This window comes from Corynebacterium spheniscorum (assembly GCF_900113445.1).
Taxonomy (GTDB): domain Bacteria; phylum Actinomycetota; class Actinomycetes; order Mycobacteriales; family Mycobacteriaceae; genus Corynebacterium; species Corynebacterium spheniscorum.
On sequence record NZ_FOPJ01000013.1, the window covers coordinates 1,300 to 58,970 of the forward strand.

General features: G+C 57.0%; 45 protein-coding genes and 3 pseudogenes (1 of these 48 running past the window's edge). 26 read left to right on the top strand and 22 right to left on the bottom strand.

Annotated elements, in window-relative coordinates; all coding sequences use genetic code 11:
* A pseudogene (locus tag BMZ01_RS11240) lies at nucleotides 1–711 on the top strand (hypothetical protein); the annotation flags it as partial.
* A 974-nt stretch (nucleotides 712–1,685) separates the two neighbouring features.
* On the opposite strand, the gene BMZ01_RS08965 reads toward BMZ01_RS11240, so the two are convergent.
* The 5 genes from BMZ01_RS08965 to BMZ01_RS08980 form a co-directional block, all read right to left on the bottom strand.
* Entirely contained in the window at nucleotides 1,686–3,152 is a 1,467-nt protein-coding gene (locus BMZ01_RS08965) for a hypothetical protein (protein ID WP_092286606.1), read from the bottom strand.
* A gap of 967 nt (nucleotides 3,153–4,119) precedes the next feature.
* The gene (locus BMZ01_RS08970; RefSeq protein WP_092286608.1) at nucleotides 4,120–4,470 is read right to left on the bottom strand and encodes a hypothetical protein; all 351 of its coding nucleotides are present in this window, start codon (nucleotides 4,468–4,470) and stop codon (nucleotides 4,120–4,122) included.
* 11 nt (nucleotides 4,471–4,481) lie between these two features.
* Nucleotides 4,482–5,132: a hypothetical protein gene (locus BMZ01_RS08975; RefSeq protein ID WP_092286610.1), complete on the bottom strand. Its 651-nt coding sequence runs from the start codon at nucleotides 5,130–5,132 to the stop codon at nucleotides 4,482–4,484.
* Between the two features lie 500 nt (nucleotides 5,133–5,632).
* Nucleotides 5,633–5,761: a hypothetical protein gene (locus BMZ01_RS11480; protein ID WP_280513522.1), complete on the bottom strand. Its 129-nt coding sequence runs from the start codon at nucleotides 5,759–5,761 to the stop codon at nucleotides 5,633–5,635.
* A gap of 231 nt (nucleotides 5,762–5,992) precedes the next feature.
* Nucleotides 5,993–6,262: a transposase gene (locus BMZ01_RS08980; protein WP_092286612.1), complete on the bottom strand. Its 270-nt coding sequence runs from the start codon at nucleotides 6,260–6,262 to the stop codon at nucleotides 5,993–5,995.
* A gap of 184 nt (nucleotides 6,263–6,446) precedes the next feature.
* On the opposite strand from BMZ01_RS08980, the pseudogene BMZ01_RS11485 reads away from it, so the two are divergent.
* The 3 genes and pseudogenes from BMZ01_RS11485 to BMZ01_RS11405 form a co-directional block, all read left to right on the top strand.
* Nucleotides 6,447–6,680 (top strand): annotated as a pseudogene (locus BMZ01_RS11485) (IS110 family transposase); the annotation flags it as partial.
* Between the two features lie 54 nt (nucleotides 6,681–6,734).
* Nucleotides 6,735–6,950 (top strand): hypothetical protein, encoded by a 216-nt coding sequence (locus BMZ01_RS11400; protein ID WP_223845945.1) that lies wholly within the window; start codon nucleotides 6,735–6,737, stop codon nucleotides 6,948–6,950.
* A 189-nt stretch (nucleotides 6,951–7,139) separates the two neighbouring features.
* Nucleotides 7,140–7,385: pseudogene (locus tag BMZ01_RS11405) on the top strand (IS256 family transposase); the annotation flags it as partial.
* 100 nt (nucleotides 7,386–7,485) lie between these two features.
* Here BMZ01_RS11405 and leuS read toward each other — a convergent pair.
* On the bottom strand, nucleotides 7,486–10,365 hold the full coding sequence (leuS, locus tag BMZ01_RS08995) for a leucine--tRNA ligase (RefSeq protein ID WP_092286616.1): 2,880 nt from the start codon (nucleotides 10,363–10,365) through the stop codon (nucleotides 7,486–7,488).
* Nucleotides 10,366–11,808: 1,443 nt separating this feature from the next.
* Nucleotides 11,809–13,038: a dicarboxylate/amino acid:cation symporter gene (locus BMZ01_RS09000; RefSeq protein ID WP_092286618.1), complete on the bottom strand. Its 1,230-nt coding sequence runs from the start codon at nucleotides 13,036–13,038 to the stop codon at nucleotides 11,809–11,811.
* Nucleotides 13,039–13,254: 216 nt separating this feature from the next.
* On the opposite strand from BMZ01_RS09000, the gene BMZ01_RS09005 reads away from it, so the two are divergent.
* The 10 genes from BMZ01_RS09005 (at nucleotide 13,255) to BMZ01_RS09050 (ending at nucleotide 24,349) form a co-directional block, all read left to right on the top strand.
* Nucleotides 13,255–13,812 carry an SdpI family protein gene (locus BMZ01_RS09005; protein WP_244887603.1) on the top strand — a complete coding sequence of 186 codons (558 nt, stop codon included), beginning with the start codon at nucleotides 13,255–13,257 and terminating at the stop codon, nucleotides 13,810–13,812.
* Nucleotides 13,813–14,406: 594 nt separating this feature from the next.
* A complete protein-coding gene (locus tag BMZ01_RS09010) occupies nucleotides 14,407–15,990 on the top strand; it encodes an anthranilate synthase component 1 (RefSeq protein ID WP_425304783.1) in 1,584 nt (527 codons plus the stop codon).
* Nucleotides 15,987–16,910 carry a glutamine amidotransferase-related protein gene (locus BMZ01_RS09015; RefSeq protein ID WP_395891018.1) on the top strand — a complete coding sequence of 308 codons (924 nt, stop codon included), beginning with the start codon at nucleotides 15,987–15,989 and terminating at the stop codon, nucleotides 16,908–16,910. The genes BMZ01_RS09010 and BMZ01_RS09015 overlap by 4 nt, the downstream gene beginning before the upstream one ends.
* 120 nt (nucleotides 16,911–17,030) lie before the next feature.
* Nucleotides 17,031–18,086, top strand: a complete 1,056-nt coding sequence (trpD, locus tag BMZ01_RS09020; protein WP_092286620.1) for an anthranilate phosphoribosyltransferase — start codon at nucleotides 17,031–17,033, stop codon at nucleotides 18,084–18,086.
* 6 nt (nucleotides 18,087–18,092) lie between these two features.
* The gene (trpCF, locus tag BMZ01_RS09025) at nucleotides 18,093–19,694 is read left to right on the top strand and encodes a bifunctional indole-3-glycerol-phosphate synthase TrpC/phosphoribosylanthranilate isomerase TrpF (RefSeq protein WP_092286622.1); all 1,602 of its coding nucleotides are present in this window, start codon (nucleotides 18,093–18,095) and stop codon (nucleotides 19,692–19,694) included.
* Entirely contained in the window at nucleotides 19,695–20,999 is a 1,305-nt protein-coding gene (trpB, locus tag BMZ01_RS09030; protein ID WP_092286624.1) for a tryptophan synthase subunit beta, read from the top strand.
* A 10-nt stretch (nucleotides 21,000–21,009) separates the two neighbouring features.
* Nucleotides 21,010–21,858, top strand: a complete 849-nt coding sequence (trpA, locus tag BMZ01_RS09035) for a tryptophan synthase subunit alpha (protein WP_092286626.1) — start codon at nucleotides 21,010–21,012, stop codon at nucleotides 21,856–21,858.
* Nucleotides 21,859–22,357: 499 nt separating this feature from the next.
* A complete protein-coding gene (locus BMZ01_RS09040) occupies nucleotides 22,358–22,681 on the top strand; it encodes a Rieske (2Fe-2S) protein (RefSeq protein WP_395891043.1) in 324 nt (107 codons plus the stop codon).
* Nucleotides 22,682–22,863: 182 nt separating this feature from the next.
* Complete coding sequence (locus BMZ01_RS09045) at nucleotides 22,864–23,829, top strand: bile acid:sodium symporter family protein (RefSeq protein WP_092286630.1); 966 nt, start codon at nucleotides 22,864–22,866, stop codon at nucleotides 23,827–23,829.
* 193 nt (nucleotides 23,830–24,022) lie between these two features.
* Nucleotides 24,023–24,349: a hypothetical protein gene (locus BMZ01_RS09050; RefSeq protein WP_092286632.1), complete on the top strand. Its 327-nt coding sequence runs from the start codon at nucleotides 24,023–24,025 to the stop codon at nucleotides 24,347–24,349.
* A 26-nt stretch (nucleotides 24,350–24,375) separates the two neighbouring features.
* Here BMZ01_RS09050 and BMZ01_RS09055 read toward each other — a convergent pair whose 3' ends face one another.
* The 7 genes from BMZ01_RS09055 to BMZ01_RS09085 form a co-directional block, all read right to left on the bottom strand.
* Complete coding sequence (locus BMZ01_RS09055) at nucleotides 24,376–24,750, bottom strand: branched-chain amino acid transporter permease (protein ID WP_092286634.1); 375 nt, start codon at nucleotides 24,748–24,750, stop codon at nucleotides 24,376–24,378.
* Entirely contained in the window at nucleotides 24,747–25,541 is a 795-nt protein-coding gene (locus BMZ01_RS09060) for an AzlC family ABC transporter permease (RefSeq protein ID WP_244887604.1), read from the bottom strand. Before BMZ01_RS09060 ends, BMZ01_RS09055 begins: the two co-directional genes overlap by 4 nt.
* 180 nt (nucleotides 25,542–25,721) lie before the next feature.
* On the bottom strand, nucleotides 25,722–26,402 hold the full coding sequence (locus BMZ01_RS09065; protein ID WP_177180138.1) for an Ltp family lipoprotein: 681 nt from the start codon (nucleotides 26,400–26,402) through the stop codon (nucleotides 25,722–25,724).
* Between the two features lie 13 nt (nucleotides 26,403–26,415).
* Nucleotides 26,416–27,159: an Ltp family lipoprotein gene (locus BMZ01_RS09070; protein ID WP_177180139.1), complete on the bottom strand. Its 744-nt coding sequence runs from the start codon at nucleotides 27,157–27,159 to the stop codon at nucleotides 26,416–26,418.
* Between the two features lie 148 nt (nucleotides 27,160–27,307).
* On the bottom strand, nucleotides 27,308–28,045 hold the full coding sequence (locus tag BMZ01_RS09075; protein WP_092286640.1) for an Ltp family lipoprotein: 738 nt from the start codon (nucleotides 28,043–28,045) through the stop codon (nucleotides 27,308–27,310).
* A 173-nt stretch (nucleotides 28,046–28,218) separates the two neighbouring features.
* The gene (locus tag BMZ01_RS09080) at nucleotides 28,219–28,923 is read right to left on the bottom strand and encodes a YqgE/AlgH family protein (protein WP_092286642.1); all 705 of its coding nucleotides are present in this window, start codon (nucleotides 28,921–28,923) and stop codon (nucleotides 28,219–28,221) included.
* 38 nt (nucleotides 28,924–28,961) lie between these two features.
* Complete coding sequence (locus BMZ01_RS09085) at nucleotides 28,962–30,497, bottom strand: CCA tRNA nucleotidyltransferase (protein WP_092286644.1); 1,536 nt, start codon at nucleotides 30,495–30,497, stop codon at nucleotides 28,962–28,964.
* Nucleotides 30,498–30,599: 102 nt separating this feature from the next.
* Between BMZ01_RS09085 and BMZ01_RS11410 the strand changes: the two genes are divergently transcribed.
* The 10 genes from BMZ01_RS11410 (at nucleotide 30,600) to BMZ01_RS09135 (ending at nucleotide 46,352) form a co-directional block, all read left to right on the top strand.
* The gene (locus BMZ01_RS11410; protein WP_223845938.1) at nucleotides 30,600–31,820 is read left to right on the top strand and encodes an NUDIX hydrolase; all 1,221 of its coding nucleotides are present in this window, start codon (nucleotides 30,600–30,602) and stop codon (nucleotides 31,818–31,820) included.
* Nucleotides 31,821–31,826: 6 nt separating this feature from the next.
* Nucleotides 31,827–34,568 carry a hypothetical protein gene (locus tag BMZ01_RS09095; RefSeq protein WP_143067485.1) on the top strand — a complete coding sequence of 914 codons (2,742 nt, stop codon included), beginning with the start codon at nucleotides 31,827–31,829 and terminating at the stop codon, nucleotides 34,566–34,568.
* Nucleotides 34,569–34,811: 243 nt separating this feature from the next.
* Entirely contained in the window at nucleotides 34,812–38,567 is a 3,756-nt protein-coding gene (locus BMZ01_RS09100) for a murein biosynthesis integral membrane protein MurJ (RefSeq protein WP_092286648.1), read from the top strand.
* Nucleotides 38,568–38,905: 338 nt separating this feature from the next.
* Complete coding sequence (locus BMZ01_RS09105; RefSeq protein ID WP_092286650.1) at nucleotides 38,906–39,526, top strand: sigma-70 family RNA polymerase sigma factor; 621 nt, start codon at nucleotides 38,906–38,908, stop codon at nucleotides 39,524–39,526.
* A 101-nt stretch (nucleotides 39,527–39,627) separates the two neighbouring features.
* Nucleotides 39,628–40,602 carry a thioredoxin-disulfide reductase gene (gene trxB, locus BMZ01_RS09110; protein WP_092286652.1) on the top strand — a complete coding sequence of 325 codons (975 nt, stop codon included), beginning with the start codon at nucleotides 39,628–39,630 and terminating at the stop codon, nucleotides 40,600–40,602.
* A 368-nt stretch (nucleotides 40,603–40,970) separates the two neighbouring features.
* On the top strand, nucleotides 40,971–41,294 hold the full coding sequence (gene trxA / locus BMZ01_RS09115; RefSeq protein WP_092286654.1) for a thioredoxin: 324 nt from the start codon (nucleotides 40,971–40,973) through the stop codon (nucleotides 41,292–41,294).
* A gap of 178 nt (nucleotides 41,295–41,472) precedes the next feature.
* Nucleotides 41,473–42,651, top strand: coding sequence for an N-acetylmuramoyl-L-alanine amidase (locus BMZ01_RS09120; RefSeq protein ID WP_092286656.1), 1,179 nt, complete (start codon nucleotides 41,473–41,475; stop codon nucleotides 42,649–42,651).
* 976 nt (nucleotides 42,652–43,627) lie between these two features.
* Nucleotides 43,628–44,875 carry a hypothetical protein gene (locus BMZ01_RS09125; protein ID WP_092286658.1) on the top strand — a complete coding sequence of 416 codons (1,248 nt, stop codon included), beginning with the start codon at nucleotides 43,628–43,630 and terminating at the stop codon, nucleotides 44,873–44,875.
* A gap of 692 nt (nucleotides 44,876–45,567) precedes the next feature.
* Complete coding sequence (locus BMZ01_RS09130) at nucleotides 45,568–46,038, top strand: hypothetical protein (RefSeq protein ID WP_092286660.1); 471 nt, start codon at nucleotides 45,568–45,570, stop codon at nucleotides 46,036–46,038.
* A gap of 20 nt (nucleotides 46,039–46,058) precedes the next feature.
* Nucleotides 46,059–46,352, top strand: a complete 294-nt coding sequence (locus tag BMZ01_RS09135; RefSeq protein ID WP_092286662.1) for a hypothetical protein — start codon at nucleotides 46,059–46,061, stop codon at nucleotides 46,350–46,352.
* A gap of 322 nt (nucleotides 46,353–46,674) precedes the next feature.
* Here the strand turns inward: BMZ01_RS09135 and BMZ01_RS09140 are convergent, their stop codons facing one another.
* The 8 genes from BMZ01_RS09140 to rpmH form a co-directional block, all read right to left on the bottom strand.
* Nucleotides 46,675–47,622, bottom strand: a complete 948-nt coding sequence (locus BMZ01_RS09140; RefSeq protein ID WP_092286664.1) for a hypothetical protein — start codon at nucleotides 47,620–47,622, stop codon at nucleotides 46,675–46,677.
* 431 nt (nucleotides 47,623–48,053) lie between these two features.
* The gene (locus BMZ01_RS09145; RefSeq protein ID WP_092286666.1) at nucleotides 48,054–49,328 is read right to left on the bottom strand and encodes a ParB/RepB/Spo0J family partition protein; all 1,275 of its coding nucleotides are present in this window, start codon (nucleotides 49,326–49,328) and stop codon (nucleotides 48,054–48,056) included.
* A gap of 1 nt (nucleotide 49,329) precedes the next feature.
* Complete coding sequence (locus BMZ01_RS09150; protein WP_092286668.1) at nucleotides 49,330–50,397, bottom strand: ParA family protein; 1,068 nt, start codon at nucleotides 50,395–50,397, stop codon at nucleotides 49,330–49,332.
* Between the two features lie 174 nt (nucleotides 50,398–50,571).
* Nucleotides 50,572–51,285 (bottom strand): 16S rRNA (guanine(527)-N(7))-methyltransferase RsmG, encoded by a 714-nt coding sequence (gene rsmG / locus BMZ01_RS09155; protein ID WP_092286670.1) that lies wholly within the window; start codon nucleotides 51,283–51,285, stop codon nucleotides 50,572–50,574.
* A gap of 134 nt (nucleotides 51,286–51,419) precedes the next feature.
* Nucleotides 51,420–52,385 carry a membrane protein insertase YidC gene (gene yidC / locus BMZ01_RS09160; protein WP_092286672.1) on the bottom strand — a complete coding sequence of 322 codons (966 nt, stop codon included), beginning with the start codon at nucleotides 52,383–52,385 and terminating at the stop codon, nucleotides 51,420–51,422.
* 77 nt (nucleotides 52,386–52,462) lie between these two features.
* The gene (yidD, locus tag BMZ01_RS09165) at nucleotides 52,463–52,732 is read right to left on the bottom strand and encodes a membrane protein insertion efficiency factor YidD (protein WP_092286715.1); all 270 of its coding nucleotides are present in this window, start codon (nucleotides 52,730–52,732) and stop codon (nucleotides 52,463–52,465) included.
* A gap of 44 nt (nucleotides 52,733–52,776) precedes the next feature.
* Entirely contained in the window at nucleotides 52,777–53,268 is a 492-nt protein-coding gene (rnpA, locus tag BMZ01_RS09170) for a ribonuclease P protein component (protein ID WP_092286674.1), read from the bottom strand.
* 57 nt (nucleotides 53,269–53,325) lie between these two features.
* The gene (rpmH, locus tag BMZ01_RS09175; protein WP_092286676.1) at nucleotides 53,326–53,469 is read right to left on the bottom strand and encodes a 50S ribosomal protein L34; all 144 of its coding nucleotides are present in this window, start codon (nucleotides 53,467–53,469) and stop codon (nucleotides 53,326–53,328) included.
* Between the two features lie 1,565 nt (nucleotides 53,470–55,034).
* On the opposite strand from rpmH, the gene dnaA reads away from it, so the two are divergent.
* Both dnaA and dnaN read left to right on the top strand, forming a co-directional pair.
* Entirely contained in the window at nucleotides 55,035–56,726 is a 1,692-nt protein-coding gene (gene dnaA, locus BMZ01_RS09180) for a chromosomal replication initiator protein DnaA (protein WP_425304784.1), read from the top strand.
* A gap of 775 nt (nucleotides 56,727–57,501) precedes the next feature.
* Nucleotides 57,502–57,671 carry the start of a DNA polymerase III subunit beta gene (gene dnaN, locus BMZ01_RS09185; protein ID WP_092286680.1) on the top strand. 1,027 nt of this gene lie beyond the right edge of the window, so the window shows 170 of its 1,197 coding nt (coding positions 1–170); its start codon is at nucleotides 57,502–57,504; its stop codon lies off the right edge, out of view.

The following is a 57,671-nucleotide window of genomic DNA, read 5'->3' on the forward strand; positions in this document are numbered from 1 at the left end:
CCGACACCGTCTGAGTCTGAAACGACCACCCCGACACCGTCTGAGACGACCACTCCGGAACCCGATCCTGCTGACAAGCCGATCTTCACCCCGAACGATGACCTGCAGGACCTCGTTGAGGATCAGCCGATCGATCCGGATGAGGACAACACCCTCGGTAGCATCACTAACCCGGACGGCACCCCGGTTGACCCGGATAACGTCAAGGTTGATGAGAGCACCGTTCCGGATGGCACCACGGTGACCGTCGATGAAGACGGCAACGTCATCATCGATGGCACCCCGACCGAGCCTGGCGAGCACACCATCGTTGTCGAGGTCACGGACCCCGAGACCGGTGAGACGACCGAACTGGAGATCCCGGTGACGGTCAAGCCCAAGGACGACAAGAAGAAGGATCCGGCTCCGGGCTCTTCCGGCGGAATCATCCCGATCCCGATTCCGTTCCCGTTCCCGGGTGGCTCCTCTGGCACCACCCCGGGCCAGAACACTGGCAAGGCTCCGACCGCTCAGGATCCGGGCCAAGGCCATGTCAACCGCGGCAAGGGCATCGACCCGAGCCAGCAGGGCAAGCGCCATGGTCGCCTCGCAGTGACCGGTGCTGACGTCGTCAAGACGGGTGTGGTTGCGACCATCCTCGCCATGATGGGCGCCTTCCTCCTAGCCTTCTCCAAGCGCCGTCGTCGCGCCGGGGAGGCAGATGAGAGCTAAACACTTTGTTTAGGTCTCTGACCTAGCCCTAGGAATGAAGCAGCAGAAACCCCGCGGTTTGAACCCTCCGCGGGGTTTCTGCTATTCCCGACGGGCCCTAAATACTCTCGGTCCCGACCTGACGTTTTACACGGCAATCTGTAGAGGCTTGCCGTACCGGAGATCAGTTCGAGAAAGTTTCTGAGCTAAGGCGCTTTAGACAGGACAGTTAGTCACAGAGCATAGATACGAGTGAAATCACGTACGCGGAAACTAGCCTTGTGTGCCATATCTGGGTTATAACGAGCTTTCAACGTGCTTGTTCTTAAGAAAGGTCAACGTACGCTTTCGCATACATTCAGTGCTTCATTGGACGCCCAAGCTATTTGGAACGAGCAATCTGCAAGCCTTGACTCCGTCACAATATGGATCCAGCCGCGAGAATCCACATCCGGGGAGGGCAGTATGTCCTATGGAGCCAGACCATACCAGTAACTACCCACGAGGGGTAGAACAATGAGCACTGCCGAAAACGCGAGTCCGCTACTCAATTAGTACGCTCAGAGATGCGCCCTCTCGGACGCCACGAGGGGTTATAGTCTTTCGAAACCTCAGAGGCCCCTCTGTTCATGGGTATTAAGCATCTGAAGACCAAAAGCTTCCCAGTAGTTATGGATATAGAAATTCACGCCAGTGCCGACCATTCTCCCTACGGAAGGTGTCAGTACACCCCAAACGGGTTAAATTCGCAGTTAACCGGAGTGAGGGACAGGGCACGTCTAGCCGCGCCACGGGCGTACGGCTCTGAATACGATTTGAGCGATAGCCAAGCCCGACGATAAGTTACAGTCGGGTCCAGCCCGCAGCTACCCATTCCACTTGTTATATACAGTTACTGTCTATGCAATGCAATGGTTGCGAAGCCGCCGCGGCAAAGCAATGGGCCACCTGCGGCAAGTCGCCAGCATCTGTATTGAACGGATGCTCTTTCCGGTTTATTTGTCATGCATAATGTCTTCTGGGAACATCGCGTCCAGACCTTTAGATAAGCAATCCAAGACGATGAGTTCCTCACCGATAGCTTCCTTCAATTTTCCGTGCATGAGCTCGTTTCGAAAGCGCCGGACCGCATCGAGGTCTAGGATCAGACGGTCACGCTGACGCTTCTCCTCTTTCGACAGATCCTGCTTGGTCAGTTTCCTGGTTTGGGTTGACGTATCGGTACCTGAACTTGATTGCTGATCCGCAGATTCACTTGGCTCAGCCGCCGATATCTCGCTTCCCGCTAGCTTCCGCTGTCGTTGTATCCATCGCATCCAGAGATCTTCGCTGCCAAAACACTTAACGTATTGGGCAAAGGTTAGATCGAGAATCTTTTTCTGCGGATCTGTACGATCCTCACCTGCATCTGACTTGAGCAATGGTTCCTCGCGCACGAAGGATTTCACGTCTTGGAGTGAAATACGCCTGATTTTCTTTAATTCATTGTCGAAGCTTCCGTCCTGCAAGTTTGAAGTCATAAAACGGGGGAGAATCGCACGAATTACCTCCTCGAGGTTCTGAACTCTGATGAATGCATTAGCCATGCGGTGCATATAGGTCCCGATATCCGAACGCGTATAAATTTGAACGATGTTGCCATCAGCGTCTTTACCGTATATGTAGCCGGAATCAAGAATTTCTTGTACCCAGTCATCAAGCCTCTCACTGGTGGAAACCACTTTAGCGCCCGTCTCGACGGCTCTGAGGAGATCCTCTGCATCCAGTTGAGGCATGCGTTCTTCCTTTTTGAGTTTGTTTTCTTCCTCTTGGGGTTTGTTTTCTTTCTCTTGGGGTTTGCTTTCTTCCTTCGGCTGGTTCTCGTTGGCCGGTCCAGAAGATGGAGTTGCATAAGCGTCTGCAATCACGGCTCCGAGCTTGCTTACGCGAACGGTCCCGATGAACGAGGTTCGTTTGTTAATATCCCAAAACAGTGGCATCTTCGAATAACCGCTCTGCACCATCTCGTCCAAAGCCTCTAGAGGTGTGGTCCCTAACGCCAGGCACTCGAATTCCGCTGAATCTTCCTTTAATGCAGACAGCATGATTTCGGTTTGGCGTGGAGCGAGCTCGTCTCCAGCATCTTCGCTAGCTGAGCTGACCTTGGAAGACCTAGTTTCCGGCTTTTGTGGACGAATCCTTACCTGACCGTAATAGTCCGCTTGAGCCAAAGCAGGCTCAAAAATAAGCTCCGCGTCAGCGAACTTGGTATTGATCCTCCTTGTGATCTGCTTTCCGCGACGTTTTACACCAGCTATTTCTAGAAGCTTCTGGACTGAAACTAAGACTCCATGGTCCTTGAACTCTTGATCCTTGCTTTCAAGGTTTCTAAGCTCTCTAATGTAGTCATCCAAGTTAAGGGAAGTGCTGATAAGGTCTTCCGCTTTGGCCTCGGCTGCTCCCGAAGCTCCGTTTTCGGACATTGCCGACAATGTATTCTCCTCAGTGTCAGGCATCGTGGCAACCGGACAGTCCGGGTGCGGTGGCAATCATCTCCAATTTCCGATCTTAGCGAAGAATAAGCTGCTAGGGGATAAGATCGACGGCTTCCACCAGTCGAAATTCGGCGGAGGTTTCTGCCTGGTACTATCTGCGCCTTCGCACACTTCATTTCTCGTCCAACCCGGTGGGTGAAACGGCGTATCACCTCAGGCCTTTTTAATGGCTCCCATAACTTATGTGTAGTTAGTGCCGGTTTTGGAACTCGCGATTTGACAATTGCGTTTATAACATCGCCAAAGCCACATAGGTCACATAACTCCGACCGCTATTCGCGTGTATCAGGCCAGGAAGGTGCGGCAAGCTTGCGGGAGGCCCCATCCCCCTAAGGGGCCTGCGCCGCGCTAGGGAGGATCTCGAAGATTTAAAAAGAGGGTTAAAGGACAAAAAGTGTGTCCGCTTTTCGGGGTAACCACTGGTCAGAATGGCTAAATCGGCGATTAATTGTTCCTGATGAACAATTCCGGTTACCTTCACCCCATACTGGCACCTGGTGTGCTAGCAGCAGACGATGCGCAGCAGTCCTTTCCCACCCCTCGCTCTTTCTATTTGGCCGCTGCGCTGTCCACAGCTCCTCGCTTAGCTTTAGCAGTCTCAAAACCCACGTCACGAGCCCATTTCGCCCGTACTTAACCGGCAATGTGAGGCTAGTCAGCTCGGCAGAAAACCAGCTACAGCATCAATCGCCGTAACCAACCAACACGGCCCACATTTCAGCCAGACCATGCAGAACACCCAAAACTTCAGGCAACAAACCCGCGACACGCCGGGGCAGACACACATTTTGTCCATTAACCCTAAAAAGAGGCAGCACCCACGGGTTAAGGCGTGAAAATAAAAAGAGCCTCCACACTGTTAAGGTTTCAGCAGTGTGGAGGAAAACCCACCAAGTCAGGCGGTTTTGCTGACTCTTGAAAGATAGACAATGATAGCAATGCAGGCGATAACGGCAGTTGCAATATTGCCAATCGGGCTATGTGCAGCATAAGCAATCAAGAACAAACCTACCGCGAATATAATACTCTGGTAGATGAAATTCTTTCCAAGCCTACTAGCTGTAAAATACCCGGCCGCAACTAAGATAGCAACGTTAACGGCCATGACCATCATTTGAGTACCGTCAATAGATAACTGGCCAGAAATGTACTTAGTTGACTGAACAGCAACAAGCGTGATCATAGACCATGAAATAATTAGGCCTAGCCTTGTTTTGCCTAATTCTGTTTTCTCGCTACTGGTCATCCGATAACCTATTAGCAGTACGTAGTGAAGACCGGCGGGTAATCAGCCTTTACGCCGATTTCCACACCGCGCCCTGTGGCTACCGCAGAGGTGATGTAAAGACCCATGCCCGCAAGGCTTGTAAATCCAGCAAGCGACAAAGTGGTACCAAGCACCCCTGCTACGGGACCACCGATGAGGGTTGAGACCGTCGAGATAGCAGCAGCAATCGCAGCAGGACCCGCCTCAGCTGCCGCAACCAAAGCAACACCTACGCCCACCACTAGGTCATCATGGATGAAGCAGACAGCGGTGCCGTTTCGGTAGACGCGTTCTTGTTTGAGCCCTTGAACAGCTGCACGGACTTCTTCGTCCGTCTTCTCGATATCAATACCGAGCGTGTCACGATGAAGCATCTCCAATTCTTCATCAGTGAACCCGTATTCAGACTTTAGCTCTTCGTCCGAAAGGTCGATAGCCAAACGACCATTCTCACCCGCATAGAAGTGATCTCGCACCGCAACAACTTTGTCAAGGCTTTCGCGCTGCTGCGGAGTTAGGCGGACACTCTCAAGAGTCATAGTTTGTGCCGCAGGCGACGAGGGTGCAGCACTAGCCGTTGGTACTAACACACCCGCAAAAGCGGCAGCTACGGCAACGGCAGTCGCAATGACTTTTTTCATTGCTTCTCTCCTTTGCACTTGGGGAAACGTTGTAGTCTACAATCGATTTAGTCGACTTGGCCCATAAAAGGGGCACTTGGACCGGGAAATAGAGCAACTGACATCAAAAATGATGACATGCGGAGCATATTAGTACGTACAAATATCGAGCACCCCCAAAGTAGGGCATTTAAATTACATTATCAGGCATTTTGCTGGCTCGTATGTTGGTTATCTACAACCTTCGTCAAGGCGGTCAACAGCAACGCAACCACGCTTGGCGCGTGCCCTGCTCACCGTCGAGCGCTCCTGAGCCGTAAACTTCTCCACCTTCTTCGCCGTGCAGGACGGGCCGTGCTCCACTCCGAGTGAGGATGAAACTGTCTCCGCAAGACGCATAGCAGACTCGGCGGACACCGTCGACCGCTCGACGTCGATAACCTTGCACACTGCTCAACGTTAGAACAGATCTCAAAGCACTGAGCAGCGCGGTTAGGCGCCACAACGTAGGCCGACTCCCTCTATGTTTCCTCTTTAACCAGTGATTGCTCGTCGTCGACATCATCAACCAGCAGTGCACCCTTGACTGCCCTGGACCAGCACACTTCGCGGAGATTCTTCAAGGCGCGCTCGCACTGATGCCGTAGCACAACCTCCTCCGGGCGGTAGTGCTCGGCAATGGCTGCGAGAATACGGAAACGGGTGCTATTTCCTCCGATGGTCTGCGTGCCGCCCTAGCCATCGCTAATATCCGACCGTTATCCCTTCGCGACATGTCCGGCCGAGGCCTTGCAGTCCGCCTTGTCCATGACCATATCCAGGCACACCCTATGACGGCGGAACGCGGCTGCGAAACCGCGCGCGGCTGCTTAAACCACCCGTTACAGATACGCCGCTGCACGCCGCAGCACCTCGTTTTCCTGGCCGAGTAAGCGATTACGACGCCGCAGCTGGCGTAGTTCTTGAGATTCTTTGCGGCTGACACCTTCTTGCTCACCGTTATCGATGCGTTCTTGGCGTAACCACTTATCCAAGGTGCCTACATGAATCCCAAAATCTTCAGCAACCTGAGCCAGCGAGACGTCCCGATCACGAACTAACGCAACCCGGATCACATCGTCACGAAACTCCTTAGGGTACCTTTTGGGCATAACAACCCCTCCCGGCCAGCACCAGTGATACTAGCCAATCTAGTTGTTACCTATCCATGCAGCAGACCCCCTACCTCCCCGGGTTAGCCATGCGTAACCTAGCGCGGACCTATCGCGCCAACGCAAAGACCTCGAAAAACACGTCCGCGAGCTAGCAGCCACCGTACCGCAATACCACCAGCTGATGACCGTACCCGGAATCGGACCGAAAATCACCGCGGTTATCCTCATGTGCGTAGGCGACCTATCAACCTTCAAAACCGCAGCTCAACTAGCGTCCTACGCAGGGATCAGCCCACAGACTAAACAGTCCGGCTCATCGATAAACAGCAGCGGACCAAACAGGGGCGGCAACAAAAAATTGAAGAACGCCCTATGGCAATCAGCATTCACAAGCATCAGTAACCACGAGCGTTCACGGGAATACTACGACCGAAAACGATCAGAACACAAGCGCCACAACGCAGCTGTTATGTGCCTAGCAAGAAGAAAAGTCAACGTCATCTTCCGCATGCTCAAAGACGGCACCACCTACAACGACAACCACCCCCACCAGCAACAAGCCGCCTACCCCACACCCCTGCACCACCACAAGCCGATCGCCCAAGCAACGACGATCGGCCCCAAACCATGCCCCAAAACCCATACCCCCAACCAGGGGCAAACCACCCTACCTACAACTTGCTAACGCCATAGAAGCACCCCCACATGCTGTGCTGCAAGTGCCACACTAATTTCGACATTTCAGCGGGGTTTAGCCCCTTATTTCGTGACGCACGATAGGCAACTTTTAATGGTCGAAAACTCCGCCGACCTCGTGTCACTTTTTGATTTCCGTCTTACTTAGTCAGTGTCCCTTACCTCGGGCCCAACGAGGTTAAACACGCCGCATCAACGCACAGCGATCGACTGGTGGTTGTATCTGAAAACGTAAGCTCCGGACGACCCAATACAGATCGCCCGGAGCCAACAATGGGGTCAATCCGCACTTACCACGGCGCAAGAACTGATCACCCACCAAAACGCCACCAAAGATGACGGCGCACCTGCAGCATACGACACCGCCATCGACACCGAATACCAGCACTCAATGGGAATCCAACAAGGCTGGGTAGGAACCTAAAACACACGCCATCACCCCAGCGACGCACCGAGGAAAAACACTCATTCTAGGCATTAAACCCATTGTGGAGTGCTGCCCCTTGGTGGGCGTGTGGTGAAGGTTATTTCACCACGAGGTTAAGCATACGGCCGGGCACGAGGATGTGCTTGACCAGGTTCTTGCCCTCTAGGTAGGGGGCGACCTTTTCGTCCTGGGTGGCTGCGGCAAGGACCTCTTCCTCCGTGGCGGAGGTGGAGATGCTCAGGCGGCCGCGGACCTTGCCGTTGACCTGGACGGGGAGTTCGATCTCGTCGTCGTGGAGCCACTTTTCCTCGTAGGCGGGGTAGTGGACGTAGGCGACGGAACGATTGTGGCCGAGACGGTGCCAGAGCTCCTCAGCGATGTGCGGGGCGATGGGGCCGACCATGGTGACCAGCGGGGCGATGGCCTCGGTGGGCAGTGCCTTGGTGTCGCCGTAAGTCTTGGTGAGGTAGTTGACGTACTCGATGAGCTTGGCGACGACGGTGTTGATGCGGAGGTTTTGGTAATCCTCGCGCACGCCGGCGATGGTGCGGTGCAGCTGCTTGGAGTCTTCATCGCTGAGCTGCAGATCCTCATCGGTGCGTAGCTCGCCGGTGTTCTCGTTGACCACCAATCGCCAGAGGCGCTGGAGGAAGCGCTGGGCACCGACGACGTCCTTGGTAGCCCAGGGGCGGGAGGTATCTAGCGGGCCCATGGACATTTCATAGACGCGGAGGGTGTCGGCACCGTAGTCACGGCAAATGTCGTCCGGGGCGACGGCGTTCTTTAAGGACTTGCCCATCTTGCCGTATTCGCGGTGGACCTTTTCGCCCTGGTAGAAGAATTCGCCATCCTTTTCCTCCACCTCGGCGGCGGGCACGTAGACGCCGCGATTATCGGTGAAGGCGTAGGCCTGAATATAGCCCTGGTTGTAGAGGCGGCGATAGGGTTCCTTGGAGGTGACATAGCCAAGGTCGAAGAGCACCTTGTGCCAGAAACGCGAGTAGAGCAGGTGCAGCACAGCATGCTCGACGCCGCCGACGTAGAGGTCGACGCCGCCGGGATCATTGGGGCCATGCTTATCGGGGCGGGGGCCAGACCAGTAGCGCTCGTTTTCGAGGTCGCAGAAGGCTTGGTCATTGGTGGGGTCGATATAGCGCAGCTGGTACCAGGAGGAACCAGCCCACTGCGGCATCACGTTGGTATCCCGATAGTAGGTTTGGGGGCCATCGCCAAGATCAAGTTCGACTTCCACCCAGTCCTTCGCCTTAGCGAGCGGGGGTTGGGGCTCGGAATCGGCATCATCGGGGTCGAAGGAGACGGGCTTATAGTCCTCTACCTCCGGAAGCTCGATGGGCAGCATGGATTCCGGCAGGTCGTGGGCGCGACCATCCTTGTCATAAACAATGGGGAAGGGTTCGCCCCAATAGCGCTGGCGGGCGAAGAGCCAATCGCGCAGCTTGTATTGGATCTTTTCTTCACCCAGGTTGTGTTCCGTGAGCCAGGTGATGGTGGCTTCGATGGCTTCTTGTTTGCCGAGCCCATTGAGGTCAAGGTCGCGATCATTAGCGGAGTTGAGGTGCGGGCCTTCGCCGAGGAAGGCTTCTTCGGCAACATTGCCGCCCTTGAGTACTTCAATAATCGGTAGGCCGAAGACTGTGGCGAACTCATGGTCGCGGGTATCGTGCGCGGGCACGGCCATAATGGCGCCGGTGCCATAGCCGGTGAGCACGTAGTCTGCGATGAAGACGGGGATCTGTTGGCCATTGACCGGGTTGGTGGCGTAGGCACCGAGGAAGACGCCGGTCTTTTCCTTATTTTCTTGGCGCTCGAGATCGCTCTTGGCGGCAATGGATTTGCGATAGTTCGCAACGGCTTCTGCCGGGGTGGCGGAATCATAGGTCCAGCGCGGATCGATGCCCTCATAGCTGCCGGTGCCTTTGGCGACGAACTCATCGACGAGCTCATGTTCGGGGGCGAGCACCATGTAGGTGGCACCGAAGAGGGTATCTGGGCGGGTGGTGAAGACGCGCAGGGCGTGGCCTTGGCAGTCGAAGTCCACCTCGGCGCCGCGGGAACGGCCAATCCAATTGCGCTGCATGGCCTTGACCTTGTCGGGCCAATCCAATTCCTCGAGATCATCGATGAGGCGATCGGAGTAGGCGGTGATGCGCATCATCCACTGCGAGAGGTTCTTGCGGAAGACCGGGAAGTTGCCGCGATCCGAGCGGCCATCGGCAGTGACTTCTTCATTGGCGAGCACGGTTCCTAGGCCGGGGCACCAATTGACCATGGAGTGCGAACGGTAGACCAGGCGGAAGGAGTCGACGACATCGGCTTGTTCATCGACGGTAAGCGAAACATATTCGCGGCCATCTGGGGTGGGGATTTCACCGGAACGCAGCAGCGGGATGAGTTCATCGATGCGGCGGGCGCGTTGTTCGCGCTGGTCGAACCAAGCGTTATAAAGCTGCAGGAAGATCCACTGCGTCCAGCGGTAGTACTGCGGGTCGGTGGTCATTACCGAGCGGCGGGGATCATGGCCAAGGCCCAGGCGGGAGATTTGGCGCTGCATATTTTCAATATTGGCCATGGTGGTGGTGCGCGGATGCGTACCGGTTTGGATGGCGTATTGCTCGGCCGGAAGGCCGAAGGCGTCATAGCCTAGGGTGTGCAAGACATTCTTGCCGAGCATGCGGTTGAAGCGCGCATACACGTCGGTGGCGATATAGCCCAGCGGGTGGCCTACGTGCAGGCCGGCCCCGGAGGGGTAGGGGAACATGTCTTGGACGAAGAGCTTGTCCTCCGGCAAATCTTCGCCATCTTCGGGGGCGAGGTCGCCCACCGGGTTGGGGGCGTAGAAGGTGCCATTATCGGCCCAGAATTTTTGCCAGGTGGCTTCTAGTTCATTCGCTAACTCTGGGGTGTAGCGGTAGGCCGGGGTACTCGTGGGAGTTGAGGAGTCGCTCGGAGTGGTCATGCTCATGAAGTCTAATATGTTTGCGCGCGAGGTGAACGCGCAGCTAGGGCTAATCTCACAGAGTGCGACACATCTGCGGGAGCGGAGCATGAATAAGGCTGGATTTTTGGGGTGTGGGGTGGCCCTAGTGCGTGGTGTCTGGGGCTGTGTCCCCCCTCCGTGGTGGGCGCATTGCGTGAATCGTGGGGGTCGAAGGATGTGGGTATAGGACGCAGCAGGTCCAGCGCGCGCCTACAGCACGCTTTCCCTACGGTGTCCTCCTTCGGCCGGCCACACGCTCACGCAATGCACCCCCAGGGGCTTTAGGCCGGATGGCTACTGTCCCGAGCCACCGCGCCTAAGTCTATGTGCGCTCTACAAAAAGGGGTGAGAGCTCGCTGAGGAGGGGCTTCTTCAGCGTGGTGTAACTGTTGGGGGAGTACGCGGTCCTTCTTTTCCCGCGCGATGCACTGGTGCACTGGTGCACTGTGGCGCGTTGGGCGCTGAGCATTGGTGCGGGGTGAGCAGCCAACGCTAACGGCGGGGTTACAGCTCGAAGGATCGTGGACTATCAGTTAGGCATCACGCTAGTGAGAGAAGCGGTAAAGAATCTCCTCAATGGCGGTTATGCAATTATGTGGTCGCTATCCGCGGATGTGATGAGTCCCCGAGTGTTGTGGCCGTGCCGCCTGGCGGGCGTGCGTTGGCTGTGCATCTTGGCGAGGGTGTGAACCTGCCGAGATGTTATGGGGTGCGGATGTGGGGTGAAACCAGCTGGTGCAATGAAGCATCTGCTGAGTATCTGCACGCACCGAGTCGTGGTACTGAACGCGGATGCGCATCGGTATAAATGATGCTGTGCGTGGCCTAACACCTGCTGATCCCTGGCGGGGAGTCCAGCGGTGGGCCGCGTTCACGAGCTGCCGGTGGCACCTGTGTTCGTACTACGACACGATGCTGCTTAACCTAACACGTTTTCAATAGCTAAGCCATTAAAAAGGGCGTTGGAGAAGTGTCAATATGAGTTCTCTTCCACCCAAAACAGGGCAACGTCGGAGGTCTGATGTTGCTGTCTGTGTGGGTTGAGAACAAGGGTTTCTTGGCAGTATTTCGCTAATCTTCATGGATAAGCCGGGTAACGCGGCGAGGGTTGTTGGATCAGAAAGCCGACAGCAAAGCAAGACTGATCCGTTCTATCCGTTTTCCTCACCTAAATTGTTCTAGGTGCCCTAGGCCTCCCCGATACGAGGCTTATTGAAAACAAATAGAGCAGCCAGGGTGGGAGGTGAATCTCCACTTTTCTCTGGGCCTGTAGAGCTTTCCCTTGGATATGGTCGTAAGCCGACGCCGGGGCGTTACAGCGCAGGCGGGGGTAAGGGGGGAAGTTGAGGTTGGGGAAAGAAAGAGAAAGTCCCCGCAGGACAGAAAGCCTGCGAGGACTGATGATGTTGAGAGTGTTTGTGCTTAGAGAGTGGTCTCCGCACCGAGGATGCGCTCATCGCCGGGTTCGCGCGGGACAGCGTTAATCTTGCCGCGGGCGAATTTATCGACGATCAGAGCAATGGCACCATCGCCGGTGACATTAGCTGCGGTACCGAAGGAGTCAATGGCGATATAGGCGGCGATCATGAGTGCCACCTGGTCGGCATTGAAGCCGAGCATGCTGCTGAGCAGACCCACCGCGGCCATAATGGCACCACCTGGCACACCAGGGGCTGCGATCATGGTGATGCCCAGCATGAGGACGAAGCCGATGGCCAAAGCCGGGGATACGTCGATCTGCTGCATATGCACAATGGCGAAGGCGAAGAGGCCGATCTTCATCATGGAGCCAGCCAGGTGAATGGTGGCGCATAGCGGAACCGTGAAGCCGGCAACGTTCGGGTCCACACCATTTTTTTGGGTGCACTGGTAGGTGACCGGAATGGTGGCTGCTGAGGAGCTGGTACCCAAGGCGGTGGCATAAGCCGGCAGCATATTCTTGAACACCTTGAAGGGGTTGCGGGCGGCAATGACACCAGCCAAGGAGTACTGCAGGGCCAACAAGATAATGGTCATGATGATGGCAAGGACCAGGACCTTGGCGAAGGCCACGAGAGTGTCATGCAGGTTGCCATTCATACCCAGGGATAGGAACATGCCGAAAATGAAGACCGGCAGCAAGGGGATGATGAAGGCGGAAATGACCTTCATGACGACATTCTCGAATTCGCGGGCAACCTGCAGGAGGGTGCCGGATTTAACGACCGTCATGGCCAGGCCCACACAGAAGGCCAGCAGCAGTGCACTCATGATCTCAAAGGGCGGCGGCATCTCGATAGAGAAATAAGGGCTCATAGCGCCTTCATCAATATCGACGGCTTGGACCATGCCTTGATCACTGAGCAACCAGGGGTAAACAGCGCGGGCGACGGCATAGGCAATGAAGCCAGAGACAATCGTGGAGCAGTAGGCGATGCCGGTGGTGATACCCAACCACTTTCCGGCACCTGCACCTAGGCCTGCAATAGCTGGGGTGATCAGGGCGAAGATCAGCACTGGGACGAAGAAGCCCAGGAAGTTACCGAAGAGGCCATTGAAGGTGATGAACACCTTGGCCAGCCAGGTTGGGAAAATGAAACTGCAGATCACACCCAGGATGATCGCGAGGACCACCCTAAAGAGCAGGGACTTAGATAAGCGTTGGAAGTCCACGATGGACGTCACCTCTTTAGTGTTGGGTCAGGGGCGAAGGCGTGGTGCAAGTTGTCTGCGGTGGGCGCGCATTGCACGCGGCCTGGCGGTCATGAAATTCGAGCTCGAGAACACGCGGGATAGCGTGATAACACTATTCTCTGTGTTCTTGGGACGTTACCGCACCTAAGAGCTAAGCAATAGCTCAGCAGTGGTGTCTTAACCCCGATTGATTGTGTGAACTATACCCAGAACTGTTGCGGGCCCTATCGCTTTAGCTTGGGTGCGCTGATTATGCTGGGGACCATGATCGCAATTGGCGTGCTCTTACTGATCTTCGGTGTCTTCCTCATAGTGGTGGGGGCACTGGCCTGGTCGCAGCGTTTACCTGGAAATAAGTGGGTGGGCCTACGCATCCCAGAAGTGCGCAAATCCAAAGAAATGTGGGATACCGCGCACCGCATTGCCGGCCCCGCCTGGACTGCTGGTGGGGCGTGCATGCTGATTGGTGGGCTGGTTGCTTTTGTGGCCAGTGGCTGGCTCTGGGTTATCCCGGTGCTGGGTTTCCTCGCCGGTTTGGCTTTGGTGGGAACCGGTGCTGGCATGTCCGCACATGCGGTAGCCATCTTGGATGCGCAGGCCTCCCAACAAGCAGCCAGCCCAGAACCCGGTGTGCAATGCTGCTCCGCTGGAGACGCGGCTGATAATGCGCCTGCTCCGAAGGTGGATCTTGGTGCGCTACGCCGCGCCGTGAAAGAAAGTGGCGCGGATAAGCCGCGGGAGACTGGCGCCTAATCGCCGTACCTGCATCGCGCCGCCACACGATCTCGGGGAAAGCTTAAATGAGCAGCTGCACCCCCCGCGGGCGTGTACCTTTCCTTGCGTGGGTTAAGCGAGGCAGGTTAATCTAGCGGACGTGAAGAGTGATTATTGCTATCGGCCACGGTCGGCGAAGGCCACGTGGTGGTGCTGGTGGCGCGCCTAAGCGGCGAGTCGAAGAGGCACCGAGCAGTATTCATACCTAATTTTTGCTTCTTTTAAGGGCTCGCACAGGCCATGAGCGCGACAGCAAGTGTCAGAACGCGCGGAGTGCGGGTCCTTTTGTTGTATCCAGGGGTCAGTGCTCGCGGGGGAGACGCTGTAACGCAAGATGGGACGTGCGGGAGTTGAAAAAGAATTCTGGCAGCGAAGAGATGAAAGGGCGCGGCACAGGTGGAGCAGCAGCGAGTAGGCGGCGGTAGTGAGATCGCGGCGCGGGTTGTGCATCGGCGCGTGCGATACCACGAGAATGCGTCTGGGTTATTTGCGTTATTGGGTGGGACGCAGGCGCGGGATGCGGTGCTTTTGGAGAGCGCTGATATTACGACGCATTCTGGGTTGACCAGTGTGATGGTGCTGCGCGGTTCGCTGCGGGTGACCTGTGTGGAGCAGGAGGTGCGCCTGGAGGTGCTGAGCCCCTCGGGGGAGTTATTGGCCTCGCGGGTGCGGGAGCAGTTGGCGGAGTTTCTGGTTGAACAGGGGAGCGGGACTCCGGCCGGCGTGTTTAGGTTCCTGAGCCCGGACGAATTAGCGAAGCAGCAGCAGGCTCGTGGCGTGATGATGGAAGAACGCGAGCGTTTATTAGCCCCCTCGCCGGCTTTGGTGCTCCGCAAGCTGCAGATGGATCCCGGTTATGAGGATCCTTCCGGCACCTTGCCTTTCTTAGCTGGTGGTTTTGCCTTTGATTATTTGGGGACCTTTGAGACCTTGAGTCCCTTTAACGAGCAGAGGTCGCGGGTAGGGGAGGACGCGGAAGGCGCGGAGGGGGCAGAAGCCGAACGGGTTGCTATCGAAGAAATTGGCAATACCTACCCGGATTATCAGTTCATTGCCGCCGAAATCATGCTGACTATTAATCATGAGGAAGCAACCGCGGAGTTAGTGGCGCTGGATGTGGGGGATAGTGCCGAACTACAGGCGGAGTTGGATCGCCTTGCGGAGATTATTGAACACGCGAATACCGCTGACGCGGAGGATGCGGCGGGCGCTGAGGCGAATGTTTCACGTGAAACATTGGCGCGCCGAGATGCCGCGGAGCCGGGGACTTTGCCGGTGAGTGTGGACGTTTCTGATGCTGAGTTCCGCGACTTGGTGACTCAGATGAAACAGGAGATCTACAACGGCGAGATTTATCAGGTGGTCCCGGCGCGCACCTTCAGCGCGCCTTGCCCAGATGCTTTTGCAGCGTATCGCCAACTGCGGGATACCAACCCGAGTCCTTATATGTTTTATTTGCGCGGGGTGGATCAATGCGGGGAACCCTATGAGCTCTTCGGGGCTTCACCGGAATCCAACTTGAAATTCGATGCTGAGACTCGTGAGGTGCAGCTTTATCCGATTGCGGGCACACGCCCCCGCGGATTGACCCCCACTGGGGAAGTGGACCTGGAGTTGGATATTCGTGCGGAGTTGGAGCTGCGCACCGATGATAAGGAAATTGCGGAACACACCATGTTGGTAGATTTAGCGCGCAATGACTTAGCGCGGGTGGCTGTGCCGCGCACCCGGGCGGTGGCGGAGTTATTGCAGGTGGATCGCTATTCGCGGGTGATGCACTTGATCTCGCGGGTGACGGCGACTTTGGATCCGGAGTTTGATGCTTTGGATGCGTATCGCGCGTGTATGAATATGGGCACCTTAACAGGGGCGCCGAAGCTGCGGGCTACGGATTTATTGCGGCGTGCGGAGGGGAAGCGTCGTGGTTCCTATGGTGGCGCGGTGGGGTACCTGCGCGGTGATGGGGATATGGATACCTGCATTGTGATTCGTTCGGCTTATGTGCGCCGTGGCGTGGCGATGGTGCAGGCCGGGGCCGGAGTGGTGCGTGATTCACAGCCGCAGGCCGAAGCTGATGAGACCTTGCATAAGGCCTATGCCGTTCTGCGGGCATTGGCGCTGGCAGATAATGGGAAAGAACCGGAGGTGCAGCGATGAGCACGCAGGATTCAATGGTGGATGCTTCAATGCTTGATGCTAGTGCCGGCGCGGCGCTGACCAATGGGCACGAAGCGCCTGAGCGCCTTACTGAGCAGCAGGTGGCAGCGCGTGAGCGTGCAGCCAATAATCCTGGTGGCGGCGGTATTGTGCTGATCGATAACCACGATAGTTTTGTCTATAACCTGGTGGATGCCTTGGCGCATACCGCGGCAGCGGAGTCTCAGGTTAGTGGGTCTGCTGGGTCTAGTTCGGGGGCCGCGAGCGCCGAGGGTGCCACCGATGCGCCGCTGCAGTACCGAGTCTTCCGTAATAGCGCCACCCCCTTGGAAGTGCTTTCCCTTAATCCGGACCTCATTGTTTTATCCCCCGGGCCCGGGCACCCCACTCAAGCCGGTCGCATGATGGAGCTTATTGAGATCGCCCTGGGACGTGTCCCCATGTTAGGGATTTGCCTTGGCTTCCAGGCACTCATAGATCACCTAGGCGGAACCGTCGCTCCCTGCGGGCCAGTACATGGCAGCACCGACCATATGCGCTTGAGTGATGCTGGGGTTGATCACCCCGTATTCGCGGGACTCACAGTGGATGCCGGTCCGGAACGCGGTGCCGCGGAACATCGGGGCCGCCTAGTTCCGGTGGCGCGCTATCACTCCCTTGGTGCCACCAAGGTACCTGAAGGCCTGGTGAATTTAGGGACCTGCCCAGCAAGCGATGCTGAGGGTGGGGAAGTGGTGATGGCTGCTGAAACCGATGAAAAATTTTTACGCACCCAGGTGTTGGGCACCCCGGATAAGCCTTGGGAAGGTGCGGTTGCACATGCCATGGGCCTGCAATTCCACCCGGAGTCAGTACTAAGCCCCTCTGGCCCAATTATTTTGCAGCGTGCGCTGCGCTACCTGAAGGAGGCTCGAGTTTAGGCCATGTTGCCGCGTTTTTTGATTGCTTATCTTTTGGCCAATGATCCATCGCAACCCCCAGGTGTCAGCGCGAGCTAGCGCTCTTCGATACTCTGACACCATAAGAAAGGACAACCACATATGACCAGCGCAGATACCCTCTCCAATCTGATTGCTTATTTGGATAACCCCACTCCAACCTTGGAGGAAGCAATCGAGGTTTTCACCCCGCTCACCGTCGGTGATTATGACGATGTGCATATCGCCGCTTTGCTGTGCACCATCCGCACCCGAGGGGAAACCTTCGCCGATATTGCCGGTGCTGCCAAAGCCTTCTTAGCTGCCGGCTGTCCCTTCCCAATCACCGGCAAGGGTCTGCTGGATACCGCCGGTACCGGTGGCGATGGCATGGACACCATCAATATCACCACCGCCGCCTCCCTGGTAGCTGCCGCTGGTGGTTGCAAGCTGGTGAAATGTGGCAACCGTTCAGTGAGCTCCAAGTCCGGTTCCGCGGATGTTCTTGAGGCCATGAATATTCCACTGGATTTAGATCCAGAACGCGCAGTACGCCAATTCGAAGCCTCAAATTTCACCTTCCTTTTCGCCCCGGCCTATAACCCTGCTGTGGCCCATGTGCAGCCGGTACGCCGCGCCTTGAAGGTACCCACGCTCTTTAATACCCTCGGCCCGGTTTTGGCCCCTGGCCGCCCGGAGTTCCAAATAATGGGTGTGGCTAACCCCAAGGTGGGCCGCATTATTGCTGAGGTATTCCGTGAGCTGGGCCGTACTCGCGCCATGGTGGTGCACGGTGATGGTGCCGATGAGTTAGCGGTGTGGGGTCCCTCCACCATCTGGGAGTTGGATGAATCCGGTGAGATCAAGGAATACACGGTCACCCCAGAAGACTTGGGTTCTAAGCGTCACTCGCTAGATGAACTACGCGGCGGGGATGCAGAAGAAAATGCCCGGCACCTCTATGCCGCCTTTGATGGCAGCGGCCCTGAAGCACACCGTGATGCAATTGCGGTATCTGCTGGTGGCATGTTCTATGTGACTGGTCGGGTAGACACCCTGGCTGAGGGAACCGAGATGGCGCATAAGCTCATGGCCGATGGCACGGTCAGCCAGTGGCTGCGCCACCATGAGGAAGCCAACTATGGCGACGAGGAAGCCAGCAATGGGGGAGCTGACTAGATCACCATGAGTCATCCTTTACCCACTGTTCTAGAAGGCATTGTTGCTACCCGGCGCGAACACCTAGCGGAGATCCGACAACGTATTGCGCATGTGGATCCCGCTACCCTCACGCCCTCGGATCGCTCCTTGGAGCAAAGCCTTGGTCGGCGCGGTGACAATAACTTCATTATGGAGTGCAAGGCGGCTTCACCTTCTTTAGGCATGATCCGCGAGCACTATGAACCAGGCATGATCGCGCGTATCTATTCGCGTTTCGCCGCAGGTATCTCGGTGCTGTGCGAACCAGAGCGTTTCGGCGGGGATTACGACCACCTGGCGACCGTGAAGCGCAATACTCATCTGCCGGTGTTGTGCAAAGACTTCATCATTGATGAGGTGCAGATCCACGCGGCACGCTACTTCGGTGCCGACGCGATCTTATTGATGCTCTCGGTACTCGATGATGAAGAATATGCCCGCCTGCATGCTGAGGCTGATCGCCTAGGCCTTGATGTGCTCACCGAAGTTATTGATGAAGAAGAAGTAGCCCGCGCCATTAAGCTCGGGGCACGCATCTTCGGGGTAAACCATCGCAACCTGCATGATCTGAGCATCGATCTTTCTCGTTCCGCACGGCTAGCTGAGCTGATTCCCCCGGGACGGGTGATTGTTTCGGAATCCGGTATCCGCGATAACGCCACCGTGCGTCGCCTAGGTGGGCACTCCTATGGTTTCTTAGTGGGCTCGCAGCTTAGCGCCCAACCAGATATTGACCTGGCTGCCCGTGAGCTTGTCTATGGCACGAATAAGGTGTGTGGGCTGCGCAGCGCACATGCTGCTCAGGCAGCTCGCGCCGCAGGTGCGGTCTACGGTGGCCTCATTTTTGAAGATGCCAGCCCGCGAAATGTTTCACGTGAAACCGCCCAAGAAATCATGAAGCTCGAACCGGGGCTTCGCTATGTGCTGGTGTCTCGCCGAACCAGCGGTTACGGCGAGCTCCTAGAGAGCCTGCACCCAGATGCATCGAGCGAAGCTACGGGCACTGGCACCGACAGTGCAATACAAGACGCCCCCATCCATGCAGTGCAGGTGCACTCACCCTTCCAAGGTTCGCTTGCAGCTGAAGAAGAGCTCTTGCGCCAGGTTCGCGAGGAGTTAAAGAAGTATCCGGATATCCACATCTGGCGAGCACTGAATATGGAATACCCCGACGCCCCAAGCATTGCGGCTGTACTGATCGAAAAAGGCCTCTGCGAACACTTAGTGCTAGATGCCGGTGATGGTGGCACGGGTCGTAGCTTCGATTGGTCCACTATCCCCACCGATGTGCGCAAACACGCATTATTAGCTGGGGGGATTAACCGTGAGAATCTGCATCAGGCCCTTAGCTTGGGCTGTGCCGGCCTGGATCTGAATTCTGGGGTGGAGTACCCAGCAACTGATGCCCACGGCACTAAGAGCGCCTGGGCTTATCACAAGAACGCTGCTGAGCTGCTCGATGTCTTCGAAGGCATCCGTCGCTTTAGCTACCAAAGCACCGACACCGCAGCCGACAGCCCCACAGCTAATAGCACCGCGGCCGACAGCCCCGCAACCACTACCACTGCCGAAGGGAAGCGCAGCTAAATGAGCACTCCTAATCACCCTGATTCCCCCACCCTCCTTCCGGCCTACTTCGGTGAGTTCGGTGGCCAATTCGTCCCAGAATCCCTCATCCCCGCTCTCGACCAACTCGAGCGCGCCTTTGTCGACGCCATGTCCGACCAAGACTTCCTCGACGAGTTCCGCGGCTACCTCCGCAACTACCTCGGTCGCCCCACCCCGCTAACGGAATGCCAAAACCTCCCGCTAGCAGGGGAGGGGAAGGGTCATACCCGCATCTTCCTTAAACGCGAAGATCTCGTGCATGGCGGCGCCCATAAAACCAACCAGGTCATCGGCCAGGTGTTGCTCGCAAAGCGCATGGGCAAAACCCGCATCATTGCTGAAACCGGCGCCGGCCAGCACGGCACCGCCACCGCTTTAGCCTGTGCGCTGCTCGGTCTTGAGTGCGTTATCTACATGGGTGCCAAGGATGTGGAACGCCAACAGCCCAATGTCTATCGCATGCAACTCCACGGCGCGAAAGTGGTGCCCGTCGACGCCGGTTCCGGGACCCTCAAAGATGCCGTCAATGAGGCGTTGCGCGATTGGACCGCTACCTTCCACGAGTCACATTATCTGCTGGGCACTGCCGCCGGCCCGCACCCCTTCCCAACCTTGGTCCGCGATTTCCACCGCGTGATCTCCGAGGAAGCAAAGCAACAGATTGTGGAACGCACCGGTGCACTACCTGACGTGGTGGTGGCCTGTGTGGGCGGTGGTTCCAACGCCATCGGCATGTTCGCTGAGTTCATTGAGGAACCCTCCGTCGAGCTCGTGGGTGCCGAACCAGGCGGCCTAGGCCTTAATTCCGGTAAGCACGGCGCAACCATTTGCAATGGTCAGGTGGGTATTCTCCACGGTGCGCGCAGCTACCTCATGCGCACTGCTGATGGCCAGGTGGAGGAATCCTATTCCATCTCCGCAGGCCTGGATTACCCCGGTGTTGGTCCGCAGCACGCGCATCTAGCCGCCAGCGGTCGCGCCCGCTATGTCGGCATCACTGACGCCGAAGCCCTCGAAGCCTTCCAGCTACTCAGCCTCTATGAAGGCATCATCCCGGCCCTGGAGTCCTCCCACGCCTTGGCTTATGCCTTAAAGCGCGCCAAGTTGGCCGAAGAAGAGGGCAAGAATATCACCATCTTGGTCTCCCTCTCCGGCCGCGGCGATAAGGATGTCGACCACGTCCGCCGCACCCTCGAGGAGCACCCAGAATTGGTCATCAACAAGGACCTCCACCAATACGCCAACAGCAACGCCACCGCCAACACCGCCTCGAAGGAGCAGTGATCACTCAGCCATGACCACCTCTTATCGCTATGATCGCCTCTTCCAGGCCCTCCGCGAACGGAAAGAAGGCGCCTTCGTACCCTTCATCATGCTCGGCGACCCCAACCCAGACGCCTCCTTCGAGATCATCACCACCATTATCGAGGCAGGCGCCGATGCCCTCGAACTCGGCGTGCCCTTCTCCGACCCCGTCGCCGATGGTCCCACCATCCAGCGCTCTCACCTGCGCGCCCTGGATTCCGGGGTACATGTCGATGACGCCCTCGCCCTAATCAAGCGCATCCGCGAGGCCTACCAGGATATTCCCATAGGCATGCTCATCTACGGCAATGTGGCCTTCACCCGCGGTTTGGAGCAGTTCTACCGAGATTTCGCGGAAGCTGGCGCCGACTCCATCCTCATCCCCGACGTCCCGGTCCGCGAAGGCGCTCCCTTCACCCAGGCCGCCGAGGCCGCCGGCATTGCCCCCATTTTCATTGCGCCCGCGCGTGCTTCGGAAAAGACCCTCGCCGGGGTGGCCGCCAATTCCCGCGGCTACATCTACGCCATTTCCCGCGATGGCGTTACCGGCACCGAGCGCACCTCCCAAACCGGTGGCCTGCGCGAAGTCGTCCAGAACATCGAAAAACACGGCGGCGCCCCCACCCTGCTCGGCTTCGGCATTTCCCAGCCGCAGCACGTTCGCGACGCCATCGAGGCCGGCGCGAGTGGCGCGATCACGGGTTCCGCGATCACCAATATCATCGCCGCGCATTGCATCGGCGAACACCCCAACCCCGCCCACATTGATGACATGGACGCCCTCAAGAAGGAACTCCGCGAGTTCGTCTCCGCGATGAAGGCCGCTACCCGCGCTTAGTGCCGGCCTTCTTCCTACCCCGTCGCCTCGGCGACGGGGTTTCGCTTTTCTCGAGACCCGGTGGCTAGGCTTTGCAAGCATGGCCACATGTTTCACGTGAAACACGGCAGACGACGGTGACTCTTCATCCCGGCGCGAGCAGTGAACACACAACCAACCTCTGCCTCAATGTTTCACGTGAAACATCACCCACACCTCATTCAACACAGTGACGTTATCACCCCACATAGTAACTCACCGCCATAACGTCCGAAATGAAAGTCCCCGCCACTTCCAACCCAACGATAGGCACTACCCATCACTATTGCAGGCACTTAAGTTGGGCTAACTAGCAACTCGCCACGAAAACGGCATACTAGAGACTATGACTGACTCTGTGCCCACCCCCTCATCAAACCCCAACCCCAACGCCACCGCCAACAGCGCTTCCCAGCGACTCAAAGATCTCGGCCAACACAGCTGCAGCCGCCGACTCTTCCTCCTAGGAACCGGCACCACCATCGCCGGTGCATTATTGGCGGCCTGTGGCAATGAAGCCCCCACCGCAGAAGTCTCCGAAGCTGATGTTCCCGTCGGCTCCGCAGTCATCGTCGGCAACTTCATTGTTGCCCAACCCAAAGAGGGGCGCTTCGTCGCTTACTCCGCGGCCTGCCCACACCAGCGCTCCAAGATCACCAAGGTGCAAGGCGATACCGTCATGTGCACCGCCCACGGATCAGTTTTCCGCATTGATGACGGCTCCGTGGTTTCTGGTCCTTCCCGCGATCCGCTCTACCCAGCCTCGCTCTCGGAAAGCGATGGCACCCTGAACGTCAGCGGTTAAAACCTCGACACCCCGCACACAGATTCAGCTCTCTTCACTCCATTGCCCGCACACGCTCGCTTAGGCGTCGCCGGGCAATGGAGTTCTTCATTCTCTAACCCACACACCAAACCAGCCCCAATCGCATGGCGGCAATAGGGGAGAGCTCCGCCACAGCTCACCCGACCTTTAGACTAAGGGGCATGCTCAAGCGGTTGCCCAAAGTCGATATTCTGATTGTCCTTATTATCTGCGCGGTCATCTTGGCGATCATCTTCCCCGCGCGCGGCGCATTCGCCGAATGGTTTTCCATCGCCACCAGCATCGCCATCGCCATCCTTTTCTTCCTCTATGGCGCACGCCTATCCACTCAAGAGGCTCTGGCAGGTTTAAAAAATTGGAAGCTCCACCTCATCATTTTGGTCTTCACCTTCGTGGTCTTCCCGATTATCGGACTCGGGCTCAAACCCCTTGATAGCATCCTCGGCCACGAGCTCTACCTGGGCATTCTTTACCTCACCCTGGTTCCCTCCACAGTTCAAAGCTCGGTGGCTTTCACCAGTATCGCCCGCGGCAATGTCGCCGGCGCCATCGTGGCGGCCTCGGCATCAAACCTCGCAGGTGTTTTCCTCACCCCGCTATTAGTCATGGCACTCATGTCCACCGGATCCGGTGTCCATGTGGATGGCCAAGTCTTCCTCGATATCGCCCTCCAACTCCTCGCCCCCTTCATCCTCGGGCAGCTACTGCGCCGCTGGGTGGGCAAGGTCGCTGCGAATAAAGGAACCAAGCTCGTGGACCGCGGCTCCATTGCCATGGTGGTCTATTCCGCCTTCTCCTCCGGTGTGGTTGCCGGCATCTGGTCCTCGGTATCCGCCCTACAGATCATTGCGCTCTGCGTCCTCGCAGTGGTGCTGGTGACCTTCATGCTGTGGCTGACCCGCTTCGTACCTCAAAAGCTGGGATTCCCCGAAAAAGATGTCATCGCCATCGAGTTCTGCGGCACCAAGAAGTCTCTGGCTACCGGCCTACCGATGGCCTCGGTTATCTTCGGTGGTGCGAGCCTGGGCTTGCTCATTTTGCCCTTGATGATCTTCCACCAGATCCAACTGATGATGTGCTCCTGGCTAGCTGCCCGCTATGCCAAAGAAAAAGCCGCCAAGCACTAAGGCCGCAGAGCAACTCGAATAGCAGACGCGCACATAGCCCGGGGCAACAGCTCCGGGCTTTAAGCTTGTCTGCACCACAGCCCAGCACACCGCCGACGCAGCCCAGCGTGCCCCCAACACACAAGGCCCAACACACCCACACAAGCGACACCGTCGCACCCACACACCCGCAGCATCTGAGAGAATGTTTCACGTGAAACATCTCTACGTCCGCGTTGACCTAAAAATCCCCGGCATTACGCTTAGCCATATCGCCGAACTCGCTGAACTCAACACCCAAGCCTGCCGCCCGTTACGAATGATCCAGATCGGCCAAGAAGACGCCATTAGTGGTCTGGTTGATTGCCAGCAGGGGAGTCGCCAGGGAATCATCGATGTCCCCAAAGACACCGTGCCGCATCCTAATGCCTACGCCGAGTTCGAGGATGTCCTCGCCACCGACCTCAGCGCCGAGGAGTTCGAAGCACTATGGCAAGAAGCCCGCGTACTCTTCCCCGAGCACAAGGACCAGGCCCTCTAACACCAAGCGGTCTAAGACCGCACGCTCTAAAACCCACCCACATTCAGCATCAACATATAGGCAACCGTCCCGCCAATAATGCTTAATGCCGCATCCCGGCGCAGCGCATGAAGCAACACCGTCACCCCAACCCCCACCAGGCTGGCAATAATCGACTGCCCCTGCAGCACCACCTCGGTGTGCAAGGTATACACCGCCAGCACCGTCATCACCCCCACCGGCATGGTGTAGCCCAGAAGCTTCACAAAACCACTGTTCTTTAGTAACGCCAACGCCGAAAAGGGCAGTTGCCGAAGCACCATCGTCACCACGGCTGCCGGAATCAACACCGCTAGCACCCCGCCTAAACTCACACCGTCTGGCAACCCATAGGCCCCAGCGGCACACACCAGCTGATTCACTTGCGCTCACCCTCATCAGCATTGGGGTATTCCACCACGGTTTCGCCCAACGCTCCACGCGCACCGTGCTTCTTCCCACGCCACTCAAAGGCACGATCCACCCGCGGCATCCAATAACGCAGCAACAAAAAGCCCACATAGAGCGTCAGCCCGGCCACCATCATTTGCTTCGGCAACACCCACGCGCTGAGCACCGAAAGCGCAATCGCCATCAAAGGCAAAGACCAATCCGGGTTCGTCCTAAACGACTCCCACGCCAGCACAATAAAAAGTGCCGTCAACGCAAACTCCGCACCACGCAGACCCTGCAAAAAATTTTCCCCCAACAGCGCACCCACAATCCCCGGAATCACCCACAAGGATTGACACAGAATCTGAATGGTCAGCAGCCGCGTCCCACTAATCTTCCCCGGCGGCCGCGCCGACACAATCGCATAGGCCTCATCAATCAGCCCATAGGTCGAATACACCCGGCCCAGTTTCGACTTAATCTGCGAACGCGGAAAAGTCAGCCCATAAAACACATGCCGAAAATTCACCAAAAAGGTCGTCAGCGCCGCACTTAAGGGCCCCACACCAGCGGTGACCAGACCAATCGCTAAAAACTCCATGCTCCCCGCAAAAATCATCAGCGAGAAAATCGGAGTCCACCACCACGCAAACCCGGACTGCGTCATCAGCACACCAAACGCCAGCCCCAGCGGAATCAACCCCAAACCAACCGCCCAGGATTCCCTAATCCCGGCGCGAATCTCCTCAGCACGCGTCGCACCAACCTCCGCCGTCACCACATCCTCCACAATCCGCCAAAAAATTTTTTCCGATCTAGTCTAAGCCCCACCCCCTCCCCACCACGCAGCCGCCCCACCACGGGTGGTTTCACGTGAAACATTGCTCTCCTAGAGCTCGGGTACCCGGGGTGCTGCCCTCCCTTGGGCCCACGGCACAGGGCTGAGCTAGACGACGGTGATTTAAGACTTACCCAGATTAGCGAGCGCCCAACGCGCTTCTTCTTCGGTGAAGGCCTCCAGGTCAGGATTCGTCAGGCGTTTAATCATCGCCTCATCAGAAAAGGATGATTCTTGGCGGATCTCCTTCGCAGCTTCCAAGGCATTCTGCTTCCAATCCGCATCCACATTCTCCACCGCGTAGGCACCTTCCTCCGCGGTGAAGCCGCCACCTACCTCAGAGATGAGTTCCTCATAGAGCCGTGCTTTAGATAGTGGCCGATGGGCCAGGTATTGCTCGGCGGAGTAGAGGGCATGTTCCTTCCAATCCACCTCAGTGTTGTTTAAGGCTAGGTCCACATCTTTACAATCAAAACGATTCCCATCGCGGTACACGCACATCTGATCGCGAAGCTGCTTCTTAGACCAGTACTTGGATTGCAGGTGGTGCTCCAGCATGCGCTGCGCCCGCTCCGTAGATATCTTGGGGTCGTGCAGCTTCTCCAATTCACTCACACTGCTGTCTTGCCTCAACCCAAAAATACGGCGGAATTCCTGTGGCCCCAGCACTGCATAGACCTGCCTCATGCATAAGAACACCACCACAACAAAGACAATCACCGCCATCGCGCGCTGGCGAGTGCTAAGCGGCTCCTTCTTCGAGCGTCGGCGTCGCTGAGGATCGTAACTGCTCGGTACCTTCATATCGCGCCACCCCCTAGGCATCCAAACGTTCAGGTTCTGGGTTCCTCAATTGCTCTAACGCCCACTGTGCTTCTTCCTCACTAAAGGCATAGGATTCCGGATCCGTCAGTCTGCGGAATAACTCCTCGTCGCTAAGCTCCTCTTTTTCCTGCAGTTGCTTCGCTGCCCTGAGCGCATTCTCAAACCAATCAGCCTGCACATGCTCCACCGCGTACTGCGCCTGCTCTTCCGTGAATCCATGAGCCGCCGAGTCAACCAACAAGGCATATAGCCGTGCTTGAGATAGCGGCTGGCGTTCCAGGGTCAGCTCTGCGGACTTCAAGGCATTCTCATTCCAATCCACATCCATCTCCGCCAACATGGCTTTAACTTCCTCACAGTCAAAGCTTTGGGAGGGATTACACATGATCTCAAGTAGCCGCTGCTCAGAGAAGGGATGCCTGCTGAGATTGTCTTGCATCAGCAGTTTGGGTAGGTCATCAATAAAGGAGGTATCAACTTCAACGGGTTCCTCATCGGCTTGGGATGAGGTACCCCCGACCGTTAACTGAGAAAACAGCCGGAAAGCATCGGGACCGAGGTACCCATAGGCACCTCTAAGGAGCAGGAAAATCCCTATGACCACCAGAATGCCGCGGATGAGTGTGTTCTTCCGGTGTTCCGGGTCTCGCTCGCGTTTCTGTCGCGAAGCTATATGTGGGTCAGTCGAAGGCGTTTGATTACACCAGGCTGACTCATAGTCATATGGGGTTTGCATCTGCATAAGGCGCCTCCTTGGATCCCGCGATGCTTGTGCCCTAGGCGGTGCGCACTAAAAGCAAAGCGTGGGATAGAAAAGCGCTTAGCCAGGGAATATGCTTCATCTTCCCAAAATACTGACACAGATCCAATGTTTCACGTGAAACCTAGGACCACGGGCTATTCAACTGCTCCAAGGCCCAGCGTGCGTCCTCCTCGGTGAAGCCACCCAGGTGCGGGTCACTGAGATAATCAAATAACTCTTCATCGGTAAGGTCTGCTTCTTCGCGTCGTTGCTTAGCCGCCTTTAAGGCAATCTGGCGCCAATCCACATAGAAGTGCTTCATGGCATAATCCGCTTGCTCTGGGGTAAACGCCGCACCATAGGGGTGCGTGAGCTGTTCATACAGCACGCTCTTGGATAAGTATTGGAATTCGACGTCGCGCTGCGCGCTCTTTAAGGCATTCTCATCCCAATCCACATCCATAAGCTCTAAGGCTGCATCCACCTCATCGCAGGTTAAAACCGCGGTTCCCGGCAAGCGGCACATGGTATCCATCAAAGATTTTCTCGACCAGGGGTGCTGTTCCAACCGTTCTTCAACTAGCACCTTGGCAAGTTCCAGATCCTCCGGAGTGTCCTCATGAAGAAGCGGAGCCTCTATCTCCTCAGGCTTATCCACGGCCTTTAGCTCAAAGGGATTGTGCAGTTCCAAGCCACCTAGCTGGCCATATGCGCCTCTAAGTAGCAGGTACACCACCAGGCCTCCCGCAATAACCCACATGGCGCGGTCTTTGTGGGGCTGCGGTTCCTGGCGCCTGGTTTGGCCCGTTCGGTCCCGGGTGACCCCACGTTGCGATAGCAGTTCTTGCCACATGCGCTCATAGTCACTGCGCTTAGACATAGGGCCGCGGTGCACCTCCTTGGAAGATCCCTAAAAATTTCTCCCACCCCAGATATGCGCAGGAATAGGAAAATGAATCACAAGGGGAGTGCGGAAGCGCGAAGGGCGGGGAACATTATTCTCCCCACCCAAACTACTGTGCATGGCTCAATGTTTCACGTGAAACATCAAAGCTAATTGTCATACACCTTGATATCCGCCGGGAAGGTAGAAAACGTAGCGAAAGTAACACCCTGACGGCGCATCACTTCTGCCCATAAATCAAAGTAGATGGGCCGGAAAATATCTTGGGGGAGTGCCGGGGCAAGGAAGAATTCACCAGCGGCCACGCCTTCTTCTAAGACCCCTGGGGCCCATTGCATATAGCCGCTAAAAACCCGCATTTCTTCGATGAAGGGCAACACCTCATCTTCATCGCGGTGCACATCAACTAAGGCCAAGCGGTTGGCTAGGCGAGTGCAGCCAGGAAGCGTATCCACATCGCTATCGGCGGTGGTTCGAGCAATGGCGCGCAGCTGGCCATCTTGTTTATCCCCACCCTTAAACACAGCCTTCGGCTTGCTTAGCACCTTTTCATATTGCGGCACATACTCTAAGGCGGATTCTTCACTAAAGCGCTGCAAGAGCAAGCTTTTTGGGCCGTGGTCTTGCGTTCCAGGTTCAAGGATTAATGCCACCGCACGCGGCAACATCACAGACCAATCCCTCGGCAGTGGGGAGGAAAGAATCAGTGATCCGGGTTCGGCGGGAACCTCCATGAGTTCCTCAGGAAGCGCGTTGAACCCTAACTCATTATGGGTTTCCACCATGTTCCGCAGGTTGGCGAAGAAGGGTTGGGGTGCGCGGCGACCAGCCTCTGCGCTGTTGTGATCACTCATGAGTACTCCCTGCCATGTTGTTCTGCGCTGCTAAGACTTTATGCCTGTTGTTGCTCCCACCACTGGCGTAGCGCCTGGATGGCTTCTTCCTTTTCTAAGGGGCCACGTTCTAAGCGTAGCTCCTTCATAAAGGCCCAGGCCTTACCCACTTCCGGGCCGGGTTTCAGGCCAAGGATCTGCATAATCTCATTACCATCTAGGTCGGGACGCACCCGGGCGAGGTCTTCCTTAGCGGCGATCTCGGCAATGCGTTCTTCTAAATGATCATAGGTGCGTTGCAGGCGCTGTGCTTTACGTTGATTCCGGGTGGTGCAATCCGCCCGCACTAAGCGGTGCAAACGTGGCAGTAACTCACCGGCATCATTGACATAGCGACGTACCGCGGAATCCGTCCATTGGCCTTCCCCAAACCCATGGAAGCGCATATGTAAATACACCAGCTGTGAAATATCGCGGATGGTGTGCTTGGGGTACTTCAAGGCCCGCAGGCGTTTGCGCACCAGCTTTGCCCCCACCACCTCATGGTGATGGAAAGTTACCTGGCCTTTAGGGCCAAATGCCCTGGTATCAGGCTTACCGCAGTCATGAAGCAGTGCAGCCCAACGCAAGATTAAATCAGGGCCATCTTCACCTTCACGTTCAATGGCCTGCCGCAGCACCTGCAGGGAGTGCGCGTACACATCCTTATGTTGGCGGTGTTCATCCTGGGCTAAACGCATGGCAGGTAGTTCCGGGAGCACATAATCCGCCAGCCCGGTATCTACCAAAATATCGATGCCCACCCACGGCATCTTCCCGAGCATTAATTTATCCAGCTCAACTTGGATGCGTTCCACCGTGATCCGCTGAATCTGGGAGGCCATATCCTTCATGGCTTTTTCCACCCGCGGGTGCAGCTGAAAACCCAGCTGGGAAACAAACCGGGCTGCCCGCAGCATCCGCAGTGGGTCATCATCAAAGGATTGCTCCGGTGCAGCCGGGGTATCTAGCAGCCCGGCTGCTAGATCTCGTAGCCCCGACATCGGATCATGGAAGGTGCCTAGCAGAGTTTCTTTTTCCAGGTCACAAGCTAATTCCATGGCCATGGCGTTGACCTTGAAGTCACGGCGCACCAAATCTTCTTCCAAGGTTTTGCCAAAACGCACCTCGGGGTTGCGGCTCACGCCATCATAAGTATCGGAGCGGAAGGTGGTGATCTCTACCTGCTGGCCTTGGATCTCCGCGGAAATAGTGCCGAATTCAATGCCGGTATCCCACACAGAGTTCGTCAGCGATTCCAGGATCTCCTGGCTGATCTCCGGGCGGGCGGAGGTCGTGAAGTCCAGGTCATGGCCGAGGCGCCCAAGCATGGCGTCGCGTACTGAGCCGCCGACGAGGTAGAGGGATTCCCCGCGTTCCTGGTAGGCGCGCGCTAAGGAATAAAGAAGGTCTTCGGCTTCCCGCAGGGCGCGATCGAGGGTGACTAAGGCACCGACCGCCTCCGGTGAGTGAGCGGAAGGCCTCGTGGGGGTACTGCATTCTTTTTCCTGCGGGTTCACCCGGCTGAGTGTACCTGGGTGAACGCAAAGACTCATGCCTTAGCCACCGCAGCCGCAATCCTTATACAGCGCGGGTGTTTATCGCCACACGTGGGTGGAGAGATGTCTCCATGGCGGTTCATCGGATACGATCGCAGAATGAGCAATGAGACGCAGGCTGGTCGCGAAGGCGGCCAGCAGAACCGCGAGGGCGGTCGCAGCGGGCATGCCACCCGCCGCAATCGTCGGCGTCGTTCGCGTCGTCGCACCCAAGATCAAAAGCTCACAAAAACGCAAGCACCGGGTGCCAAAGATACGGCCCCTGCGGAGAACACCAAGGCACCAGAGAAGGGTAAAAACCCTCAAGCTCAGCACCCGCAGGCTGAGCAGCCGAAGCGCCGCAAGCGTGGGCGTGGTCGGAGGCGGAACAATCGCCGCCCCAATAACACGAATAAGCAAAATAAGCCCCACGATAATGCGCTAGCGGAGGCGACCACGCGGGCAGCTCAAGCACCCACCAAGAATCAGGCGACCGCTGAACTATCGGCGGTAGTCCGTGATGCAATGGTGGCAAGCCACACCCAAGAAGCGGCGAAACCCAAACCCAAGCCACGTCCGCAGGCACGCCCGAAACCACGTCCGCAACCGCAATTTAGTGCAGCTGGGGTAGAGGAGGCGCCAGAAAAGAACCGTGATCATAGTTCGCGGACTCGCGCCCGACAGAACCACGCGGGTGTCCAGCGCAACCCAAAGCGCGGCCCAAAGCGTGGGGTGAAAGACCGCAACCAGCGGCGCTCGATAAGCAGCCGAAACCAAGCGTCACCCAAACCAAAACCCAAGCCGTACCCGAAGACCTCACGCCCGCATGGCAGTCGCATGCCCACTCGCGATGAGACTTCTGCCGGTGGGTTGGTGGTCTCCGGGCTCGCGGAGGCGGTTCGTGGCGATGGATCGGTGGATTTGTCGAAGATTTATGTGGCGCTGATTGGGCGGCTGGATCGTCGCGGGCGCTTGCTGTGGTCTATGCCGAAGGGCCACGTGGAACCGAATGAGGATCAGCGTGCCACCGCGGAGCGTGAGGTGTGGGAGGAAACCGGGATTCACGGTGAGGTTTTTGCCGAGCTCGGGGTGATTGATTATTGGTTTGTCTCTGAGGGCACACGGATCCATAAAACGGTGCACCACCATTTATTGCGCTTTGTCGATGGCGATCTAAATGATGAGGATCCAGAGGTCACCGAGGTGGATTGGGTGCCGGTGAATACGTTGGTGGAGCATTTGGCCTACGCCGATGAGCGGAAATTAGCGCGCATTGCACATGATCAATTACCGGAATTCGCCCGCCAAGAAAAGGCGGCGGGAAGATCCACGCCGCGGTGAGTGCCCGTGCCCACTAACTCCTACAACCTGCTGCGCCTACCTGCGGTGCTGCTTGGCACCGGGCTTTGTGCTGCGCTGATGCAGATTCCGGCAACCCAGCTGGCCCCTATGGCTGGGGCTGCGCCGGTGCCGATGTCGGTGCAGGACCCCGCGGTGAGCGAGCAGTGGGTGCACAGCGCGACCCGCCCGGGGGAAAAGGATGCGCCGCTGGCGATTGATGTGATGAGTGTCAGCTCGCCAACGCCGATGGTGCCAGGGGATCGCCTGCGTATTGAGGTGGAGTTGCATAACACCACCGCGAAGCGGCTCACCGATATTGTGGTGCAATCGCGTCGCACCGAGGCGGTGGGGAGCGTGGCAGAAGCGCGCCTGAAGTTGGCAAGGAATGCCAATGACTACCCCTACTATGGTGCGCCGGTGGTGATCTCGCGGGATTTGGCGCCAGATGAAAAGCGGCGTGTGGTGTTGGATATTGCTACCGATGCCGCCCCTGGTGGGTTGGCCTTGCCGGGGCCGGGGGTGTACCCGGTGTTGTTGACTGCGCAGGCGCACCCGGTGGGGCAGGAGCCGGGGAATTTCGCGACCGAGCGTTTCTTATTGGACGCCACGAAGGAGGTGCGCTCGGAGGGTTCGGAGAGTGCCTCGGAGGGAGCCGCGGAGGAGGATCAGGCCACCCCGCCTGAGCCCGCGCCAGCCACCCCGACCGTGCCTGTGGGGTTGATCTACCCGCTCGCCGCGGAGGTAGATATTGTGCCCGGGGAAACCGGGGAAGCCCCGGAATATCCGCCGCTGCTTTTAGAAAGCGAAAAACTCGCTGAGGAACTCGCCCCCGGGGGGCGTCTGCGTCGCCTGCTGGACCAATGGGATCAGGCCACCACCTCCGAGCACGGCGCGCAGCTTAAACACGGCAGTTGTTTAGCCATCGACCCCGCGCTGTTAGAGGCCGTGGATCGCATGTCCCATGGCTATAACGTGGGCGGGGAGCGCGCGAAACTCGCCAAACAGGGCCAGCGCCTGCGCGATAGCTGGGGCAAAAACAAAGACATCATTCCCGGCGCGCCGGGCCGCGGCGTGGCGGATGCCACCACCTGGATCGAGGATATCCAGCGCATCCTCAGCGACCCGGAGACCTGCGTTTTTGCTTTGCCGTGGGGCAATGCGGACCTCAACGCGGTGCGCACCACCGCCAATAGTTGGTTGATGCGCGAGGCCCTGCAGCGCGGTCCGGCGGTGATCACTAGGGTCACTGGCCGCGAGCCGAGCCGCAATATTGTGCTGCCCGGTTCGGGCTATATCAGCCCCCAAACAGCGCCCTGGTTGGGGTGGGCGGATACCTACTATCAGCAAGACCCAGCGCTTTTGAGCGCGGGGCGCGCGGGCTTAAGCGATGCCTGGGCCACCGCGCAGGCACATTCGCTCACGCAGCCCGCGAAGGGCGCGCAGCCGGCTGAGCAGAAGAGCAACCTGGAGGACACCAAACTTCCCGCCGCCCAAGGCAGCGAAACGCCACCGCAGCCCACCGAGCACCCCGTTAGCGCGCTGGTGGCTAATAATACGGTGTGGTCCGCCCCGCAGGCCGGCAGGTTCGCGCAGCTCAGCGAGGGTATTCAGGCGGTCACCTACCAGGATTCCCTGGCCGCCACCCTGGCTGCTACCGGCCCGCACCCAGAAACAGTGGGCTATTCCAACCCGGATTCCCGCTATGACTACCGCCTAGATTCTGCTGCTTCCCGAGATCTGGTGGCAAGCGCCGCGCTCCGCTTAGCTGTGCAAGAACAAGCTCAGCCAACGGCACCCGCCCCACGCGCGAGTAGCCAGCCCACGCCCCCGCCGCTTTTAGCCGTGCCCCCGGTACTGTTAAGCGCGGATACCGCCCGCAGCCTGCTGGACACCACCACGGGGTTATTCGCCCAGCACCAAGCAAGCCCCATTGCGCTGGCAGATTACCTGGCCGCTGACCCGCATGAGCAGGCAGCGCTTGCACACCACAGCACCGCGGGTGCGCAGGCGGACCCGGCTTTTGGTTCGCCCTACCCAGACCCCAGTGCCAGTAGTGATACCGAAAGGCTGCGGGTAGCCCAACAAGCTAATTACACCGATGACCTCACCCAGGTGATGGTGCGCGACACCGCCATTGCACTGACCCCCTATGATTTCACCGCCCCGCTGCGCCGCGAACTGCTTAGCTCCTTAGCGGTATCCCCGCGCCGGGCAGTGGCCCGCCATGATCAGCTGATTGATGAAGTAGATGCGCGGCTGAATGGCAACCGCGATATTTTGCAATCCCTGCGCGGCTCGGTGGCTTTGATTCCCCCAGGCGGGGTGTATACCCGTGCTTCTAATGCCTCACCGCTTTTAGCGGTAGCAGCTAATGGCCTGCCCTTGCCGGTAGTGGTGAATATCGGGTGGAGTGGGGCAGAGGCCAACGCGGATTCTGCTCGCATTCAAGCCCCACAGGGCCTGCGCATCCCCGCACGCGGCTCCATTACGGTGCAGATGACGGCTGATCTGCCGGAAAATGAGCTGATTGATGTGCGCATGTGGCTCAGTACCCCAGAAGGCGCCCGGATTTCGGAGTCTGTGGATGTGCGGGTGAATACCCGAAGTGGTGCGATTGCTACCCGCGGGATTGTGGTGGCTACGCTCACGGTGTTGATTTTGTTGCTCTTGTTCCGGGTGGGGCGCGCGCGTTTAAAGCGTCCTAGTGCGATTCCGCCGCATTCAGGCGGTAAGATGCCGCCTCGTTAGCTAGATTTCTTCATAAAGCTTCACTAATGGGTTCTTTTTGGGCCCTGCCACCAAAGTTGATAACCACAAAGTAATCTCCGGCAAAGCTAGAGCGCACTCTCCCCGCTGGAGATTCCCGGAAAGTGATTCACTGTGAACTCCCCACATACTGGTGAACCAAAACCTGAGCCTGCTCAGCACCACGGTGCTACGCAACACCATGGTGCTGCGCCGCACGGCGACATCACGCCACCTAGCGGGCAGATGCCGCCTAGCGCTGGGCAACGCTCACGCATTGTGCCACCTTCACCACCAGCCCCGGTTCCTGAACCGCGGGCTAAAAGCACGGCGGCTGCCGAACCTGCCAGCCCCGATGAGGTGGATCGTTCACAGCTGCGCCGCGCACCAAGCAGTGCAGCAGGAAGCACGGCAGCAAGCACAGCAAGCAACCAGGCGGGCTCTCATACCCACAGCGTTGCGGACACAACCACTGGCCGGGACGCTTCTTTGGAAACCTCGCAACGGCTTAAAGCTAGCAGCTCGCAAGCAGCGCGTTTAGGTGATGCCCACCGTGACTCCTTTAGTCGTTCAGCCGTGGCCACCAAGGAGAGGAATGCCGATCTCGAGAAGCGCGCTCCCGCCGATGTCGAGAAGGCCAGCGATAGCGATGTGGTGCGCTCCACCGGATCCATGGCCATTGCCACCTTATTTTCCCGCATTACCGGGTTTTTAAGAACAGTTGCCTTAGGTGCCACATTAGGCACCCCGGTGGCATCGGCATTTAATACCGCCAATACTCTTCCCAATCTCATTACCGAAATTGTTTTGGGTGCGGTGTTGACTTCTTTAGTGGTGCCGGTGTTAGTCCGCGCTGAAAAAGAAGACCCCGATAAAGGTGCGGCATTTATTCGCCGACTATTTACACTTTCCATGTCGCTACTTATTGTGGTGACAGTTGTTGCAATTTTAGGCGCCAGATTCTTAACCACCTTATCCCTGGGTGCGGATGGCCAAGTCAATATCATCCAATCCGGGAGCTTCGCCTACCTGCTCTTGCCGCAGATCTTCTTCTATGGCATCTTCGCGCTCTTTATGGCGGTGCTGAACACCAAGGGCATATTCAAACCAGGGGCCTGGGCACCGGTTGCCAATAATATCGTTACGCTGGCAGTTTTAGGCCTGTACTGGATTGTGCCGGGGAGTTTGAACCCCTCTGCGCCCAGTGCCGTAACAGACCCGCACGTGCTGCTGCTGGGCTTAGGTACCACCGCGGGTGTGGTGGTACAGGCGCTTATTATGATCCGCCCGCTGCGCCGCGCCGGAGTAGACTTAAGACCCTTATGGGGTTTGGATGAGCGCCTCAAAACCTTCGGCGGCATGGCTTTAGCCATTGTTGTGTATGTGGCTATTTCGCAGGCCGGTTATATTATTACCAACCGTATTGCCTCAGCTTCGGATGTGGGCGCACCCTTTATTTATCAACAGCATTGGCTGTTATTACAGGTGCCCTATGGCATTGTGGGCGTGACTTTATTGACGGCTATTATGCCGCGACTTTCTCGCAATGCGGCCGATGGTGATGATAAAGGCGTGGTCCGCGATTTAACGCTCGCCACGAAACTCACCTTCATTGCGCTAATCCCCATTGTGGTGTTCTTTACCGGCGAGGGCCGCGCCATTGCCCAAGCTCTTTTCGCCTATGGGCGCTTTGATGAAATCTCCGCGGAACGCCTCGGTTTAACGCTGGCGTTCTCCGCCTTCACCCTCATCCCTTATTCTCTGGTGTTGCTGCACCTGCGTGTGTTTTATGCGCGTGAGGAAGCCTGGACCCCCACCTTCATTATTGGTGGCATCACCATCACCAAGGTGGTGCTTTCCTATGCCGCCCCGCATATTGCTTCCTCCCCATCGCGAGTGGTGATCCTGCTGGGTGCGGCTAATGGTTTCGGTTTCTTAGCCGGCGCCATGATTGGTGGTTTCCTGCTGCGCCGCAAACTTGGGCATGTGGGCACCAAAGAGGTGGCCTGGACTACCGGCTGGGCCTTAAGTGCCTCCCTGGTGGGCCTGGTGGCAGCCTGGTTGGCGGACTGGGGGCTCGATAGTGTTGGCCACACTATTTTCGCGCACTTCGGTAGCTTCGGGGTGCTGGTCAAGCTCGCCGTGGTGGGCATTATCTTCCTCATCGGCACCGGCATTACCTTGAGTTTCTCTGGGCTCCCGGAGGTTCACAACCTGGGTGCTGCCTTGCGGCGCATCCCCGGTATGCGTCGTTTTATTCGCCCGGATACCTCCAAGCAGATCGAGGTCGGCACCCCCACCGAGGCCGAGGTTTCCACCCAAATCGTGGCCGCCGATGCCTTCAATGCCTCCCCGGTGCCCCCGCCCATGTCCGCCGGTGTGGTGCGCGGCCCACGCCTAGTACCCGGCGCCCCGGTCTCCGGTGGGCGTTTCCGCCTGATTGCCAGCCACGGCAATGTCCCGGGTGCTCGTTTTTGGCAAGCCAAGGAACAATCCACCGGCCGCATGGTGGCCCTCGTCTTCGTCGATACCACCGGCACCGCACCGCTTGCCCCCATCTCCCCGGCGCGCGCTGCTAGTGCCGCGGCAGAGGTGCTTCGCCGCACGCGTTTATTGGCGCGGCTGAATCACCCCGGTATTGCGCCGGGCATTGAGGTTTCGGCTTATCGTTCCGGTTGCCTTGTGGTGGCCGATTGGGTGCCGGGGTCTTCGCTGAAGTCCGTGGTAGAAGATGGCGATGTGGATCCCTATGCCGCCGCCTATGCGGTGTCCACGCTCTCAGATGCGGTGCATTCCGCGCACCATGAGGCGCACACCCCGCTTGGGTTGGACAATAAATCGCGGATCCGGATTGATACCAATGGCACCGCCATCCTGGCTTTCCCGGGGGTTCTCCCGCAGGCCTCCACGGATCAAGATCTCACCGCTATTAGCTGCGTGCTGGATATGCTCATCGATGATTCCGCCCCGGACCCCATCCGCGCGGTACGTGAAGAGGCCCATAAATCAGCCGCCCATGCGGTAGCCATGGCCGCTGCCGCGGAAAGCGGGCAAGCCACCAGCGATAGCGCTGCGGAGGAAAAGGAAGCCCCTGAGATCCTTAGTGCCGGGGAGCTGGCCACCAACTTGAAGGATGTGGGGTTGGCGCACCCGAGTGATTCGGTGAGCTTGGCTATCTCGGTTGATCCCGCGCCCCCGGCGGTGCCGGAGGAGCGCCGCGGTTTCGGTTCCAAGGGTTATTCCTCGCGCACCTTGGTGGCCATGGGCGCCATGGTGATTTTGATGGTCACCTTGTTGGCGGGCCTTACCGCCTACTTGGCGGGCTTGGTGTCCGGGGATTCCAAGGAAGCCCCCATCAACACCGATTCCTTACAGGGCACGCATGTGACCACCGCGCCGCGCCAATTGCCGGTCATCCAGCCCTTGGGCTTGGCTTTTATGCTCGATGATGATGCCCCCGCCCGCGATGAATGGCACCTGACCCCGCAGCTGGTTGATGATGATGCCGATACCACCGTGCCCAGCAATGGCCGCTACCTGGTGATGCTGCAGCACCCCGTGGAGGTGCGCCACATTGTGATTAATTCCACCGGCAAGGGCCCGCAGGTCACGGTCCGCGCGGTGCCGCCGACGGCGCTGAAGGACCTGCCGCTGGCTGATAGTCCGGAAACCCAGCAGGGCATCACCTTAGGTGGGGTAGATAGCTTCCCGGTGTTGGCAGAAGCCACCTTGAGTAGTTCACGCACCACCTTGGATATTGAGGCGGGCGGGCCGATCGCCGGCGCGGTGATCGTGGAGTTCACTCCCGCAGCCGAGGCAACCGCTGAAGCGACCGCGGAGGCGACGCCTGCGAGCACTATTTCAACCCCGAAGGAGGGTACCCGAACCGCGGAGGCCACCAAGCCCATCGAGATCAAAGATATCTCGGTTGTGGGCATGACGAGCGAGGACGCCGCCAAGGCTTCCGAAGCAGCTCGAAACGATCCCGCACCCAAGCCCTAACCCAAACTCACACCTTTGTGATTTAGCGCTAGCGCGGAGGCGAAGATCCCGCCCCCAAAGGGGGTGTGGCGAAAAGAACTCTTCCCCTCCGCGCTCCTGCTGTCTAGCCTTGGTTTCACTATCGCGGAGCACGCAGGCACGCTAACGCGGGGGAGAGGGAAAAGTTTTTTGCTTCCCCGAGATCGGCTGCTTGCTCTGTGGGGGAAAAATCAGTGCAGGTCTGCACATGGGAAGGCCTGCCGCACCTGGGGTGTTTTCAAGCGGGGGAATGAGTGTTCTTCACCGCGCTGCGCTCAGGTGCCTCATCGGGGATAAAAACTCATAGGGGGAAAATAACCATGCTTTTTGGGCATAGTTCACCAACAAAGGCCAAGGAATACCAAGGGCTTTCGGGGTTGCGGCTACGCGGCTATCGGCGCCTTAGCGACGTGGATTTAGTGCAGGCCTACCTCGCAGGGGATTGCCGGGCCTTCGGGGAGATCGTGCGCCGACATCACCAAAAATTACTGTGGGTGGCCAGGCGCTATGGGCATAACGAGGATGATGCCCACGACATTGTGCAAGAGGCCCTTTTTAAAGCCTCCACGAGCTTGCACCAATACCGTTGCGAAGCCGCCTTGGGTACCTGGCTGTATCGGCTGGTGGCTAATCAAGGTTTTGATTTCCTACGGCACCGTTCGCAGCGCGAAACCCCGATTATTGATTCCGGGGATGTCCGCGCCGATGCCAACCCGTTGCTCATGGATGCCCAACGCCGCGATATTGACCTGCACCTATTACTCAAACATGCACTCCAAAAACTCGATATCAAACAACAAGCTGCGATGGTGTTGGTGGATCTGCTTGGCCATAGCGTTACAACCGCCGCGCAATTGCAGGGGGTTGCCCCCGGCACGATCAAATCCCGGCGGGCGCGAGCGCGGGTGCACCTGCAAAGGGAATTAGCGGATGCGCGTTAGCTGCCCGGATCCTGCCGCGGGAGATCAGTAAGATGGGGCGGGATTGTTCACCTGCTGCGCCCAAAAATCTTGTGCGCGCAAAAACTAGAAACGCGGTAGATATGACTGAGACGACGAACACCACCACCGAAACCATCTATGACCTGGTGATTATTGGCTCCGGCCCGGCTGGCTACACTGCTGCTCTTTATGCAGCGCGTGCTGACCTTGCCCCGGTAGTTTTCGAAGGCGTGGAATACGGCGGCTCGCTCATGAACACCACCGAAGTCGAAAACTATCCCGGCTTCCGCGAAGGCATTATGGGCCCCGAGCTCATGGAAGAAATGCGTGCCCAAGCCGAACGCTTCGGCGCTGACCTTCGCCAACAGCTCGTCGACTCCGTTGATTTCAGCGGGGGAGTCAAAGTCCTGCACGTAGAAGGCGAAGAGATCAAAGCCCGCGCCGTCATCTTGGCCACCGGTGCCGCACCGCGCGTATTGGGTGTTCCTGGGGAAGAAGAACTTGCTGGCCGCGGTGTGTCCTATTGCGCCACCTGCGATGGTTTCTTCTTCCGCGACCAACATATTGCCGTCATCGGTGGCGGTGACTCCGCCATGGAGGAAGCCACCTTCCTCACCAAGTTCGCCTCCAAGGTGTCCTTGGTGCACCGCCGCGATGAGTTCCGCGCCTCCCCGATCATGGTGGATCGCGCCAAGGCTGACCCCAAGATCGACATCATCACCAATGCGGTGGTAGACCAGGTGGTGGAAAAAGACAATAAGGTTGGCGGACTGATTCTGCGCGATACCCAGACCGGGGAGACCCGCGAACTGGATGCCACCGCCATGTTCGTGGCAGTTGGCCATGACCCGCGTTCCGGTTTCCTTGATGGTGCGGTGGAGCTTCGCCCCGGTGGTTATGTGAAGGTCGCTGAACCTTCCACCCGCACCAATGTGCCTGGTGTTTTTGCCTGTGGTGATCTGGTTGATGACCACTACCAGCAGGCCGTTACTGCCGCTGGTTCCGGTTGCCGTGCGGCCCTGGATGCCCAGCACTATATTGCTGATCTAGCGGACCAGGCAGCCCAGGTAAGCTAAGTCATTATCTGCCGCGGCATACCGACGCTGAGCTGGGCTTACCCTTGCTCAGCGGCTGCGGGCTGCCTGCGCTAATTGAGCCACGGCCAACACCTGGACTATAAATGCATTAGCACTTATATGTTTTGTTTTCGGTAGGAGTATCACGCCCCGCTAGCGTTGAGCTCTGGGTCCTATGCGCAACGCGAGGATGCGGCAGTCTCTTAAGCAATGAGGAATACTCAGATGGCGCATGCTCCGCTAGCCCCAGCTACACAGTGATTCTGTATGCACCTTAAAGAGTGCCTAGGGTTATCCCTAGTGCTCCTGGTTGAGCTACCGCGGAGCAAAACATATGAGAACAAGCGTTAATAAAAGTAGGAGAAAATATGAGCAACGCTATCGCCCTGACGCAGGACACCTTCCGTTCCACCGTCATCGAAGCCGATCGCCCCGTGCTGGTGGACTTCTGGGCAGAGTGGTGTGGCCCCTGCAAGAAGCTTGGCCCGGTTATCGATGAGGTAGCCGAGGAAATGGGCGACAAGGTTGTGGTCTGCAAGGTCGATGTGGATGCACAGCGTTCCCTGGGCGCCATGTTCCAGATTATGTCCATCCCGACCGTCTTGATCTTCAAAGATGGCGAGAAGGTTGATGAGTTCGTGGGCGTGAAGTCCAAGAGCGAGATCATTAAGAAATTAGAGCGCCAGCTCTAAAAAGACGCGCGCAACCCAGCGGAGCTAGTACCGGGCGAGGGGGCTGGTAGCCTCAAGAAATTGAGGCAACCCCACAGTCCCCTTAAGTTGTAGGTCCGTATCAGGCCGCGCGTGCAGACCAAGCCCCAACTGTGGCGTGGGGCTACACTTGTTAACTACTGGTGAAGAAGGGAGCGTTGTGACAGTGATCCTCCGCGTGGGTGACCGTAGTCCCCGCGTTGCCGAAACACGGACCGTTTTAGCACGTCTTGGCCTACTTCAGGGCTGGGATGGCGAAGTATCTGGCGGTTCCCAACAATTCGACGCCGAGGACACCTTATTCGACGCCGACCTCGCCGAGGTTCTCAAAGCCTTCCAACAGAACCGCGGCATTATTCCCACCGGGGAAATCGACGAAGTCACCCTCCGGGAGCTTCGCCACGCCTCCTATAAGCTCGGCGCCCGCGTGCTGACCTACCAGCCCGGCAATGAACTTATTGGCGATGATGTAGCGCAGCTGCAATCCCAGCTCCAAGAACTTGGCTTCTATGCTCACCGCATTGATGGCCACTTTGGGCAATACACCTATGCCGCTGTCTCCACCTACCAGCTCAACTATGGGCTCCAAGATGATGGTGTGTGCGGCCCGGACACCATCCGCGCCCTGGGCCTTTTAGGCCGCCGTATTACCGGCGGCTCCCCGCTTGCTATTCGCGAACGCGAAAGTGTGCGCAAGGCCGGCCCGAAACTCGCCGGTAAGCGGGTAGTTATTGACCCCGCCTTAGGCGGTAGTTCCCGCGGGCAGATAGTACGAGGCCGCTTCGGGGAAATCACCGAAGAAGAGATCCTGTGGGATCTAGCCACCCGCATTGAAGGCCGCATGATTGCAGCTGGCATGGAAACCATTATCTCGCGTCCGCGCATGGACAACCCTGCCCATGAGGATCGCGCCGATATTGCCAATGCTTTTGGCGCCGACCTCATGATCTGCCTGCAATGCGATAGCTACCCCAATGAAAAGGCTTCGGGTGTAGCCACCTTCTACTTCGGTTCGGAACATGGCTCGCGTTCCTTGACTGGCGAAACCCTCTCTGGGTTTATTCAGCGCGAGATCGTGGCCCGCACCAATATGGTCAATTGCGGCAATCATGGCCGCACCTGGGAGCTGCTACGCCTTACCCAGATGCCGACGGTGGAGCTCGTAGCTGGCTATCTGACCAACCCGCATGATGTTGAGGTTCTTACCGACCCCGCCTCCCGCGATAAGATCGCCGAGGCCATTGTGGTGGCCGTTAAACGCCTCTATTTGCTGGACCAAGATGACCAGCCCACCGGCACCTATAAGTTCTCAGAGCTATTGCGCGCCGAACGCTCCTAGGCCAAGCCCTCCTGGGCCGAGGCCTCTTAAGAAAATTTTTTAGCAAGATGCGTACCCGGTTGTCGGGGCGCTTCGGCTGGTCTTCCTGTTTTCTCCTCGAGAGCACTCGAGCCATCGCAGGATGTGTAACTCGATAGGCCTACACACTCCTTGGAACTCGCAGCTGAACTTGTAGTAGGTGCGCCTATCTACGGGGGTGCCTAGGGGGTATTTTCGGATCAAATTAACTCATTGTCTTGGGAGCCTGCCCCTGGCTGGGATACTCATCGAGAGCACTACCTTGTTGCAAAGGCATTGCACCAGCGATATTGTCCCGCCGGCCAAGTGACTTATTCCACAGTGGTACTCTCACCTGCATAAACAGATTTAGGCAGACCTAAATGTGGATACTTAAGGGCGCCGGGGGTGGCTGCGACCCCCCTCCCCAGAATCCTTGTATGTGGCCCAGGCAACTCCTAAAGTTTAAACGATCTAAGGAAAGAAAACCTTTGGATTTTGAACATCCTCGGTTCGGGCCATTGCGCTCGCCGGACCCTTCCGGAAGCTTCCCGACCGAGGGTGGAACATGAAGAACATCCATTTAATCCGAGGAGACTTCAATGAAACGCACTCTAGGAAGAGCAGCGTCACCTGCTCGGCTTCATGCCGGAGATCCGAGTGCGCTCACTGGGTTATCACCGGGTTATCACTGGGTTCTTCACGCTAGAAACGCCTAAACCCACTCCACATCGAACGCCCACTTGGCGCACGACCCGCTATAAACAGGCTGCGCGCTAGGGGAATGAGATCGAGTTGCAGATGCCTGCCCAAGCTCTTTTGCCTTTTCATCCGCCGGGCTTACTTCAGGTGTACGCCGTCGCTGCAAACACTATGTGTAGACACCATAGCCAGCTTGACCCCATATCACTCCTTGAGCGTATCGATCGGTAGCTAAATACGAATTCTTAAAAACCACGCACGATACGGGTGATACGTGATGATTGATCAACACGAGCCACTGACCAAAGTGGGGTCAACAGCTAATTTCGAGGCCATACTGACCTCTGCGAATATTCGCTCTAAGTTCATCCCCATGGGTAGAGCGATCATTGCCCTTGGGCAGTTGATCTTCCTTCTCTTTACTTCCCAAGAGATCAGGTTTGCGGACGCTATTTCTCAGACGCACGGAGCGCGCTGTCACGGCTGGAATCAGGCCAGTGTCTACTGTCTGGTGGGGTCAGAGAACGTGATGCTTGCCGACGCAGTCGTCGTGTTAGGGCTCATTCTGGTTATCAGCGGCTTGTATCCGCGGTGGATTGGACTCCTGCACCTTTATCTCACCTACGCAATATCGACGACACACACTGTTTCAGATGGTGGAAAATCTGCACTTCTCGTGATGGTTACTGTTCTGGCGCTGGTGAGCTTAAGTGATGAGCGGCGCCATGCCTACACCACAGACCTCGATGCTGATTGCATTGCGAAGCCTATGGGTCGTATGGGCCAGATCGCGATCCTCTTTGGCCGCCTTTTCCTGTGCTTGCTTTACGCTGCTGCTGCGATTGGCGGCCTGTGGGCACATGACGCTTCATCTGAGCAGTCAGCACCTAATACCTTCTTTGGCGATTGGTTCCAGATTCTCGGAACACCGTGGAGCTTCGGGCATCATTGGCCCTTAGCACTGGCTGTATGGGTGCCGGTAGCACTAGAAATTTTGATCGCAATAAATATTCTTGGCACCGCTAATATGCGCCGAGCTGCATTCACCTTCGCGGTTATCCTGCATGCCGGTACTGCCTTAAGTACCGGTCTGCTCGGCTTCGGCTTGATCATGATCGGTTGCTGTTTAGCGGTCATTACTCCGCCTAATCGCTACGAAAATATTTCGCTGCTCTCCACACCAGCAAATACCGCCTACTTAGATGACTTCGTAGCTATTAAGGCCGAGATCCGACCGCACCCCTTCGTTTCCTTCTTCCGATTCCATCAAGCATTCACCCGCCCGGTCGTGTGCTGCGCTGGAGTGGCCACAGAAGGAAGGTGGGGCGGCGACCTCGCTCTTGTAAAGCTTGGTGAACCGGTATCTATCCGGATGCGTTATAAGCTGACGCACAAGCTTTTAGGCGCTAGCCCAGAAGTAGTAGTCCACCATAAGACTGACAAAATCTATGCCCGTTTGGGGCCGCTGAACAGCTCCCCATTCAAAGTCGACGTCATTGCGGGTGGAAGCTCAACTGCAAAGTAGGTTTAGCCTACTGGATTACCCTCGACACACCGCCCCGTAGTGCTGCATGGCATAGCTGTACGAAGCCATTGATCAGCATAAGTGGCCCACGACAGAAGCACACTCAAATCTAACGAGAAATAAAGCGCCTGAACTCGATCTATTACCGTGGTCAGGCACTAGCGCTACGCCGCCAAGAACTAGTCCACTCAGACTCTCGATACCGGACGTGGACACCAGCGTTCTACGGTAAGTCACGTTTCCTCTACGTCGCCGCGACGATAATTTGCAAAGAAATTACCCACCTCTCGATGACCTTCGTTGATGAGTGACGACGGCGATCAACACCTGGGTTCGCTCCTCTGGTGTGGAGCACTCACTGGATTCGAACCAGCTGTCACGGAGAGGCCAAACAACCATGATGAGCGTGGATATATCCATTCATAATTGATCACGTAGAGATTTAAGCGCGCGTCTTATTAGTAGGTCTCACCCCGATTCGTCAAGAATTATGCACAGTACCCCCGGGGGTGGTTTATCGAGATTTATCCGCACTGTGAACAGTACATCTAAAATGTAATCACCCCCGTTCGGCCCCAGGAAACGTTGGTTTTGATAGCTTTCACTTAGATCCACGAAATCAGGAGTTCAATCATATTCCATATCTGTTTTGCTCTATAAGAGTGCATTTCTGACCAACTTGAAAGGACGAAATGAACTCACAAAAATTAGTCACCGGTCTTGCGGCCAGCCTTCTCGTAACTGGCCTGTTCACTTCTCCCGCATACGCTAGTCCAGTAAATCTCGATCAACCTGCCCCTGCACCCCTTGCAGCGACGGCAGATAATTCTCAGACCATTCGATACACAGACGGCAATGAGCTGACTGCTGTGCTGGACGGCTCCGAAGAGAATGTTGCCATCTATCTCAATGGCACATATGTAAAATCAGTTCCAGTTGCTGAACTTCAGGCGAAGACCCAGGAACTCCAGGACACAGTGTTCAAGTACTCCGATCGAAGTGGTTGCGGGCACGCCCTCAACGCTGTGGCTGCCGCCAACGGCGCACTCTGGGTCGTTGCGGGACTTAGTGCGGGAACTGCGAACCTGCCCGCTGCAGCAGTAGCCGGAGCAGCAGGTGTCGTCACTTCCGCGATCATCGGCGCCGCAGGGGCAGAGTGCTAAAAGGCCCGAAAGGAGAACCTATGCAAACATCGCGACTTTCCCGTTTCAGTACTCCTCAGCTCGCATCAGCGAGTACTACGTTGATTGCCGTTGGTATCATCTGGGTCGCTGTAGTCGCATACCGCTTCTACGCTAAGGGAATAACAGGTGAGTGGGGAAATATTGCCTTAGGCTCTATTGGCTTAGGCATCGGCCTACCTCTGCTCTATTGCGCACTAAGCCGGAAGAAAAATGACGCCGTGTGGATCGGCATGTCTCTGCTTTCTACAGCTTTCCTTGCCATCGCACTCGGCTACGGTTCCCACGCACTATAACTACGAGTCATTCGACCCGATGCGGCCCCCGCAGGTCCGGTTCACTAATCAGACCTGCGGGGGTTTAACTAAACGCCCCTAAAGCCAGGTATTTTCGCTGCCGGCTCAAAAGCTTCTCAGCGAACGCCCTGGCCCTAGGGGCGTTGTCGCGTCGTGCCATCAATCATAAAGCGCAAAAGCTGAAAATACAACGCTAAAAAGCTGGAAAGAGACTAATAAACGCGCAGGTCAACCCTATACAACGCGCTCGATGTATGGGCATTAGACAATACAAAAAGGAAGACACCAAGTGGTGTCTTCCTTGGAGATACTGAAGAAAGCTTTAGACCTGTGGTTCTTCGCTTTCGTCCTTATCTGGGGCTGCCAGGGTCTCGGTGAAATCCGAGGCACTCGGGATCTCCGGGGTGGCAGGGGTGTCGGGGATGGCATGCGCACCTTGGGTGCCACTAGCTTGCGGCGTGGCCGGAGTGGCCGGAGTGGCCGGAGTGGCCGGCATGCCCTGGGACATACCTTGTGGCATGCCGTTGAAAGGCATCTGCGGATTGCCAGCGAACTGCGCACCTGCACCTGGCATCGCGCCCGGCATAGCTCCTGGCATGCCACCGGGCATACCACCGTTCATCCCTGGCTGGTTCGGGGTTTGGAAGCCCTGCTGCGTCTGCTGCTGGTTGTTTTGCATCATCATCTGCTGCAGTTGCATCTGCTGCAGCATGGCCTGCTGACGACGAACCTCTTGCGCATCCATGTGGCGTACCTGCGAATTATCGGCGTAGACACGGTCCTGGAGTTCACCCCGGAACTTCTCTAGCTTGGCTTTCTCCAGCATGGAAACCAAGAGTTTGGTCTGGCCGCCCGCCGGGTTGGTTACCACCAGCTCCATCGGGAAAGCGGTCACGGCAGCTGCAGCGCCAAATGCTAGAAGAATCAGCGCAAAGAGAATACCGCCGCCGCCTTCACTGAAGAAGTGGTAGGCCAGGAACAGCGAGATAGCTGCCATCACCGCACGACCGGGAACGAACCGCGAGTTCGAAGCCACCGAGGCGATATTGGCTACTGGCACGGTGTTCTCGTTATAACCAAGCGGGATGACACCAAGCAGGGTAGAAGGGGCCTTGTACACAAAGCGGGTGGAGGAGCACATCAGTTGTGCCTTCATGTACGGGGTGAGGATGGAGGTCATAAACAGATCCCCATAGACCCTGTCTTCACCGGGTGCGAGCATAAAGTCAGTCGGGTTTTCGACGATGCCTCCGCCGGGATTTGCGGTCATGTTCAACCTTTCAGAGGATAATGCAATTGTGGTGTATCCAGGGAAGTATCGCAGACGGTATTTAGGGTGTCAACAACTCCTTTAACTCAATTAGATGTATTTAAGTCAATCCTAGTTTAGATTCAGCTTATCCACAGCTAACCCTTATCTACCGCTCGTGACCAGCGGTTTTGGAGGCTGCTTCTAGTGAAGAATATTTCATTAAATAAATACGATCTAGAAATAATTGGCACAAAATAGGGGATCAACGGCGCTCCCCAAAGATAGGAATAGGGTAGCCGCCGAAGGTTGTAGTTAAGTGATCACCCGAAAATGTGAGGCTGACTTCTGAACCGAAATAGACAAATAGCTAGCCCTGGACTCTTCGCTCTATATCCTCGCGAGATTCCAGGGCTAGCTCTAAAAAATTTTTGAGACGGTTAGGGGAGTACCTACTGCTTGTTGATCAAACCAAGAATGCGGTCAAGGTCTTGCTCATCAGAGAACTCAACCACGATCTTGCCCTTGCGCTTACCTACCGACACCGTAACGCGGGTATCCCACACATCTGCCAGGCGTTCGGCAGCGCGCGAGGCAAATTCTGGTTGAGCGATGGGGGCTTTCTTGGTGCGTTGCTTAGGTGCGTCGCCGCGGTTTAACAAGGTTACGGCCTCTTCGGTGGCACGCACACTTAATCCTTCGGCCACAATGCGGTCGGCGAGCTCTTCTTTCTCCTTCGCACCGCCCACCCTCAAACCCAAAAGCGCGCGAGCATGACCGGCAGACAGCACGCCGCTGGCGACCTTGCGCTGCACGGAGACCGGCAGTGCCAGCAGGCGGATCATGTTGGTGATCACCGGGCGGGAGCGCCCCAGGCGATCTGCAAGCTCAGCTTGGGTGACATCAAACTCCTCTAGGAGCTGCTGGTAGGCGGCAGCCTCTTCAAGAGGGTTGAGCTGGACGCGGTGGATATTCTCCAGGAGGGCATCCCGAAGCAGGTTGTCGTCACTCGTGTCGCGAATAATCGCTGGGATATAGTGCAGCCCGGCTTTCGCGGAGGCACGCCAGCGGCGTTCACCCATGATGATTTCATAGGCATCTTCGCTATCAGAGCGGCGCACCACGATGGGCTGCATCAGCCCGAATTCTTTAATGGAGTGCACCAACTCAGACATGGCTTCTTCATCGAAGACCTGGCGTGGCTGCCGTGGGTTAGGGATGATCTCCCCAATGGGGATTTCACGGTAGGTAGCACCGACATCGCCTACGCTCGGAAGACCATCTACTTGCCCGGCGTGCTCAGTATCCGCCATCAACGCTGACATATTTGGTCCCGCAACGCCACCGAAGGAATTGGGACCCTTCGGGTTCTGTCCGACCGGCTTGGGAGCATCAGCGGCATTGTTCTTCGAGGCTGATTTTTTAGCGCCGGTGGTCTTTTCCGCAGCCTTCTTAGCGTTAGCGTTCTTCTTCGCTGCGGGCTTAGTGCTTTGCTTCCCGCTACTCTTCTTCGCCGAAGAGCTGCGGCTGGGTTTCTGTGCTTGCGACTGAGCTTCTTGGGCTAGAGCTTCGGCAGCTAAGGCTTCTGCCGCGGCACGGCTCCGAGAATTACCGCCAAGCACAATATCTGCGGCGGAGTCACCAAGACGTGGGGATTGGGCGGGGCTAGAGGGGATAAGCGCGGCAAGCCCGCGGCCGAGGCCACCTCTGGGCTTTTCAGCAGCCATCTCAGTTATCTCCTTGCTCGGTGTTGCTATCTCTATCGTTCGTGCTCTGCTCTAACTCGGCGCTGAGATCATCGAAGGAGTCCTCAGCGTCTGGGTCATGCTTTTCTTCAGCTTCTTTTGCAGCCTCTGCCATGCGGACCTGTTCAGCGTATGCCGGGCTTACCCCAATGGGGCCCGTACTCGGCACTGGTTGGTAGTCCCCACGTAGTGCCAGCTCCTTTGCGGCATCCAAATAGGCCATAGCACCGGGAGACCCCGGATCGTGGTTAAGCACAGTCTTGGCAAAACCCGGTGCCTCAGAGACCTTCACGTTGCGGGGAATCACATTGGCTAAGACCACATCACCGAAGGTATCTCGGACTTCGGCTGCAACCTCATGAGCAAGCTTGGTGCGAGCGTCAAACATGGTCAGAAGAATCGCCGAAATATGCAGATCTGAGTTCAAGTGCCGTCGAATCATGGTGATATTCGTCAGCAGCTGAGTTACACCTTCAAGCGCGTAGTACTCGCACTGAATAGGGATGAGCACTTCTTTGGCGAAGACCTGTGCGTTTATAGTCAGTAACCCCAGTGATGGCGGGCAGTCGACCAGAACGTAGTCATAGCCGTGGCGCTTTAAGAACCCCTCATTAAGAGCATCACTTAAGCGATATTCGCGGCGCACCAGGCTTACCAATTCGATCTCGGCGCCAGCTAAGTCAATAGTGGCAGGGATGCAATCAAGGTTTTCGCTCGCCGGGGATTTTTGGATTGCCTCATCCGGGGTGCAATTGCCAATCAACACCTCATAAGAGGACTTCGTTCCGGCGCGATGTTCCACATCCAACCCGGTAGAGGCATTGCCCTGCGGATCCAGGTCCACCACCAGTACTTTCAACCCATGCATAGCAAGTGCGCAGGCAAGGTTCACCGCACTGGTGGTTTTACCAACGCCGCCTTTTTGATTGGCTACACTCAGCACCCGGGTGCGCTCTGGTTTTGGCAGCTGAAGCCCTGTTCTATTCTTCACTTTGGCGGCGCGACGAGCTGCCGCGGCGATAGGTGTGTCATCCCATTGCTGCTCTTCCATGGTTCGCTGTGAACCCCTCTTTCCGCCGTTGATTCTGGTGAAGATTTCATGCCCTCAAATAGCTGCCCATCATGCTACGGGTACCCCAACTACCCTAGTGAATCTGCAGGCGCATAGGTACACCTAGGTAGTCGGGTGAAAACTTCAGGAATAAATCCCGCAGCTAACTGCCGTCTAATGCACTCGGTTGATCGTGATGATGGTGGTTGCTTCGCTCAAAATATCTTCGCCAACGGTGCTAATCCGCGCCATCCCGCCCTTGGCTCTTTTAATGAGTTTGGCGTCGCGCTCTAGCTCCTCTGCCACTGAGGCACCCTTCATCGCGATCATGGCACCACCAATGGGCAGCAGTGGCAGGCACCAGCCGGCTAGCTTGCCAAGCGGAGCTACGGCGCGAGAGGTCACCACATCGAGTTTTCCTAGGCCGCGTCGCACCGGTCCTTCTTCGGCGCGCCCGCGCACCACTTTCACATTCTTAAGCTCCAATTCCTCGACGACCTCATTGAGGAAGGTGGAGCGTTTAAGCAAAGGTTCAATCAGGGTGATCTTCAAGTCGGGATATGCCAATGCCAGCGGAATACCGGGAAGTCCCGCGCCAGAACCCACATCCGCTACCCGCGCACCTTCGGGCATGACCTTGCCGATCACCGCGCAGTTAAGCAGGTGCCGCTCCCACAGGCGCGGAACTTCCCGTGGCCCAATAAAGCCCCGCTCGCGACCCACGGTGGCAAGGAGGTCATGGTAGCGGCGTGCCTTATCCAGGTCCGCGCCAAACACCAATGCTGCAGCAGCCGGTTCTTCTTCGGCTGCGATCTCTGGGGTGGGCGAGTCCGGGTTAATGGGGTTGTCTTCGGGCTGAGAATCTTCGCGCGGTTTCACGTGAAACATTCTTCGCGACTTCACGTCATTTAGCGAACCGGGTACCCACCAGCTTGGGCTCTCAGGTAGGCAGAAGCATAAGAAAAACACCGCGTGCACCTGCAATGCGAGGTGCTACGCGGTGTGCGTGAAGAATCTGGAACTTATTTCTTCTTCTTCTTTTTATTGCGACGCTTCGGGTTATCCGGCCGCACGCCCGGGCGCGGGGCGGTGCTGCGGGCAGCAGCCTTCTTGGCTTCGATTTCTTCTTCCTCTTCACGATCCATCTTGGCAAAGAGCAAGCGCTGCTGGAAGAAGGTCCAGATGTTATTGGCGCCCATGTAGAAGAGCAGACCGATGTGCCACAGTGCACCGGTGAACAAAATGGTGGCAGGCATGAACCACAGCATCATCTTGTTCATCATCTGCATTTGCATGGCCATTTGATCATTAGCCGGCGGGGTCTTGCCCTCAGCCTGGCGACGCTTCTGGCGGTCCAGGGACATCCGGGCGTTAAAGTGCGTGGCCACCACAATCAGCAGGATCAGTGGAGCAGCGACGATGATGATATTGGTGCGGGTAAAGTCCACCGGCTGGAAGGCTTCATACATCGACTCCGGCATGGAGATATATGCCGAAAGCGGAACGCCGAAGATGCGGGCATCCAAGAAGGACTGCACATCTTGAGCGGAGAAGACGTAGTTGCCAACCGAACGGTTTTCTTCAAAGGAAAGCCCCAGTTGTCCCACACCGGAACCGGTGCGGTTGAAGGAGCGCAGCACGTGGAAGAGACCCAGGAACACCGGTAGCTGCACCAGCGCCGGCAAACAACCAGCAACGGGGTTCACGCCCATCTCCTTTTGGAGCTTGCGTGATTCCTCCATCATCTTTTGCTGGTCGTTCTTGTACTTTGCGCGGATCTCCGACATGCGAGGCTGCAATTCCGCCATCTTGCGGGTCGAGCGCAGCTGATTCGCCATCGGCTTAACCAGCACCAAGCGAATGGTCCAGGTCAAGAAGATAATTGCCAGCACCCAGCTAATACCGGAGCCGGGGTCCAGCACAAAGCTGAAGACCTTATGCCAGAACCACAGGATCGCCGAGATTGGGTAGTAAATAAAGTTGAGCACTGTTCGTCAGGACTCCTTAAGGGGGTGTGGGCGTATCGAGAAGGGGCAGTGAAAGCTTGGAGTTATAAGCGTGAGCCTCAAGACTCGCGCCGTGGCTGAAGCCTCGGTATCGGCACGGGGTCGATACCGCCGGGATGCCACGGCCCGCACTTCGCCAGCCGCACGATCGTAAGGATCACGGCTTTAAAAGTGCCATGGCGCTGAAGTGCCTCCAACGCATAGGCGCTGCAGCTCGGCTCGAAACGACAGGTAGGGCCCATCTTAAGGGGCGAGAGGACGTTCCGATAAAAGTTGACCCCGCGCAGCAAGCCGCGTTTGATCACTCCTTGGCGTCCAGCGCCGCCCACAGCATCGTGAGCTAAAAGGCCTTCTTGGTGGTTATGGTCATCGCTCACTGCGTCTTCTCACTCTTGGCCAAAGCCTTGCGAAGATCTTTTTCTAATTCTGCTGAACTAGCCTCCCCAGCCGCCGGTAAAGCGCGGATAACAAGGTCATATCGAGCAGGAATCTCCGCTATGAGCTTAGCCAGAACATGCCTCAATCGCCGTGAGGTACGGTGGCGGGCCACCGCATTACCCACTGCTTTCGAAACAATCAGCCCGCACCGCGGCCCACCGCGGCGAACATAGGGAAGTACGCTCCCCGCACTTTTTTGGGCAGAATCTGCCGAGAGCATGGATGCTTGCTGATGCGTGTTCTTAGCTGACTCAGCTGTGGTCGATGCCATATACATACGACGATGGCCACTGCCTGCAGTATCACCTGAGGCGGTGGCCGTGTCGTATAAATGCACTACCACCGTGCGACTGCCACCACGTTTCCCCTTTTTGATCGTTCGACGGAACTGATCAGATGAGGTGAGTTTGTGGTGGCGAGGAAGCACGGTGAGTATTGCGTTTCTTAAAACTATGTCGAATGCGACGCGCGCACTGACTGCTTATTATGCGGTCAGCTTAGCGCGGCCCTTACGACGACGAGCCGCAACAACTGCGCGACCCGCGCGAGTGCGCATACGAATACGGAAGCCGTGCACGCGTGCGCGGCGACGGTTGTTCGGTTGGAACGTCCGCTTGCCCTTAGCCACGGTGATGTTCTCCTCTAAAGCTCTTTTATGCAGTATCAGATCCGCGGAGACTCACGAGTTCGCACTCATGAAATCTCAGCCGGGAAGAAGATAATCACGGCCTGACACCCTGGGATGGATGATGTTTGTGTTGAGATCTCATCGAAACAACATGTCGATCCTGCCTACGCAGTCATCATGTGTGATGAGGTGCTAGCCCCACACGAACCTCTCTGCAGTGAATAACTCACCGTCGGCCCGGCTTAAGTGTGGTTCTAACTCTCACAAGCGCATACGTCAGGGTGCTCAGGGATCTCCACATAGATCATCGCCACAAAATCCAACCTCAATAAACCCCGCGAGGGGCTGTGGGGTGTGGGCTTTGCAGCAGGAGATAGTGCACCCATCGATGCGACAGACTAGGCCAGACTACGTGAAAGACCTTAGGCCTAACAAATCGACACGCCGCGCCGACCCACCTTCTTCGACCCCCACCATGGCAGGGGGTGCATGCAGTACCCCTGAAATTACAAAGAGGGAATTACACGCAGGTCAGCTAGGATTTTTGCGCTCTTGCTGCGCTCTTAGCTTCTTCACTCGGCATGGTTGGGCCAACCCAACGACCGACACGCAGCACCCACAACTTTCCCCAATCGCCAACGTGTGGACACCCCCCGCCTAGACCGAGTAACAATGAGTACGTCAAGAAAAACTTCACAAGCTGATTCCCACAGGAGCTGTGGATAACTCTCAAGTACAGGTTGAGAGATCTCCACAAATCTTGTGTTTTCGCAGGTAAAGCGGCATAAGTACCCCTAAGGAAAACTATCCACAGGCCATCCTCTAAGCTGTGGATAACTTTCCCACAGGGCACTTGTCCACACCTGTGGATAACTCTGTGGAATACCAGGTGGTGCCGGCTTCTATGCTGTGCACATCCCCGTGAATAACAATTCCCCAAAGGTTATCGCGGCACCGAAGTATCCCACCTGGGAAAAGCTTCATGTGCTGTGAAAGATGCACACCCCATGGACACACCTTGTCCACAGGGGCGTGCTGGAAACTTTCATGCCAAGCACAATGTCGACCGAAGCCAAAAACGCGAGCAGACATGTGTGGGTGTCTACTCACAAATTTTCTTGCCGAGGTCGACATAGCCGCGTGTGTATGTGCTTAAGCGCGGCTTGGGGCCGAGCCTTGATCAAGGTGCGGCAAGTAGGGCATAGGGGCGAAAAATTTTCGCCGCTGAGTCTGGTTGCATCGCTGGCTAGCAACCAAACGCAGCGCTTCCGCCACCTATCCGCGTCATTTTTTGGCGCGCCTACCTTGCTGTTTACCCAGCGATCACCCGCATAGGGCTCGGATAATTGTGGGACTCTTCGGGGTCCCCACATATATCGCGAAAGTTGTCACCCATAACCACTACAGACGAGGAAGCTGTGTCGGATAACGCCCTAACTCTCCACACCGTGTGGCCTGAGATCATTGCTGAACTCATCGAACGCGGTGATGGTAGTGACCCAGAGATTCCGACGTTAACTGCCCGCCAAATCGCTTTCCTTCGGCTGACCACCCCGGTGCTCGAAATGCGCGGCTATGTGGTGCTCACCGTCCCCAATCACCTGATCAAACACATCGTTGAACATGACTTCGGGGAAATCCTCGGTAGCATGCTCTCCCAGCGCTTCGACCGCCCCTGCACCCTCGCAGTCAGCGTCCAACCGCAGGACGAACGCGCACAAGCCGAAGGCATCGCCGCCGCAGACATTCCCGAAACCCCGATCGCAGAATCACACATCACCGCGGTCCCCACCCCGGCGGAAGACACCCCACAAACCAGCAGCACTACCCGCAGTAACCCTTTCTTCCCCAGCCACAACCCCAGCGGCACTTTGTTCAGCGGCCCGCAGGAAGAATCCGCTGCCCCTCGGGTTGCCGCGGTCAACGACCCGGCACCAGCAGCCGCCCCCGAACCCGCAGAAGCACAAACCCAAGCTCCGCAACCTGAAGACCCAGATGAGCGCCTCACCAAGGCCTTCCCTTCAGAACCCACGCAGGTCACCGCCGCAGAAGTCCTCGCCCAGCAAACCGCTCAAGAAACCGCGCAGGAAGCACAGCCCACCGGGGCCACTCACACTACTGACCCGCTGGCCCAGACCTATGCGTCCACCCAGCAGCCACAACCTAATTCCCATAATCCGCAGCGCCTCCCCCGCGAAGTCCCGGCCCATAACCCGGATTCAGAAACCTCGCTTAACGAGAAATACACCTTCGATTCCTTCGTTATTGGCAGCTCTAATCGCTTCGCCAATGGCGCTGCCGTCGCAGTCGCCGAACGCCCAGCTCAGGCCTATAATCCGCTATTCATTTGGGGTGGTTCGGGCTTAGGTAAAACCCACCTTCTGCACGCCGCGGGGCATTATGCCAAGGTGCTGCAGCCCAACCTGCGCATCAAATATGTCTCCAGCGAGGAGTTCACCAACGACTACATCAACTCGGTACGCGATGACCGTCAAGAATCCTTCAAGCGCCGTTATCGCCAGCTCGATATTTTGATGGTCGATGACATCCAATTCCTCGAAGGTAAAGAAGGCACCCAGGAAGAGTTCTTCCACACCTTCAACGCCCTCCACCAGGCCAATAAGCAGATCATTCTTAGCTCCGATCGGCCCCCGAAACAGCTGATCACCCTGGAAGATCGTCTCCGCACCCGGTTTGAGGGCGGTTTGATTACCGATATCCAGCCACCGGATTTGGAAACCCGCATCGCCATTTTGATGAAGAAGGCACAGGCCGATGGCATGGAGGTCAGCCGCGATATTTTGGAACTCATCGCCACCCGCTTTGAGTCCTCCATCCGCGAGCTCGAGGGCGCCCTGATCCGCCTTTTCGCCTATTCCTCGTTGATTAAAGAACCCATCGACATGAATATGGCCGAGGCTGCACTGCGCGATATCCTCCCCGACACCGACGATATCGAGATCACCGCCCAAACAATCATGGAGGTGGCCTGCGAATACTTCGATATTTCCATGGGTACTCTCCGCGGTAATGGAAAAACTCGCGCCGTCGCGCACGCCCGCCAGCTGGCGATGTATCTGTGCCGCGAACTCACCGAGCTATCGCTGCCAAAAATTGGCGACCATTTCGGCGGCAAGGACCACACCACCGTCATGTATGCCGAGCGCAAGATCCGCAAGGAAATGACCGAAAATCACGAAACCTACAACGAGATCCAGGAGCTCACGCACCGCATTAAAAACTACGGTCGCCTCTAACAAGCACTGAGCTTTCCCCGAGAGCCGCTGGCTGAACTTTTCAGTCACGCGGCTCTTCTGCTTTTCCCCAAGCTTTGCCACACCACCTGCATTTTCTAGGCGCGAGTAGCAAGGCTTAGGCATCTATCCACACTCATCCACAGAGTTATCCACAGCTGTGTAATTACGAACTTGTAATTCGGAGAGATCTCTCACATAAGCTACTTCGCCACCGCGCACCATCAGCCTGTGGATAACTCCCAAAAAGCTGTGGAACAACCCCTGACCTGCGGTGGAAGGAATGTGGACTACTCCAGCCACCCTCGAGTTATCCACAGAAAATGAAAGTTATCCACAAGTTCTACACAAGCTTGATCACAACCCGACTCGCCGCCACGAGCTTGTCATTTAGGCACTCATCCACAGATTGCACAGGACCTACTGCTGTTACCAGTTCTTTAATCAATTTCTAACTAGAAGAAAGAGGGCCTGGGGAGAACTTCGAGATCCAGCTTCGCGAATCACAAGAATCACGCCCGGATCGGGGGAGAAGGAAATTCTCCTGCCGCGGCGATGCCAGGTAGGTTGATGTTGTAATTCCTTCACCACCACTTAGCTACCCAACAGTTGTTGAGTGCAGGGGATTGTGCATAAGTGCTCAACAAGCGCTGAAATCCCACAACCCTGCACTAGGGGCACTTCCCCTCAGCAGCGGTGGTGAAGCACAATGTTGATGGAACTAGCAATCGCCTCATATGGGGTCACCACGGCATAACGGACAGGGAGAAGCACAGAAATGGAATCTCAGGAATCAACCACTGCATCTTTTCGGGTAGCCAAAGATGATCTAGCCGAGGCAGTCAGCTGGGTTGCTCGCAGCCTGCCTACTAAAGGCACCCAACCTGTGCTCACTGCAGTTCTGCTTACTGCTGATGACCAGGGTTTAGAGATCGCCGGCTTTGATTA

What these genes read in the sequence shown, in the direction of transcription:
- trxB (WP_092286652.1), top strand. Translation starts at nt 39,628, where the DNA reads ATGACTGAGACGACGAACACCACCACCGAAACCATCTATGACCTGGTG.
- BMZ01_RS11410 (WP_223845938.1), top strand. Translation starts at nt 30,600, where the DNA reads ATGAGCAATGAGACGCAGGCTGGTCGCGAAGGCGGCCAGCAGAACCGC.
- BMZ01_RS09140 (WP_092286664.1), bottom strand. Translation starts at nt 47,622, where the DNA reads ATGACCGCAAATCCCGGCGGAGGCATCGTCGAAAACCCGACTGACTTT.
- trxA (WP_092286654.1), top strand. Translation starts at nt 40,971, where the DNA reads ATGAGCAACGCTATCGCCCTGACGCAGGACACCTTCCGTTCCACCGTC.
- BMZ01_RS09105 (WP_092286650.1), top strand. Translation starts at nt 38,906, where the DNA reads ATGCTTTTTGGGCATAGTTCACCAACAAAGGCCAAGGAATACCAAGGG.
- BMZ01_RS09135 (WP_092286662.1), top strand. Translation starts at nt 46,059, where the DNA reads ATGCAAACATCGCGACTTTCCCGTTTCAGTACTCCTCAGCTCGCATCA.
- BMZ01_RS09125 (WP_092286658.1), top strand. Translation starts at nt 43,628, where the DNA reads ATGATTGATCAACACGAGCCACTGACCAAAGTGGGGTCAACAGCTAAT.
- BMZ01_RS09070 (WP_177180139.1), bottom strand. Translation starts at nt 27,159, where the DNA reads ATGCAAACCCCATATGACTATGAGTCAGCCTGGTGTAATCAAACGCCT.
- BMZ01_RS09065 (WP_177180138.1), bottom strand. Translation starts at nt 26,402, where the DNA reads ATGAAGGTACCGAGCAGTTACGATCCTCAGCGACGCCGACGCTCGAAG.
- BMZ01_RS09085 (WP_092286644.1), bottom strand. Translation starts at nt 30,497, where the DNA reads ATGAGTCTTTGCGTTCACCCAGGTACACTCAGCCGGGTGAACCCGCAG.
- BMZ01_RS11400 (WP_223845945.1), top strand. Translation starts at nt 6,735, where the DNA reads ATGTGCCTAGCAAGAAGAAAAGTCAACGTCATCTTCCGCATGCTCAAA.
- trpCF (WP_092286622.1), top strand. Translation starts at nt 18,093, where the DNA reads ATGAGTCATCCTTTACCCACTGTTCTAGAAGGCATTGTTGCTACCCGG.
- BMZ01_RS08975 (WP_092286610.1), bottom strand. Translation starts at nt 5,132, where the DNA reads ATGAAAAAAGTCATTGCGACTGCCGTTGCCGTAGCTGCCGCTTTTGCG.
- trpD (WP_092286620.1), top strand. Translation starts at nt 17,031, where the DNA reads ATGACCAGCGCAGATACCCTCTCCAATCTGATTGCTTATTTGGATAAC.
- BMZ01_RS09010 (WP_425304783.1), top strand. Translation starts at nt 14,407, where the DNA reads ATGGTGCTGCGCGGTTCGCTGCGGGTGACCTGTGTGGAGCAGGAGGTG.
- dnaA (WP_425304784.1), top strand. Translation starts at nt 55,035, where the DNA reads ATGCGCGGCTATGTGGTGCTCACCGTCCCCAATCACCTGATCAAACAC.
- BMZ01_RS08965 (WP_092286606.1), bottom strand. Translation starts at nt 3,152, where the DNA reads ATGTCCGAAAACGGAGCTTCGGGAGCAGCCGAGGCCAAAGCGGAAGAC.
- BMZ01_RS09075 (WP_092286640.1), bottom strand. Translation starts at nt 28,045, where the DNA reads ATGTCTAAGCGCAGTGACTATGAGCGCATGTGGCAAGAACTGCTATCG.
- leuS (WP_092286616.1), bottom strand. Translation starts at nt 10,365, where the DNA reads ATGACCACTCCGAGCGACTCCTCAACTCCCACGAGTACCCCGGCCTAC.
- trpA (WP_092286626.1), top strand. Translation starts at nt 21,010, where the DNA reads ATGACCACCTCTTATCGCTATGATCGCCTCTTCCAGGCCCTCCGCGAA.
- BMZ01_RS09130 (WP_092286660.1), top strand. Translation starts at nt 45,568, where the DNA reads ATGAACTCACAAAAATTAGTCACCGGTCTTGCGGCCAGCCTTCTCGTA.
- BMZ01_RS09080 (WP_092286642.1), bottom strand. Translation starts at nt 28,923, where the DNA reads ATGAGTGATCACAACAGCGCAGAGGCTGGTCGCCGCGCACCCCAACCC.
- BMZ01_RS09145 (WP_092286666.1), bottom strand. Translation starts at nt 49,328, where the DNA reads ATGGCTGCTGAAAAGCCCAGAGGTGGCCTCGGCCGCGGGCTTGCCGCG.
- rsmG (WP_092286670.1), bottom strand. Translation starts at nt 51,285, where the DNA reads ATGTTTCACGTGAAACCGCGCGAAGATTCTCAGCCCGAAGACAACCCC.
- BMZ01_RS09045 (WP_092286630.1), top strand. Translation starts at nt 22,864, where the DNA reads ATGCTCAAGCGGTTGCCCAAAGTCGATATTCTGATTGTCCTTATTATC.
- BMZ01_RS09015 (WP_395891018.1), top strand. Translation starts at nt 15,987, where the DNA reads ATGAGCACGCAGGATTCAATGGTGGATGCTTCAATGCTTGATGCTAGT.
- BMZ01_RS08970 (WP_092286608.1), bottom strand. Translation starts at nt 4,470, where the DNA reads ATGACCAGTAGCGAGAAAACAGAATTAGGCAAAACAAGGCTAGGCCTA.
- BMZ01_RS08980 (WP_092286612.1), bottom strand. Translation starts at nt 6,262, where the DNA reads ATGCCCAAAAGGTACCCTAAGGAGTTTCGTGACGATGTGATCCGGGTT.
- trpB (WP_092286624.1), top strand. Translation starts at nt 19,695, where the DNA reads ATGAGCACTCCTAATCACCCTGATTCCCCCACCCTCCTTCCGGCCTAC.
- BMZ01_RS09100 (WP_092286648.1), top strand. Translation starts at nt 34,812, where the DNA reads ATGCCGCCTAGCGCTGGGCAACGCTCACGCATTGTGCCACCTTCACCA.
- BMZ01_RS09150 (WP_092286668.1), bottom strand. Translation starts at nt 50,397, where the DNA reads ATGGAAGAGCAGCAATGGGATGACACACCTATCGCCGCGGCAGCTCGT.